The organism is Arthrobacter sp. Y3225116 (assembly GCF_059091245.1).
The window spans coordinates 1-51,171 of record NZ_JBNHGL010000006.1 but is presented as its reverse complement, the minus strand read 5'-3'; the positions used below and the strand labels follow the sequence as shown (position 1 = coordinate 51,171).

At 62.5% G+C, this 51,171-nt stretch carries 35 protein-coding genes and 2 pseudogenes; 17 read left to right on the top strand and 20 right to left on the bottom strand.

What is annotated here, in order from left to right:
* On the bottom strand, positions 1 to 810 hold an 810-nt coding region (locus AC5RV2_RS01650; protein WP_494090879.1), incomplete at its 3' end, for a DEAD/DEAH box helicase.
* Positions 811 to 820: 10 nt separating this feature from the next.
* On the bottom strand, positions 821 to 1,474 hold the full coding sequence (locus AC5RV2_RS01645; protein ID WP_494090878.1) for a GDSL-type esterase/lipase family protein: 654 nt from the start codon (positions 1,472 to 1,474) through the stop codon (positions 821 to 823).
* Positions 1,475 to 1,657: 183 nt separating this feature from the next.
* On the opposite strand from AC5RV2_RS01645, the pseudogene AC5RV2_RS01640 reads away from it, so the two are divergent.
* Positions 1,658 to 2,260 (top strand): annotated as a pseudogene (locus AC5RV2_RS01640) (DsbA family oxidoreductase); the annotation flags it as partial.
* 1,004 nt (positions 2,261 to 3,264) lie between these two features.
* Here AC5RV2_RS01640 and AC5RV2_RS01635 read toward each other — a convergent pair.
* Positions 3,265 to 3,789 (bottom strand): annotated as a pseudogene (locus AC5RV2_RS01635) (vWA domain-containing protein); the annotation flags it as partial.
* Positions 3,790 to 4,315: 526 nt separating this feature from the next.
* On the opposite strand from AC5RV2_RS01635, the gene cycA reads away from it, so the two are divergent.
* The 4 genes from cycA to AC5RV2_RS01615 all read left to right on the top strand — a co-directional run bounded on the left by cycA (position 4,316) and on the right by AC5RV2_RS01615 (position 8,564).
* The gene (gene cycA / locus AC5RV2_RS01630) at positions 4,316 to 5,773 is read left to right on the top strand and encodes a D-serine/D-alanine/glycine transporter (protein ID WP_494090877.1); all 1,458 of its coding nucleotides are present in this window, start codon (positions 4,316 to 4,318) and stop codon (positions 5,771 to 5,773) included.
* A gap of 167 nt (positions 5,774 to 5,940) precedes the next feature.
* Positions 5,941 to 6,894: an acyl-CoA thioesterase gene (locus AC5RV2_RS01625; RefSeq protein WP_494090876.1), complete on the top strand. Its 954-nt coding sequence runs from the start codon at positions 5,941 to 5,943 to the stop codon at positions 6,892 to 6,894.
* Between the two features lie 181 nt (positions 6,895 to 7,075).
* Positions 7,076 to 7,522: a VOC family protein gene (locus AC5RV2_RS01620; RefSeq protein ID WP_494075849.1), complete on the top strand. Its 447-nt coding sequence runs from the start codon at positions 7,076 to 7,078 to the stop codon at positions 7,520 to 7,522.
* 19 nt (positions 7,523 to 7,541) lie between these two features.
* Entirely contained in the window at positions 7,542 to 8,564 is a 1,023-nt protein-coding gene (locus AC5RV2_RS01615) for a 1-aminocyclopropane-1-carboxylate deaminase (RefSeq protein ID WP_494090875.1), read from the top strand.
* 66 nt (positions 8,565 to 8,630) lie between these two features.
* On the opposite strand, the gene AC5RV2_RS01610 is transcribed toward AC5RV2_RS01615, so the two are convergent.
* Positions 8,631 to 8,960, bottom strand: a complete 330-nt coding sequence (locus AC5RV2_RS01610) for a hypothetical protein (protein WP_494090874.1) — start codon at positions 8,958 to 8,960, stop codon at positions 8,631 to 8,633.
* 48 nt (positions 8,961 to 9,008) lie between these two features.
* Positions 9,009 to 9,521: a hypothetical protein gene (locus AC5RV2_RS01605; RefSeq protein WP_494090873.1), complete on the bottom strand. Its 513-nt coding sequence runs from the start codon at positions 9,519 to 9,521 to the stop codon at positions 9,009 to 9,011.
* Between the two features lie 56 nt (positions 9,522 to 9,577).
* Here AC5RV2_RS01605 and AC5RV2_RS01600 point away from each other — a divergent pair, with 56 nt between their 5' ends.
* Positions 9,578 to 9,985 carry an XRE family transcriptional regulator gene (locus AC5RV2_RS01600; RefSeq protein ID WP_494090872.1) on the top strand — a complete coding sequence of 136 codons (408 nt, stop codon included), beginning with the start codon at positions 9,578 to 9,580 and terminating at the stop codon, positions 9,983 to 9,985.
* 116 nt (positions 9,986 to 10,101) lie between these two features.
* Here the strand turns inward: AC5RV2_RS01600 and AC5RV2_RS01595 are convergent, their stop codons facing one another.
* The 4 genes from AC5RV2_RS01595 to AC5RV2_RS01580 form a co-directional block, all read right to left on the bottom strand.
* Positions 10,102 to 11,496, bottom strand: coding sequence for an MFS transporter (locus AC5RV2_RS01595; protein ID WP_494090871.1), 1,395 nt, complete (start codon positions 11,494 to 11,496; stop codon positions 10,102 to 10,104).
* Positions 11,497 to 11,594: 98 nt separating this feature from the next.
* Entirely contained in the window at positions 11,595 to 12,869 is a 1,275-nt protein-coding gene (locus AC5RV2_RS01590) for an NAD(P)/FAD-dependent oxidoreductase (RefSeq protein ID WP_494090870.1), read from the bottom strand.
* Between the two features lie 8 nt (positions 12,870 to 12,877).
* Positions 12,878 to 13,204, bottom strand: coding sequence for a 2Fe-2S iron-sulfur cluster-binding protein (locus tag AC5RV2_RS01585; protein ID WP_494090869.1), 327 nt, complete (start codon positions 13,202 to 13,204; stop codon positions 12,878 to 12,880).
* A 14-nt stretch (positions 13,205 to 13,218) separates the two neighbouring features.
* On the bottom strand, positions 13,219 to 14,538 hold the full coding sequence (locus tag AC5RV2_RS01580) for a cytochrome P450 (RefSeq protein WP_494090868.1): 1,320 nt from the start codon (positions 14,536 to 14,538) through the stop codon (positions 13,219 to 13,221).
* 103 nt (positions 14,539 to 14,641) lie between these two features.
* Here AC5RV2_RS01580 and AC5RV2_RS01575 point away from each other — a divergent pair, with 103 nt between their 5' ends.
* Positions 14,642 to 15,556: a LysR substrate-binding domain-containing protein gene (locus AC5RV2_RS01575; RefSeq protein ID WP_494090867.1), complete on the top strand. Its 915-nt coding sequence runs from the start codon at positions 14,642 to 14,644 to the stop codon at positions 15,554 to 15,556.
* A 349-nt stretch (positions 15,557 to 15,905) separates the two neighbouring features.
* Here AC5RV2_RS01575 and mtr read toward each other — a convergent pair whose 3' ends face one another.
* The gene (gene mtr, locus AC5RV2_RS01570; protein ID WP_494090866.1) at positions 15,906 to 17,315 is read right to left on the bottom strand and encodes a mycothione reductase; all 1,410 of its coding nucleotides are present in this window, start codon (positions 17,313 to 17,315) and stop codon (positions 15,906 to 15,908) included.
* A gap of 97 nt (positions 17,316 to 17,412) precedes the next feature.
* Entirely contained in the window at positions 17,413 to 17,889 is a 477-nt protein-coding gene (locus AC5RV2_RS01565; protein WP_494090865.1) for a MarR family winged helix-turn-helix transcriptional regulator, read from the bottom strand.
* Between the two features lie 438 nt (positions 17,890 to 18,327).
* On the opposite strand from AC5RV2_RS01565, the gene AC5RV2_RS01560 reads away from it, so the two are divergent.
* On the top strand, positions 18,328 to 19,851 hold the full coding sequence (locus AC5RV2_RS01560; RefSeq protein ID WP_494090864.1) for an amidase: 1,524 nt from the start codon (positions 18,328 to 18,330) through the stop codon (positions 19,849 to 19,851).
* A gap of 64 nt (positions 19,852 to 19,915) precedes the next feature.
* Here AC5RV2_RS01560 and AC5RV2_RS01555 read toward each other — a convergent pair whose 3' ends face one another.
* From AC5RV2_RS01555 to AC5RV2_RS01545, 3 genes are all read right to left on the bottom strand, one after another.
* Positions 19,916 to 20,941, bottom strand: a complete 1,026-nt coding sequence (locus AC5RV2_RS01555; protein WP_494090863.1) for a helix-turn-helix transcriptional regulator — start codon at positions 20,939 to 20,941, stop codon at positions 19,916 to 19,918.
* Between the two features lie 240 nt (positions 20,942 to 21,181).
* The gene (locus AC5RV2_RS01550; protein ID WP_494090862.1) at positions 21,182 to 22,249 is read right to left on the bottom strand and encodes an LLM class flavin-dependent oxidoreductase; all 1,068 of its coding nucleotides are present in this window, start codon (positions 22,247 to 22,249) and stop codon (positions 21,182 to 21,184) included.
* A gap of 177 nt (positions 22,250 to 22,426) precedes the next feature.
* A complete protein-coding gene (locus AC5RV2_RS01545) occupies positions 22,427 to 23,083 on the bottom strand; it encodes an isochorismatase family protein (RefSeq protein WP_494090861.1) in 657 nt (218 codons plus the stop codon).
* Positions 23,084 to 23,189: 106 nt separating this feature from the next.
* Between AC5RV2_RS01545 and AC5RV2_RS01540 the strand changes: the two genes are divergently transcribed.
* A complete protein-coding gene (locus AC5RV2_RS01540; RefSeq protein WP_494090860.1) occupies positions 23,190 to 24,143 on the top strand; it encodes a GlxA family transcriptional regulator in 954 nt (317 codons plus the stop codon).
* A 201-nt stretch (positions 24,144 to 24,344) separates the two neighbouring features.
* Here AC5RV2_RS01540 and AC5RV2_RS01535 read toward each other — a convergent pair whose 3' ends face one another.
* The gene (locus AC5RV2_RS01535) at positions 24,345 to 26,876 is read right to left on the bottom strand and encodes a DUF4268 domain-containing protein (RefSeq protein WP_494090859.1); all 2,532 of its coding nucleotides are present in this window, start codon (positions 26,874 to 26,876) and stop codon (positions 24,345 to 24,347) included.
* A 265-nt stretch (positions 26,877 to 27,141) separates the two neighbouring features.
* On the opposite strand from AC5RV2_RS01535, the gene AC5RV2_RS01530 reads away from it, so the two are divergent.
* Positions 27,142 to 27,483, top strand: coding sequence for a YciI family protein (locus tag AC5RV2_RS01530; RefSeq protein WP_494090858.1), 342 nt, complete (start codon positions 27,142 to 27,144; stop codon positions 27,481 to 27,483).
* A gap of 276 nt (positions 27,484 to 27,759) precedes the next feature.
* On the opposite strand, the gene aceB is transcribed toward AC5RV2_RS01530, so the two are convergent.
* Together aceB and aceA are read right to left on the bottom strand one after the other, a co-directional pair.
* The gene (aceB, locus tag AC5RV2_RS01525; protein ID WP_494090857.1) at positions 27,760 to 29,403 is read right to left on the bottom strand and encodes a malate synthase A; all 1,644 of its coding nucleotides are present in this window, start codon (positions 29,401 to 29,403) and stop codon (positions 27,760 to 27,762) included.
* A gap of 97 nt (positions 29,404 to 29,500) precedes the next feature.
* Positions 29,501 to 30,817, bottom strand: a complete 1,317-nt coding sequence (gene aceA, locus AC5RV2_RS01520; protein WP_494090856.1) for an isocitrate lyase — start codon at positions 30,815 to 30,817, stop codon at positions 29,501 to 29,503.
* Positions 30,818 to 30,945: 128 nt separating this feature from the next.
* On the opposite strand from aceA, the gene AC5RV2_RS01515 reads away from it, so the two are divergent.
* The 6 genes from AC5RV2_RS01515 to AC5RV2_RS01490 all read left to right on the top strand — a co-directional run bounded on the left by AC5RV2_RS01515 (position 30,946) and on the right by AC5RV2_RS01490 (position 44,120).
* On the top strand, positions 30,946 to 32,460 hold the full coding sequence (locus AC5RV2_RS01515) for a helix-turn-helix domain-containing protein (RefSeq protein ID WP_494090855.1): 1,515 nt from the start codon (positions 30,946 to 30,948) through the stop codon (positions 32,458 to 32,460).
* A 544-nt stretch (positions 32,461 to 33,004) separates the two neighbouring features.
* Positions 33,005 to 34,711 carry an ATP-dependent nuclease gene (locus AC5RV2_RS01510; RefSeq protein WP_494090854.1) on the top strand — a complete coding sequence of 569 codons (1,707 nt, stop codon included), beginning with the start codon at positions 33,005 to 33,007 and terminating at the stop codon, positions 34,709 to 34,711.
* 506 nt (positions 34,712 to 35,217) lie between these two features.
* Positions 35,218 to 37,779, top strand: coding sequence for a hypothetical protein (locus tag AC5RV2_RS01505; RefSeq protein WP_494090853.1), 2,562 nt, complete (start codon positions 35,218 to 35,220; stop codon positions 37,777 to 37,779).
* Entirely contained in the window at positions 37,776 to 39,284 is a 1,509-nt protein-coding gene (locus tag AC5RV2_RS01500; RefSeq protein WP_494090852.1) for an AAA family ATPase, read from the top strand. The genes AC5RV2_RS01505 and AC5RV2_RS01500 overlap by 4 nt, the downstream gene beginning before the upstream one ends.
* Positions 39,285 to 39,369: 85 nt before the next feature.
* On the top strand, positions 39,370 to 41,505 hold the full coding sequence (locus tag AC5RV2_RS01495) for a site-specific DNA-methyltransferase (RefSeq protein WP_494090851.1): 2,136 nt from the start codon (positions 39,370 to 39,372) through the stop codon (positions 41,503 to 41,505).
* Positions 41,502 to 44,120, top strand: coding sequence for a DEAD/DEAH box helicase (locus tag AC5RV2_RS01490; RefSeq protein WP_494090850.1), 2,619 nt, complete (start codon positions 41,502 to 41,504; stop codon positions 44,118 to 44,120). Before AC5RV2_RS01495 ends, AC5RV2_RS01490 begins: the two co-directional genes overlap by 4 nt.
* Positions 44,121 to 44,183: 63 nt before the next feature.
* Here the strand turns inward: AC5RV2_RS01490 and AC5RV2_RS01485 are convergent, their stop codons facing one another.
* From AC5RV2_RS01485 to AC5RV2_RS01475, 3 genes are all read right to left on the bottom strand, one after another.
* Positions 44,184 to 47,240, bottom strand: coding sequence for an ATP-dependent helicase (locus AC5RV2_RS01485; protein ID WP_494090849.1), 3,057 nt, complete (start codon positions 47,238 to 47,240; stop codon positions 44,184 to 44,186).
* Positions 47,241 to 47,359: 119 nt separating this feature from the next.
* On the bottom strand, positions 47,360 to 47,692 hold the full coding sequence (locus tag AC5RV2_RS01480) for a hypothetical protein (protein ID WP_494090848.1): 333 nt from the start codon (positions 47,690 to 47,692) through the stop codon (positions 47,360 to 47,362).
* A 190-nt stretch (positions 47,693 to 47,882) separates the two neighbouring features.
* Complete coding sequence (locus AC5RV2_RS01475) at positions 47,883 to 49,145, bottom strand: exonuclease domain-containing protein (protein WP_494090847.1); 1,263 nt, start codon at positions 49,143 to 49,145, stop codon at positions 47,883 to 47,885.
* A 206-nt stretch (positions 49,146 to 49,351) separates the two neighbouring features.
* Here AC5RV2_RS01475 and AC5RV2_RS01470 point away from each other — a divergent pair, with 206 nt between their 5' ends.
* Entirely contained in the window at positions 49,352 to 49,891 is a 540-nt protein-coding gene (locus AC5RV2_RS01470) for a mismatch-specific DNA-glycosylase (protein ID WP_494090846.1), read from the top strand.
* Positions 49,892 to 51,171: the final 1,280 nt, after the last annotated feature.

Genomic DNA, 51,171 nt, shown 5'->3' with positions numbered 1-51,171 from the left:
CTGCCGGGTCCGGCCGCGCTCCTGCTCGCCGCCGGCGGTGGGGCGGGCCAGCGAAGCCGCGTCGGACAGCGCCAGCAGATGCGGGTTGAGCGGATGCTCGTTCAGCACCGCCGACGATTGCGGGTCGAGCTCGTCGAAGGCGACGGGCTCCGCGAACAGGTCGAACAGTTGGTTTCCGGCCATGACGCGTTGGAACAGGGGCACCGGACGGTGCTCGGACACCACCACGGCGGTGTCGCCGCGGACGGCTTTCAGCCAAGCCCCGAACTCTTCGGCGTTAGAGATGGTGGCGCTGAGGCTGGCGAGCCGCACCTTCCCGGGGAGTTGGATGATGACCTCCTCCCACGCGGCTCCCCTGCTGCGGTCCGCCAGGTAATGCACCTCGTCCATCACCACGTAGGCGAGGCGGTCCAGACCCGGGGATCCTGTGTAGAGCATGTTGCGCAGCACCTCGGTGGTCATGACGACGACGTCGGCGTCCGGGTTGACGCTGCTGTCTCCCGTGAGCAGTCCGACCCGGTGGCTGCCGTAGGCCGCCGAGAGGTCGGCGAACTTCTGGTTGCTCAGCGCCTTGAGGGGCGTGGTGTAGAACGTCCTGGTGCCCTGGGCGGCGGCGAGGAAGGCGGCGAAGTCCCCCACAACCGTTTTGCCGGCCCCGGTGGGGGCCGCGACGAGCACCCCGCGCCCGGCCTCCAGCGCGGCGCAGGCCTCTTCCTGGAACGGGTCCAGCTCGAAGCCCAGCCGGTCCCGGAAATCTTGGAGCCAGCCGCCGCCGGCCGTTCCGGCGGCAGGGCGTTCGCTGTCCGGCATCTTCCCGCGCTCAGGCGCCGATGACCAGGGAGCGGGGCGCGGCCTGCCCGGGGAACAGGTAGGCGCTGATGGCGTGCGCGATCTTGCGGCCGCCCTGGACGGAAGGCTCGATCGGGTTGGCGTAGTCGTCGTCTTCGGGGCAGATGAGCCTCAGGTCCACCAGCGCCAGCCCGCGGGCGAAGACGGCCCGGGTGATGTGGTCGTTGAACAGGGCGGCGGCCGACCGGATGATCCGCTGGTCGGGGCCGGAGGGCGGGGTGTCGTAGATGGTGCAGGCCGCCGTCGGCAGTCCGGTCGCCGCGACTGCATCCAGCATCGCGGCATAGCCGGCGCCGAACTTATCCTGGGCATCGGCGAACATGGCCAGGGCTTCGGCCGCCCACACGGTCGGTTCATTGAGCAGGTAGGCGAAGCCCAGGGCGTCGTTCCCGCCGACGCTGATCACCAGGTGTGTGGCGTCCCGCGGGAGGGAGCGGAGCTGGCCGGCGACCCCGCTGATGACGGCGCCATCGAGAGCCAGGAGCGTGGCCTGCCACCCGCGCGGCAGCAGCCCCCTAAGGTGCGTCACGACGTCGGGGCCGCCGGCAACGTAGGCAGCGTTGTCGAACACCGAGTCGCCGAGCAGCACGACGTGGCCGGTGTTGCCGGGTGCGTCAGGTGCCATGTCGCCCTCCTGAACCGGGGTCGGTGAGGCTTTTCGGGCCGGCGGGCGGGTACTCGGGCCGGTGAGCACACCTTATCCCCGTTGGGCTTCAGCCGAAGGGGCGCTCGTTCCATTCGCTCGCGGAAATAGCCGCTCTACTGGACCGCGCGGAATAGCCGGCCCGCGCTCTTTGTTGACGTGTCCATGAAGATTGAGATCTGGTCCGACATTGCCTGCCCCTGGTGCTTCATCGGCAAGCGCCGCTTTGAAACGGCCCTCGAGGGCTTCGAACACAGGGACCAGATCGACGTCGAGTGGCGCAGCTACCAGCTGGACCCCACGCTGCCGGAACACTATGACGGCACCGAGACCGAATACCTGTCCCGGATCAAGGGCATGCCCCAGGACCAGGTCAAGCAGATGTTCGCCCACGTCACGGCGCAGGCCGAAGGCGAGGGCCTGAACTACGACTTCGACTCCGTGGTGGTGGCCAACAGCTTCACCGCCCACCGCTTCCTGCACCTGGCCAAAGAGCACGGCGTGATGGACGGGGCCAAGGACGCCCTGCTGTCCGGCCATTTCGAGCAGGGCAAAGACATTGGCGACGCCGAGTACCTGGTGGGCATCGGCGTCGAACTGGGTCTTCCCGAAGCCGAGATCCGCGAAACGCTGGCGGGCGACCGCTTTGCCGCGGAGGTACAGGCCGACATCGCTGAGGCCCGCGCGCTCGGCGTGAACGGGGTGCCGTTCTTCGTGCTGGACCGCAAGTACGGGATCTCCGTTTCCTTGGCGTCCTCGAAGTACAGCGGGTCCACGGCCACCTGGAGGTAGTAGTCACCGGCAAGGTAGAGGGTGCGGACGTCGTGCGTGCCCTCGGCGGCGTTGCGGTAGCGCACCGGCGACGCGAAGTTCGCGGCGACGGTGGTCCCGGGGTCTGCCATGGAGGTCATGCCGTAGGCGCCGGTGGAGGTGCCGTCGGTGATGGTCACCGGCTGCCGCAGCGGGTTGGCAACGCCCACCTGCAGGTAGGACGGATTGTAGATGTCCCTCTCGTAGTCGCCGAGTTTTGCGACGGCGCGCAGCTGCTGCCCGTAGTCCACCGGCACCCTGTAGAAGTGCACCTCGCCGGGGATGAGGGTGGCCGTGTAGCTGCCCGCTGCCAGCTCGGGGGCGGAGTTGAAGCTGTTGCCGGGGGTGGTCTCCCGCGGCTTGGTGCCCGGTTTCAGCAGGTCGAGCGTGGTCACCGAGTCGTAGGCTTCGGGCAAACCGGCTGTGTCGGCCTCTGGCTCGGTCAGGAAGAGCAGCTCCAGGGGCAACGCGTCGTCCCGCCAGCCCGGACCGCTGCGGGTCACGCTGACCACCAGGTCGCCGCCGTCGGCGGGCTCCAGGCACTCCTTGTCGCCGCTGCCCATAGCAGGAGTGGACAGCACCGCGGTGACCGGGCCGTCGGAGAGCCGGGCCTCGTCGCGGGCTTCGCGCACCGGGGTCAGGCATTCCTGCCCGTCCGGGCCGAGCACCTCCAGCTCCAGACTGCTGTACGTGGACATGCTGCCGGCCCGGATCGGCATCACCAGGGAGGCACTGACGTGCAGGCGCTCGCCGTCATCCAGGTGCACTTTGTAGAACTTGCGCGTGCCGCCGTCGTAAGTTCTCTTGCTGCCGGTGGCGAAGGTGTCCAGATACTGGCCGGTGGACACGTCCGCCGCGCCGGCCGCACTCTTCCCGCCGGTCACCGGGATGCCGGCGAAGTCGTAGGGATTCAGGGCGCGGACGGTCTTGATCACCATCTGCTCGCGCAGCGTGTCCGCGTTGTCCGCGTCGGCGTAGGTGCCGCCGGAAGCCTTGGCGATGCATTCGAGCTCCTTGCGCGCCTGCGCGTCCACCTTGAACCCGATGGTGTGCATGGCCAGGTCCACGCCGTCCTTGGCCAGATCCTTCGCCACCTCGCACGGCGGCGGCGGCGAGCAGGTGTCGATGCCGTCGGACACCAGCACGATGCTGCGGGGCCCGTCGTCGGGGAGTTCCGCGGCGGCCCGGCGCAGCGCCTCGCCCACCGGGGTGTAGCCGGCGGCCTTGATCGAGTCGATTTGATCCAGAAGTTTTCCGGGATCTGCGGTGCCCAGTTTGGACAGCACGCTCACATCCTTGCAGCCCTCGGCCCGGGCCTCCGGGGAGCTGTCCGTGTTGGTGCCGTAGACCATGAGGCCCAGCTGCGATCCCGCCGGCAGGGTCTCCACGAGCTCCGAGGCGGCGGCCTTGGCGGCGTCCATCCGCAGCGTGCCCCTGGCATCGGCGTCGGGATTGAGCATGGAGCCGGAAGCGTCCAGGATCAGCATCACCGGCACGGCCTCTTCGGATCCTGCGGCGGGTGCCTGCGGGACGGACACCTGCGAAGCCGGCACCTGCTGCGGCACCTGCGAAGCTGGAGCCTGCGAAGCCGGCACCTGCGAAGCGGGCACCTGCTGCGGCAGGAACATGGCCAGCGCGGCAACCACTCCCAGCGCGCCCTTCAAGAGCCCGACGCTCGCACTCATAATCGACACCGACTTTCTCGATGAAACGTTATTTCGTCCCGACTATATCCGGCAGAGCGCGGCACACCGGCCGGCAGGCGGAATGCCGGCCCCTGTTCACCGCGGGATTCTTCGCGGGCAGGCCGGGACGATGTTCCCGATTGTTCTCGATTTGACCCACGCGAGTCGCGGCGGATAGGTTTTCGTGGCGTAGGTCACCCAGTCGGCCCCTCCGGGCTGAGCGGCGGGTGGCCTGCTCTCGGTCTGGCCGGATGGGCAATGGAGCCTGCGTCGGACCGGTTTGAACGGAACCTCCCGCAGCTACACAGTCCCACCCGTAAGGAACCTAGTGAGCGCCACCAGCACCGAACCGCACCTCCAGCGGTCTTTATCCAACCGACACATCCAGTTGATCGCCATCGGCGGTGCGATCGGCACCGGGCTTTTCATGGGCTCGGGCAAGACGATTTCCGTCGCCGGCCCGTCGGTCATCTTCGTCTACATGATCATCGGCTTCATGCTCTTCTTCGTCATGCGGGCGATGGGTGAGCTGCTGCTGAGCAACACCGAGTACAAGAACTTCGGCGACTTCGCCGGCGACATCCTGGGACCGTGGGCGGCGTTCTTCACCGGCTGGACGTATTGGTTCTGCTGGGTGGTCACCGGCATCGCCGACGTCGTCGCGATCGCCCATTATGTGGCGTTCTGGTGGCCGGACCTGCCGCTGTGGATCCCGGCGCTCGCCTGCATCCTGCTGCTGCTCGCGCTGAACCTGCCTACCGTGCGGGCCTTCGGGGAGACCGAATTCTGGTTCGCGCTGATCAAGATCATCGCCATCGTGGCCCTGATCGTCGTCGGGCTGGTCATGATCATCACCAACTTCGAGCACGACGGCGTCCGCGCCTCCTTCGGGAACCTGTGGGAGCACGGCGGAATGTTCCCCACCGGCTTCATGGGCTTCGTGGCCGGGTTCCAGATCGCAGTGTTCGCGTTCGTCGGAATCGAGCTGGTCGGCACCACCGCCGCCGAGACCAAGGACCCGGAAAAGAACCTGCCGCGGGCGGTGAACTCCATCCCGATCCGCATCCTGATTTTCTACGTAGGCGCCCTGATCATCCTGATGGCCGTCCAGCCGTGGACCGGGTTTAACGCCGACGAATCCCCATTCGTGGGCATGTTCGCGCTCGCCGGCCTCGTCGGCGCGGCCGGCGTCGTGAACTTCGTGGTCCTCACCTCGGCGACGTCGTCGGCGAACTCGGGGATCTACTCGACGTCGCGCATGATCTACGGTCTCTCGCTGGAGGGCGATGCCCCGAAGCGCTTCGGCAAGCTCTCGAGCCGCGGAGTGCCGCGCAGCGCGCTGCTGTTCTCCTGCATGTTCCTGCTCGCCGGCGTGGTCCTGCTCTATGCGGAGGGCAGCGTTTCCGAGGCGTTTACCATGGTCACCACGGTCTCGGCGCTCTGCTTCATGTTCGTCTGGACCATCATCCTGGTGAGCTACATCGTGTACCGCCGCCGCCGGCCGCAGCTGCACGAGGCCAGCAAGTTCAAGATGCCGGGGGGTTCGTTCATGCCCTACGTGGTCATGGCCTTCTTCGCCTTCATCCTCTGGGCGCTGACCACCCAGCCGGACACGCTGGCTGCCCTGCTGTTCACCCCGGTCTGGTTCGTCGCGCTCGGCGTCGGCTACCTGCTGCTGCGCCGCAACCCGGAGCACACCGCCATCCGCGCCGCCCACGACGCGAAGGTCGCCGAGGAAAAGGCGACCCTCGCCGGGCGCGAGGACGCCCTGGCCGGCCGACGCTAGCCGAACCGGCTGCCGGCTACACCGAAACGTCCGCTCCCCGGGATCTCCGGGGAGCGGACGTTTTCCGTTGGGCGTCCTTTCTGGGCCCGCCATCCCTCTGCTCCGCCCCGTCCCTCCCTCGCGGCCCCAGCCCCGCGGCCCGCCACCGCGCGACTACGATGGGCGCCATGGAAGATTCGATCACGCTGCGCTTCCTCGCCGCGCCCACGGACGTAGCAGCCGACGGGACCACGGTGCAGGCCGGGAGGGTCCTCGAGTGGATCGACAAGGCCGGGTACGCGTGCGCCGTCGGGTATTCGGGCGGTTACTGCGTCACCGCGTATGTCGGCAATGTGCACTTCACCCGGCCGATCCGCAACGGCGACCTGATCGAGGTCAGCGCCCGCATCGCGCACACCGGCCGTTCCAGCATGCAGGTGGTCGTCACCGTCGACGCCGCTGATGTCCGCGAGCGGCAGTTCCGCCCCGCCATGGACTGCATCCTGGTGTTCGTCGCCATGGACGAGCAGCGGCGGCCCCGGCCCGTTCCGAAGTGGGCGCCGACCGACGAGGCGTCGGAGCGGCTGGCGCGCGGGGTCGCCGGCCGGCTGGAGGCCCGGCGTGAGATCCGTGAGGTGATGAGCGCCCAGGAATACACGGAGGCGGGCACCACGCCCACCGAACGCTTCCGCTTCCTGGCGGCCCCCACCGACGTGAACTGGGGCGGCCACGCCCACGGCGGGATCGTGATGCGCTGGATCGACGAGGTGGCCCGGGCCTGCGCCATGGGCTGGTGCGGCGCCGACGCCGTGGCGGTCTACTCCGGCGGCATCCACTTCCTGAACCCGGTCCACATCGGGGACCTGGTGGAACTCTCCGCGCGGATGATCCACACCGGGCCGCACTCCATGCACATCGCCGTCCACGTTTGGGCCCGCGACCCGCGCGGCGGCGACTGGCGGGACACCACGCAGTGCATGACCATCTTCGTCACCAGGGACGACGCCGGGCACGCCGCCAAGGTTCCGCAACTGGTGCTGCGTTCCGACGAAGACCGGTGGCTGGCCGCCCACGCGCAGGACCTGGTGCGGCGGCGCGCCGCGCTGCCGCCGCTGGAGTTCGGCGTCGAGCGGACCTACTGACCCGTACTACGGGCCCCACTTTCCGGCACAGGGTGCGGAAGCACCGGGGCACGCCCAGGTTGGACGTTCCACCTGACGGGCAGGTGCAGCCGTGGCCCGCCGACCCTTCCCGCGCGCCGTTGAAGGCGCAAGAATGAACGCGGCACGGAACCGCGCCGCATCCACTACGGAAGGCAGACCCATGGCACTGGACCTGAACCCCTACCTGCAGTTCAGCGGCAACGCCGCGGAGGCGATCGAGTTCTATCATTCCGTGTTCGGCGGTGAGGTGAGCAAGATGACCTACGCCGAGGGAATGGGGGACGACAACCCCGAGACCGGCGCGAACATCATGCACTCGTCGGTGTTCGTCGACCGCGGCTTCCTGCTGATGGCCTCGGACGTGCCCCCGGAGATGCAGTCCTCGCCCAACGGCTACATCTGCCTCAGCTCCAGCGGCGAAGACCCGGGCGAGGACGCCAAGCTGCGGAGCTACTGGGAGGGCCTGAGCGACGGCGCGACCGTCAACCAGCCGCTCGAGCAGGCCCCGTGGGGAGACTACTTCGGGCAGCTCACTGACCGCTTCGGCGTGAACTGGATGGTCAACATCACCGCCCCGGAAAACGCCGGCTCGGCGCAGCAGCCGTAACCCGGCCGAACGAGGACCCATGGCCATCACGGAGTTCGACCGCTACCCGCTCACCTTCGGCCCCAGCCCGGTCCACCATCTGCCCCGGCTCAGCAAGCATTTGGGCGGCGCGCAGCTCTGGGCTAAGCGGGAGGATGTGAATTCCGGCCTGGCCTACGGCGGCAACAAGACCCGCAAGCTCGAGTACATCGTCCCGGACATCCTCGCGGAGGGTGCGGACACCATCGTGTCCATCGGCGGCTTCCAGTCCAACCACACCCGGCAAGTGGCGGCGGTGGCCGCGAGCCTCGGCCTCAAGGCGCTGCTGGTGCAGGAGAACTGGGTGGACTGGCCCGACCCGCTCACCGACCGCGTCGGCAACATCCTGCTCTCCCGGCTGATGGGCGCGGACGTGCGGCTCGACCCGGCCGGCTTCGACATCGGCATCCGCGACTCCTGGCAGAACGCCATCGCCGAGGTCGAGGCGGCCGGCGGCAAGCCCTATCCCATCCCGGCCGGCGCCTCCGAGCACAAGCTCGGCGGGCTGGGATTCGCCAACTGGGCGTACGAGGTGCAGCAGCAGGAGAAGGAACTCGGGGTCTTCTTCGACACCATCGTGGTCTGCACCGTCACCGGCTCCACCCACGCCGGCATGATCGCCGGGTTCGCCGCCCTGCAGGACGCCGGCGGCCGGCCGCGCCGCGTGCTCGGCATCGACGCCTCCGCCACCCTGTCCAAGACCCGCGACCAGGTCGGCCGCATCGCCCGCAACACCGCCCAGCTGATCGGGCTCGAGCGGGAACTGCACGACGACGAGATCACGGTGCTCGAGGGCTGGGCCGGCGACCTCTACGGCATCCCGGTCGATTCCACGCTGGAAGCCATGGGCCTGAGCGCCTCGCTCGAGGCCATGATCACCGACCCGGTCTACGAAGGAAAATCCATGGCCGCCCTAATCGACCTGGTCAGCACCAAGCAGATCCCGGCCGAGAGCACCGTGCTCTACGCCCACCTCGGCGGCCAGCCGGCCCTCAACGCCTACAGCGGCCTCTTCCGAAGCTAGGAAACAACGACGGCGGCGCTCGCCTGAGCGCCGCCGTTAAGTGGGTCCCGGGCTGGCAGCGGATCGTTAGCGCGCCAGCTGGATCACGCTGATGTACAGAATGGTCACGGCAAGCGCGGCGAGCACCTGCCACAGCACGACGGCTTTCCGGCCGGCGGGCCTTCGGTGTACTTCGTGCTGGTACTCGACGGCATCCAGGGCCAAGCCGATGAGGATGGCACCGCCAAGGTTCATCCAAAACCCGTTCCCCGCAATATTGAAAAGGGTGATGAACAGAAAAAGAAAGCCAATCCCAAGCAGATCGCGGAAGACTTTGCCGCCGCTGGCGAACTTCCACTCCACGTAGCTTTTCGGCTTTTGCTGCGTTTCTGGCGCGGTTTGATCGTGGGTTGTCATGCATTTTCCTCCGGGCTTAGTCTGCCGTCATTGTGCCATGGCGGTGGATTAAGTCGAAGTTTGAGCCAGCTTTACGATCCACTCGGGTGTCTCGTGTCCTTGCTTTTTGTCCGTAACTACCCGCAGCTTGGCCGCTTGGACTCTGACGTTGTCCTGCCGGGAATTCTCAGTAGCCATAGGGGAGCGCGGCTCGATCTCCACATCCTCAAGAGCCGTGACCTGTTGAGCCAAATTGTCAGTCGCGGCGACCTGAAGAATCCGCGCCTCTTCCTCGCCGGCCAGATGGCTTTCGGCGAGAAGCGCCAACACGCCGAGCCCGACGACTTTGCGGTCCATGCTGGGTGACATTGAGGCTTCCAACGCCCACTCCGCGCGCGCCCACCACTGGGCACGGCGATCTGCCTCGGCCTGCGCCCGCATGCTGCGCCAGCCGATGTAGGCGGCTATCAACGCGGCGACCAGAATCGCCAACGGACCGAGGGAGGCGAGAACGTCCCAGGCATCAGGGGCGTCGTTGCGGACCACAACCTCGAGCGGATCTGGAGCTTGCAGCGCGATCATGGCTCCAACCTAGGGCATGCATCGGTCAATGTGGCTGAGGACAACAAGCGAATTACGTGCCCGTATCTTTTCTCGCACTGGAGGAGGCGTGGCAGAAAGTCGAAACGGCTGCTGCACCTTTTCTCAAAGACTGGGATGATCAAGCCATGAGTAAGTCATCGATGATCATTCCTTCAGATCTTGCACGCGCGGCCCGCGCACTGACTCAGGTCTCGTCCAAGGTGATCGGCAAGGCAGCCGGTCTGGACAAGAAACAGGTGCGCGATTTCGAGAAGGGCAACCAGGCGCTGACTCCGGAGCAGAACTGGCAATTGCGCCGTGCCTTGGAGCAGTTTGGCGTCGTCTTCATCGAGGACGACGACCATGGCGGCTACGGAGTGCGCCGGAAGTTCAACGCTTCTAAGGTCGCGCGTTTGGAAACCTGGGAAGGCGAAGGCGGATCGGCTCACGGCGACGACATCTAGAACGCTCCTCCCGACGAAGACGAGGTAGATGCTGTTGCGGGTGTCCGGCCGGATGATTCCGCCCGGACACCCGCAACAGGTCCTATGGAGTTAGGTGCAACAACCCACGGGTTGACTCAGACGCTTGCCTTCACAGCTTTGTCCGTGGAGACGCCGCGACGCTTGTCGAAGACGGTGGCGCCGACTTCCTGCTCGGCCTGGTTGTTGATCGAGAGGTCGATGCCAGGGCGGTCGCGCAGGATCAGCACGGCGATGATGGAGATGATCGTCATGCCGAAGAGGTACGCCGAGACCGAGCTGCTGGTCCCGGTGGCGTTGATCAGTGCCTGGGCGATGGTCGGGGCGAAGGCGCCGCCGAGGATCGCGCCCAGTGCGTAGGCGATGGAGACACCCGAGTAGCGCACCGAGGCCGGGAAAATCTCGCTGTACCAGGCAGCCTGCGGCCCGTAGCCGAGGCCGAGACCGATGGTGAACAGGCCGAGAGCCAGGTAGAGCATGCCCAGCGAGCCGGTGTCGATCAGCCAGAACAGCGGGAATACGGTCAGCAACTGGGCGCCGAACCCGATAAGGTACGTGCGCTTGCGGCCAATCTTGTCGGCCAGGACGCCGGCCAAGGCGGTGAAGATGAACCACATGGCCGAGGCAAACGTGACGGCCAGTAGTACATCGGTACGTTCCAAGCCCACTGCGTCAGAGGTGGCGTAACTGGGGATGAACCCGCCGGTGGCCATGTAGCCTGCGGCGTTGTTGCCGGCGAAAACAAGGGCAGCCAGAATGACCAGCAGCCAGTGCTTGCGGAACAGCTCGACAACGGGAACCTTGGTCTGCTGCTTCTTGGCTGCGATCTCCTTGAACACCGGAGATTCGTCCACGGAGCGGCGGACCAGGTAGCCGACCAGGATCAGCACCACGCTCAGCAGGAACGGGATGCGCCAGCCCCACTCGAGGAAGGCATCACCGGGGGCGATGACCCCGGTCATCAGAGTGGTGACGCCGGAGGCCAGCAGCATGCCCAGCGGCACACCCAGCTGCGGGAAGGAACCGGCACGGCCGCGGCGGTCGCGGGGCGCATGCTCCACGGCCATCAGCACGGCGCCGCCCCACTCGCCGCCGGCGGAAATGCCCTGCAGGATGCGCAGCAAGAGCAGCAGGACCGGTGCCAGGACCCCTGCGGTCTCATAGGTCGGCAGTAAGCCGATCAGCGTGGTTGCCACGCCCATCAGGATCAGGGTGATTACCAGCATGGCGCGGCGGCCAAGCTTGTCGCCGTAGTGGCCGGCCAGGAATGCACCCAGCGGCCGGAACAGGAAGCTGATGCCAACGGACGCGAAGGCGAGCAGAAGGCCGATGGATTCACCCGCCGGCTCGAAGAACAGGTGCGCGAAGACCAAACCGGCGGCGGTGGCGTAAATGAAGAAGTCGTACCACTCGATGGTGGTGCCGATGATCGTGGCAAACGCGACGCGGCGTTGGTTCGCGGCGGACGAATGCCTGAGAGAAGCAGTGCTCATGGATCTCACCTTTGATAATCACATGTGGTGTCGGTTTGGGCCGGCATGCGAACGGGTTAAGGTTTTGGCGTTAGATGGTGATGCTCCCGAGGGCCGTGCTAAACGGTGGCGGGTTGTTGTTTGGAGTAGGTTTTGAGGTCGAAGTCGGGGTCGGCGGCTTGTTCGGGGGTGAGGGTGCGGCCGGCCGCGAGGAGGCGGCGGGCGGCCATGTGGTCGGCGGGCTGGTTGACGGATTCGACGGCGGCCAGCACTCCGTTGCGGAAGCAGAACACGGAGAACTTCTCCTCCGCCGGGTTCCCGCGGAGCACGGTCTGGTCGCCGGGGGCTGCCAGGCCGGCGATCTGCAGGCGCAGGTGGCCTTGGTTGGACCAGAACCAGGGCAGGTCTGCGTAGCCGCCGGGTTCGCCGCCGGTGCCGGAGCCATACCCGGTGCGGAGGATGGCGGCGGCGGCGTGGCGGGCCTGGTCGGTGGCGTTCTGCACGGATTCAAGCCGGGTGCGGGCCCCGGCATGGGCGTTCGGGAAGGACGCGCAGTCGCCGAGCGCGTAGATGTCCGGGTCGGACGTACGCAGGCTGCCGTCCACCACGATGCCGTTCTCGACCTCGAGGCCGGCGGCAGACGCGAGTTCGGTGCGCGGGATGACGCCGACACCGACAAGGACCAGGTCGGCGCGGTAGCGTTCGCCGGTGGTGCTGACGGCGGCGGTGACGTGCCCGGTGTTGTCTCCGTCGAAGGAGGCGATGCCTTCACCCAAACGCAGCCTCACGCCGAGACGTTGGTGGGCGTCGGCGAAGAAGCCGCTCATCACCAGGCTCAGGGCGCGGCCCATCGGCCGGTCGGCGTATTCGAGCACGGTGACGTCCAGGCCGCGGGCGCGTGCGGCGGCGGCGAACTCCAGGCCGATGAACCCGGCGCCGATGACGACGACGGAGCGCACCGCGTCGAGGCGGGCATGCAGGGCTTGGGCGTCGGTGAGGGTGCGCAGGCCGTGGATCCCGGCCAGCCCGGCGCCGGGCACGGAGAGTTCGCGGTTGGCGGCACCGGTGGCCAGCACCAGCTTCGAATAGGCCAGAGTGGTGCCGTCGTCGAGGGTGACAGTCTTGGCGGCGCGGTCGATGGAGGTGACGTGCACGCCGAGGCGGGCATCGACGTCGTGCGTGGTGAAGAACTTTTCCGGGCGCAGCGGCAGCGGAACCGGGTCCTTGCCCACGGCGAGGTACTCCTTGGACAGCGGTGGGCGCTGGTACGGGTGGTGCGGTTCCTCGCCGAGCAGCGTGATGGCGCCGGTGTAGCCTTCCTTGCGCAGTGAATCCACCAGCTGGATGCCGGCCTGGCCGTTGCCAACAATGACGATGTTCCCGAACGTGCTCATGGCTTGCCCTAGACCTGGTCTTCGGGGACGTCGACCTCGATGCTGTCGAAGTCCTCGCCGGCCTTAATCTGGCAGCCCAGCCGGCTGCGGACCTCGTCGCGGGGGCCGGCGGTGCAGTCCAGCATCTCTTCCTCGTCTTCGCTGATCTCCGGCAGCCCGTCGAGGTACTCGGGCCGGACGTAGACATGGCAGGTGGCGCACATCGCCTGGCCGCCGCACTCGCCGACTATGCCGGAGACGCCATTGGTGACGGCTGCCCGCATCAGGGACGTACCGGGGTCTACGTCCAGGACGTCAACGTTGCCGTCGGAATGGTGGAAACTGATCTTTGCCATGGTTCTTCTACTTTCTAATTCCAGGTGACGGGAAGACTGGTGATGCCGCGGAAGACCCAGCCGTCCCAAGTCTCGGTCCGGGTCTCGTCGGTGCGCAGCCCGGGGAAGCGCTGATACGCCAAGGGGACAGCGATTTGGCCGATGGAAGTTTTCGCGGCCCAGTGTCCGGCGCACAGGTGGACGCCGCTGCCGAAGGCCAAGTGGGATGTCTTCGGCCGGAAGATATCGAATTCATCGGCTGTGGGGCCGAAATGCGCCACATCACGGTTGGCTGATGCCACCACCACGCCCAGTCCCGCACCGGCAGGCAGGTTGACACCTTCCAGTGTGGTTTCCCGCGTCGTCTCCCGCGGGTACATCCCAATCGGGGACTGCCACCGCACGGTCTCGTCGAACAAGGCCGGCCACAGTGCGTCATTCTGGAGCACTTTCTCGAGCTGGTCGGGGTGCTGGCTCAGTGCCCACACGATATTGGTCACCATGTGTTGCGGCTCGTTCATTCCGCCGGAGATAGTGAGTTTGACGTTGGCGGCCACGTTGTCGAACGGAAGGCCGCTGTTGGCCAGGGCCGAGGTCATCGACGCGTTGGGATGCTGCTGGTAGAACGGGATGAGTTCGTCGAGGATGGCATCCAGTTCGGCCTGTGATGCATCGCAGCGGTCCCAAATAGCCGGATCGTCCAGGACGTTTCCGGAACCGGCGATGAAGTCATGGGACCAGCGGCGCATCTGCTCGACGCCGACGTCCTTGAGACCCAGCAGGTCGATCAGGTTCTGCGAGGCCACCGGTGCCGCGTAGTCCCGGTTGAGGTCGGCGTGCTCGGGCCCCTTGTCCTCCAGAACGTCCAGGTAGGTGCGCGCGTTCTGTTCGAAGATCGGCGCCCAGACCTGCTTGATGTTCTTCGGGCGCAGCACCGGATTAATCGGGGCGCGGTCGGCGGCGTGCTCCGGGTCATCCTTGCGCAGCATCGGCTGTGCGCCCAGCGCCCGGTTCATTGCGGCGCCGCTGACGTTGGCGCTGAAGATCTCCTGGTCCATCTCGACGGCGTGGCAGCCCTCGTAGTTGGTGACGAGGAACTTCTTGATCGCCGGGACCCAGGCGACCGGGGACTCCTGCCGCAACCGCTCGTAGGTCGGATACGGGTCGGACATCATCTTCGCCGGGTCAACCCATTCGGCTACCGGGTAGGAAGTGTCCGGGACGGCGCCGGCAACGGAGGTTGTTGCAACGGCAGCCTTTCGGGCATTCGGGGATTCCCGGAGCGCGGAGGCGGGAGTACTTTCGGAATCTGTTCCATAGCCAAAGGGGCATCGGCCTTCGAGGGCGGTAGACATTTGTCCTCCTGTTTGAACTACGTCTTGTGACTAGTGTCGCCCGTGTCACTTCCCCTAGTAAACTGTGGATATTCGCATAACTTCTTCGATTGCTTGGGATTAGATGCCAAAGTTCACCTTGCGGCAGCTTGAACTCTTCGCTGCCCTTCCGGACCATGACACGTTGAGCTCTGCCGCGGCGGCGCTGCACATTTCCGAGTCTGCCCTCTCCCATGCGCTGAGCGAATTGGAGGCGGCAGTAGGGGAGCAGCTGTGTGTCCGCAGGAAAGCCCGAGGTATGCGGTTGACGCAGGCGGGCCAATATCTTGCCGCCAGGGCCCGCACCATCGTGAAGGAAACCGACGGGCTGGTCAGTGAGCTCGCCGGCGTCGGCGGGGAACTGAGGGGACCGGTTGCACTGGGCTGCTACATCGGGCTCGCCAGCAACGTACTGCCATCGGTTATGGAAGGCTTTGGCAAGTTGCACCCTGGCGTGGACATCAGCATCACAGTAGGCGACCACAGGGACCTGTTGCCGAAGCTGGAGACAGGGGCCTTGGATGCGGCCATCGTCTACGAGATCGGAATGCCGGCAAGATTGCAGCGGCAGGAGATCTACAAGACAGAAGTGATGGCCATACTCGCCGAGTCGCACCCGCTGGCTAAGAATCCGGACGTCGATCTTGCGGAGCTCGCTCCTGAACCGCTGATCATGCTTGAATCGCAGCCCAGCACCGGCTACACCCAGCTGATGTTCGACGAACGTGGACTCACTCCCACATATGCGGCGCGCGTGCCGCAGATTGACCTGGTCCGCGCCTTGGTGGGCCGGGGGCTTGGCTACAGCTTGTTGATGTCACGGCCCAACCAGATCCCCGTGACTACAGAGGGGCTGCCTATAGTCTCCAGGCCATTACGTCCCAGGGCAGGGATCACTTCCGTCGTGGCCGTATGGCCCGACGGCGTCGCCCTCAGCGCGCGCGCACGGGCGGTCATGGATTACGCCACCGAAGTGCTGGAAGGGATCGAAACGGTCTGACCCTCGGGGCTGGAAATAACGACGGCGGTGCCCAGCCCTGCGGGAAGGTGCAGTAGCGCTCTGTCTGCATGGTTCGCATCATCAGGAAGGAGGCCGTGCTTCAATGCCGACACGAACCGCGACAACCTGAGACGGCTCCGCACGGCGGGATGGCCGCGTCATCCCCAGCCAGAGGCGGGGGATAGGGAACGCGTTAACCTCGGGATCAGAACTCGAACTGTCCTGCAGGAACTGGTCGATTTCGATCTGCAGGTCCCGGCGAGGCGTTTGGCCCCAGAAGATGCAACGAACAATGCCGGGTGCGGCTCTTGAGGTAGAGCCGCACCCACGAGGAAAGCGTTCCTTCGTTCTAATTGAACTCAAGGCCGAGTAGCGCGTTCTCGGTGACCTCGGGCAGCGCCGGGTGAATCCAGTACTGCTTGGTCGCGAATTCGCGGATGTCCAGGTCAAAGGCGAGGACGGTGATCATCTGCTGGATCAGGGTGGAGGCTTGCGGGCCCATGTAGTGCGCACCGAGCAGTTTCCCGGTATCGCGATCCGCAATCAGTTTGCAGATTCCAGTGGTGTCTTCCATGGCCCAGCCGTAGGCGACATCCCCGTACTTCTGCACCTTGACCATCAGGTTGTGGCCCTGTTCTCGCGCCTGGTCCTCGGTCAGCCCGACCGTGGCGACCTGCGGGTGGGTGAAGGTGGCAGCCGGAACGTGGTCGTGCGGCATCTTTCGCAGATTGTCCGGGTGGAGCAGGTTGTGGCGCACGGCGCGCATCTCCGCGTTGGCCACGTGCTTGAGCATGTAGGGCGAGGAGACATCGCCAAGGGCCCAGACCCCCTGGGCGGTGGTCGAACGACCGTACTCGTCGACGCGGACACGTCCGTCGGCGGTCATTTCGATCCCGGCAGAGGCCAGGTCCAGTTGGTCACCGTTGGGCACGCGGCCGGTGGCCACCAGCAGCACTTCCGCGGTGACGGAGGTGCCGTCGTCGAGCCTGACGGTCACGCCCTCGGTGGTCTCCTCGGCGCCGATGGCGGTCCGGCCGGACAGGAGTTGGTATCGCTGGGCGGCGATAGCGTTGAACTGCTCGCCCAGCTCGGCGTCCAGGCTACGCAGCAGCGAAGAGCGAGAGATGATCGTTACCTCGGTGCCGAGGGCCTCGAAGACATGGGCAAATTCCATGGCAATGTAGCCTCCACCGATGATCACCATGGACTTTGGCTGCTCCGGCAGGCGCATGATGTCCTCGTTGGTGTAGTACCGCACTCCGGAGGCAGCGATGGAGTTGGGAATGAAGGGACGGGAGCCGGCGGCGATGACGATCTGGTCGCCGGAGATGATCTTCTGCTGCTGGCCTTGGCCTGTACTCAGCGTGCGTTCGCCGACGAAGACAGCATGATGGTCGTAGACGTCGATGTTGGGAGTCTGCGGACCGCGGCGGTACTCTTCACCCCCGCCGGCGATTGGGTCGATGCGGTTTTCGAAGATGCGGGTGACCATTTCAGACCAGTCCACGGAGTTGACCTGGGCATTCACGCCCAGCCGCCCGGACTGGGCGGTCTCCAACGCGGCGTCGGCTGCATAGACGTACATCTTCGTGGGGATGCAGCCGACATTGAGGCAGGTGCCGCCGAAGGTTCCCTTTTCGATGATCGCGATCGATTTGTCCTCGAACTCCGGCCCGGGGATGGAGTTTCCGGATCCGGTGCCGATGATGATCAGGTCGTAGTGCGCATCGACGGCGATATCGCTGGCAGGGGTTTCCATGGCAAGTCCTCACTAGGGGTTCGTTTTGGGGTGCGCGGGGCGCGGAAAGGGGCGGGCCGGGCAGCGGGAGGCAACCGGCTGGAGAGGCGGGGTCGGGTTATTTGGCGGTGGCGATCTTCCACAGGAGGGTGCGCAGTTGCCGGACGTCGTCCTCGCCGAAGTCGGCGAGCGTCTGCTCGACTACCTGATCGCGTGCCGCAAGGGTGCGATTCAGCACCGCCTGGCCTTCGTCGGTGGTGCGTGGAATGCGAATGCGCCGGTTCGTCGGATCGGCGTCCCGCACCACGTAGCCTTGCTTTTCGAGCCGGTCGATAATCGACATCAGCGTGGACTTGTCGAGACCGAGCGTGGTGGCGATCTCGATCTGGGTGCGCGGCGTGCCATCTCCGGCCACCGCCAGCACCAGCGTGTCACGCATGTCGTGTAAACCGTTGTCCCGGCAAGCAGCGTCGAAGTTCCCGGTCAGCACTCCGACCGCACGATGCATCAGCCAGGTCAGGTCGCTGGTGAAAGGGCTGTCCACCGTCGCACACGGCTTGAGTGACGGCGTTTCGAGATCAACGTTGGACAACATGCTCCCATCGTATCGACGGACCCCAGATAGTCCAATTGCAGATGATCTGGTCTCAGACGATCTAGGTCGAGAAGGCGCGTCGTCAAGGTCAAGGTCGATCTGCAGGCGTTCTACTCCCGACGCGATGACGAAGGACTTGATCTCGTTTCCGAGTGCAGCCTCGACTCCGAAGAGGAGCTGTTGACGGCGTAGGATGCGGCGCACGCGGTGGTACAGGAGGCGAAGGACGCCGACGTGTACGTGTTCGGCGGCGGCATCGACGAGATCGTTCCCCGGTCAGCGTCGACGGTTGTTGGGGCAGTGCGTGGGCTGCGTCCCTTCCATTGCGGCCAAGACGCCGGAAATACGCACATCTACCGATGTGACGTGAATCATGTTTGCCTAGACTTCCTGTAACTAATCCGGGCCGGGACGCGGTCCGACAGGGAGGGAACAACCATGACCAAGACATCAGAAGTCCGATCCGTTGTCCCGCCGTCACCGATTGCAGCGGCAGGGCCTCACGCAGCCGAGGTTTCTGCCCCACTGACTGAGCAGGCTCGAGCCATTCGTGACGGCGAGTTGAGCAGCCGTGAGCTGACACAAATGTATCTAGATCGGATACAGGCGCTCGACAAGCCCGAGACGCTCAACTCCTTCCTGCTCACCCGCGGGGACGAGGTGCTGGCCGAGGCCGGGAGGATGGACGACCTGCAGGCTTCGGGCGAGATTACTGGTCCGTTGCACGGTATTCCCCTAGGTATCAAGGACGCATTGTTCACAGCGGGAACGCGTACCACTGGTGGCACGGCTGCGCTTAAGAATTTTGTACCGACCGAGGATGCCACCGCGGTGCGGCTCCTCAAAGAGGCCGGCGCCTTGGTGTTGGGCAAAACAAATCTTCATGAGTGCGGCTTCGGGATCACCAGCAACAACCCCCACTTCGGGCCGGTCCGTAATCCCTATGACCCGCTGCGGATCCCCGGCGGGTCAAGTGGAGGCTCGGGCGCCGCCGTCGCTGCTCGGCTGTGCTCCGCCGCAATCGGTACCGATACCGGCGGTTCGGTCCGCATCCCTGCCGCCTTGTGCGGCGTAGTCGGACTCAAGCCGACTCTGGGCCGAGCAAGCCGCGGTCGGATGCTGGGCCTGTCGTGGAGTTACGATGTGCTTGGACCGATCACCCGCACGGTTTCGGATGCAGCGGCCATTCTCAGGGTGGTCGCCTCGGGTCCGGATCCGCTCGATCCGTTCGCAGTGGACGACCCTTCCGGTGCACGGCTGCCTGCGGCGATTGCGGAAGCCGGTGCAAACCTCAAGGGCGTGCGGATCGGCATCCCGGACAGATATTTCGCCGAGGACAATACTCCTGAAGTAGACCGGGTGCTGGCTGAGAATTACAAGCTGCTCGAGAGCGCCGGAGCGATCCTCGTGCCGGTAACGGTCAAGAACGTGGAGCATGCGAGCCATACGGGGTTCCTGACCGTGATCCCCGAGGATGTCGTGCTCACCGAGGAGGCGCTGCGAGAGGCGGGCGTTGAGGGCGGGATCGCTGGCAACCTGCAGTCTTTCGGCGCAGATGTGCGCTCTGCGCTGGGCAGCCAGGTTGGGCTGGACGCGGAGCCCGTTCCGGCGTTCGCTTACGCGGAGGCGATGTCCCGTACGGTGCCGGCGATCCGGCGAGGTTTCGCCGAAGCTCTCGCGGGCGTCGATGTGCTTCTGACGGCCACGACGCCGGCGACAGCGGTTCCCATCGCCGAAGATGTTGAGATGCAGCACAATGGCCGGAGCGTGGATACTTTTGCGACCTTCGTTCGGTACGCCTTTTGCATCTCGGTCGCGGGACTTCCGGCCATCTCGGTTCCCGGTGGCATGGGCGAAAAGACCGGGCTTCCGGTCGGCCTGCAATTCGTTGGAGCGCCCTGGAGCGAAGCCAGGCTGGTTGAGATCGCACTTGCGTACGAGCGTCTCGCCACCGGCGTCTGATTACCGCTCTGAGCTTCAATGCCACATTGAATTGCCCTGACCAGCCGCCTTCACGGGTCGGCTCTCAGTTAAATAATCGCAATCCGTCCGACTCGGTCCGAGCCGCGCAAGCCGCGCGGCTCGGACAGCCCAATTTTCTCAAAATGTGTTCGACATGCGTCGTCACGGTACGAACGCTGACCACCAGCTGCGATGCTATCTCCGCGTTGGCAAGCCCGTCTGCCATCAGCGTGAGTACCTGAAGTTCACGACGTGTCAGGCCGGCTGGCAGGCCACTTGGCTCCGCCGCTACGACCACCACGTCAGGTCGGGGGAGGGAGACATCATCGCTACGGGTCATCACAACACGCCACCAGCTCTTATCGTGCCAGACGTAACCGGACCGAGCCGCGGCGTCAGTGCCGAACATGTTCAGTGCCGCTTGGACAAGCCCAGGCGTTTCCTCGCAGAGTCGCGCCGCTGCTACGTCCAATGCGCGAATGTCCCCATCAGCGGTAACTACGGCTACAGGTGCTGAAGGATCCCACTTGGCCCGCAGCAAGCGCAATCGGCCCCGGTCATCAACAATCCTGGCCAGCATCGGTGCCACGGCCCCGAGGATGCCTCGCCGCTCATCGTCGATGCCGACGAGATCGCGCTGGCTCATAACCAGCATTCCGACTTGGGCAACGGTTCCGCTTCGGCGAAGCACCATAGTCGCTCCCTCGGCAAAACCCGCCGGGTGGAGTACGTCCACATAGGTCGTTAGACCGTGAAAATCGAAAGGGAAATCCCTCCACCGCATCGGTACGGCGGAATCAATGGACATCCGATAGCTGGGACAGGATAGGTAGTCCGTATTGGCAAAGGAAGCCACTCGGTCGTCGTAGCCTGCGCGGGCCAGACATCGGTGGGTCCGCCGAACCGGATCATAAGCCGAGATCATGGCTGCGTCGAAGGGAACGACGTGCTGAAGACCGCGAAGTACCTGATCGACGCCTGCCCCGCCGACCAGCACGGAGGAAATGATGTCCCCTAGTTCGGCGGTCGCACGGATTTCCGCGGAGACTTCTAGGGCTGGCCGTTCAACGGGCGTCCTCAGCCGGTTCATCGAACTGGCCTTGCAGCCCGCGCAGAGTGGTCGCGTGGATCGGGTGCATGATGTTGGGGGTCGGCCATCTTCATGTTCTGCATGGTCCTCCTTATTTTTGCTTACACCAACTCTCTTGACGTTCATCGTTAACAGGCACGGTGCGACTGAACGCATGATGTCCCGGCTGCTGACCGAGGCTGGGGAGAGAACTGGAGCCCATGCCTTCAACAAGAGGCACCGCGCCGCACAGCACCGGGGCTACTGCTCGGGGAGCGAGTAGTGGTCGGCTATCAACTGAACGGTGCGCGCTTGGGCCTGCCCTGAGTGTCCCGTCAGCACGAGCATCACTTCGTCGACCCCGGTCTGGTGATGGAGGCGTTCCAGGGCTGCGGCCACTTCGGGTGCGGTGCCGTTGAGGAAGCGCCGGGTGTAGGTGTCGAGGATTTGCTGCTCCTGGAGCGTGGCGGAGTAGGCCTCGACCTCCTCAGGCGGAAGCAGGCTGTAAGTCTTTCGCTGGAACATCCGCAGCATGGCCATTGCGGCTACAGCAGCCTGGCGTCTGGCTTCCCGGGGATCGTCGTCTGCAACCACGCCCACGCTCAGGAGGGTATAAGGCTCGTCCAGCACATCGGATGGCTGGAAACTCTCCCGGTACAGCTTCATAGCGGTGACCGCGTCAGCATCCCCGAACTGCAACGCGAATGCGTAGGGCCGGCCGAGCTGCCCGGCGAGGCGTGCCGAGTAAGGGGATGAGCCGAGAATCCAAGCCTCCGGTGTCGTCTCGGGGCGCGGGACGCGGTTCTGGTCCGCCTGCCACGGCCCGGGCACCGCGTGGACATTCCCGTACATATGACCGTCCGGGAAGTTGTCGTTGAGGAACCCGAGCAGCTCCAGCACTTGCTGGGGGAACGCATCGTTGGCGTCATGATGACGGCGGAGCGCTGCAGCTGTCGGCAGGTCGGTGCCGGGTGCGCGGCCCAGCCCGAGGTCGATTCGCCCGGGCGCGAGAGCGTCCAGCATGCCAAACTGTTCCGCGATGACCAGCGGAGCGTGGTTCGGCAACATCACCCCGCCGGCGCCGAGCCGGATACGGTCCGTTGCAGCGGTTAGCCGGGCGAGCATGATCTGCGGCGAGGAAGCCGCAGCACCGGGCATGGCGTGATGTTCAGACATCCAGAACCGGTGATACCCCCGCCGCTCCGCCAGCTGAGCCAGTTCGATGATGTCGCCGAACGCTTCCTGGGCAGTCTGTCCGACGCTGGTCTGGGCGTTGTTGAGAATTGAAAGTGCAAACGGGGCGGTGCCCGAAGGGCGCGGGGGAATCATGAAGCTCCTTGATAATTACCGGAACAAGCGGCTGTCCGGCGGGTTGTCTATGTGCCGCTCTGCAGGGTCACCGGAAGCGGCCCGGCAGTGAGGAGCTGTCCGGCCCTGCGGGCCGGACAGCTCTTGTTTCAGGACGTTGCTGCGCCGATTGGCCCTCAACGCCGTGGCAGCGACGGTTTAGGCGGTGGCTGCAGCTGCAGCGCCTTCAAACGCCGCCCGTCCCTGGATTGCTGATAAGCCAAGATCGCTCTTCGGCAGCGCCTCGCCGGCCTGGACCGCGCTGATCCAGGCCTCGGTGTTTGCCACTGCGGCGAAGTTGGAGTGCAGCAAAACGAGCAACGTGTCATGCAATTGTTCGGCGGATACCTTGCCCGCTTCGTTGGCGAGGTGGATGGCGCCGGAGGCGTCGGAGAGGATTTCGACGGCGAGACCAAGCCCCTCTGCCGCGGCGGCAGTCCCGATGTCGCAGTTGTTCGTCATGTAGCCGACGATCGTGATGGTGTCGACCTGCTGGTCGGCCAACCACTGCGCAACGTCGGTGCCGGCGAAGACGCTGGCTTTGTCCTTGGCCACCCGCTTCCAGGACGGGGTGGCGCGCTTCTCGATCTCGGGGTGCAGGGACCAGCTGGAAGAACCGACCGCGAAGACGGGTGCGCCTTCCGGAAGTTCGTGCTGGACCACCACGACGGGAATGTCCTGCTGTTGGGCGGCGTCGAGAGTGCGCAGAATGTTGGCGAGCGACTCCTCACGCGGTGGGTGCTGGATCTGCAGGATCCCGTCGAAATACTCCTGCTGTACATCCACGACGATCAACGCTCGGCGGGGTGCGGTCATGTGTCTCTCCTCTGTCAGGCGAACGGCTGGCAACTACGAGTTTGTCAGCGGGGATTGCGATAGAGTGAGTGGCACAAAAGACGACTATGGATGAATTCGGGCCAACATGAGAATCGCCGTACACGCCTTCGAAGGCATCACGATGTTCCACCTCGCATCCTTGCTGATGGTCTTCGGCGAAGTCTCCCGCTTAAATCTGGCAGAGGGGTGGGAGACGACGGTATGGACCCGAGACGGCCGCGGCGTCCGGACTGCTGAAGGGCTGTCGCTGCAAGACGTGGCCGGTCCCGAGGCTGTAGCCGGCGCCGACCTCTTGGTGTTCCCGGCCTGGCCCGCTGAGCTGCCCCCGGCGGATGAATTCCTCACCGATCTGATCAGAACCGCCCACGCGGGCGGGACGCCTGTGGCTGGTCTCTGTCTTGGCGCTTTTCCCGTTGCCGATAGCGGAGTGCTGGACGGCCGCACGGCCGTTACCCACTGGTCCTCTGCACCCCATCTTGCCCTCCGGCGGCCGGCCGTGACGGTCAGGGACTCTGCTCTCTACCTTGACCACGGGGACGTGCTGACTTCAGCAGGTACCGCGTCGGCAATCGATGCCTGTCTGTACATCGTCCGCAAGCATCTCGGTTCGTCCGCGGCCGCCAAGGTCGCGCGCCACCTCGTCGTTGCGCCCCACCGCGAGGGCGACCAGGCGCAGTACGTTGACCGGCCGGTTCCCGACCCCGGGGGCGTCGGCCACATAGGGGCCACCCTGGACTGGGCGCTCAACCACCTCGGCCAACCCCTGACAGTGGATGACCTAGCCACTCATGCAGGCATGAGCAGGCGCAACTTCACCCGAAGATTCTCCGAAGCTACCGGCACCACGCCGGCCCGCTGGATTCTCTCGCGGCGGCTCGACGAAGCCCGCCGCCTGCTGGAGACCACCACTTGGCCGATCGCCCGCATTGCCCGCACCTGCGGATTCGGCAGTGCCGTCGGCTTCCGGCAAAACTTCGTCAGCGCCTACGCCACCACTCCCACGTCCTACCGACAGCGCTTTACTGACGAAATGTCGTGACGAACCGCCGGTCAGGGCTTTAGTAAGTGCGTGCTTCGGTTCCAGTTAGATGTCTTGCTGGAATAGACCACGTGCTGAGGGAGGATTCCCTACCAGACAGGGTAAAAGGGGCTTGCCAAGTGAATTTCAACTTTGCTACCCGCGTCGGGGTTCCGCACCGTTCATACGCACCTGATTCATCTATAAACTGTCTCGGAGCCTTTACAGATACTTCGACAAGACCCGAGCAAACGTGTCTCCCGTAGTCACAAGCCACTCGACGAGTTCTTGCGATTGCGTCTCGTCCCGGTAGTCGCCGGGACGGCTGATGACGAGCTTAGATGCCTTGCGGCCCGGCCTGTCGTCCCACTCTAAGGCGAAACCGAGGTCGGCCTCGATGGCCTCGCGTTGAGCCAATAACTTGGCGTAGAGGCCTTTGTCGTGGTTGATCCAGAAATGCGTGGTCACAGTTTTCATGTTGGAATTGACCAGAAACGTGAGCTGCCCGCGGGGATCTCCGATGCTGATGTCGTACCAGTTTTTCGCGGAGGGCTTGCGCCCGAGATCGATGGTGGTTGCGTTCACAAGGGCGTAGTCTCGTACCTTTTGGAAGAACTCAAGCTGGGCGTTCTTGACGGGCATCCTGCTACCAGGTTTGGCAAGAGGTTTGACCTTCTTCCGGCGTGCGGTGATCGCGTCCTCATCGACGTCGAGGCCGGCGGCTTCCGCGAGTTCCTCTGCGCCCATGAACTGCCCTGGATCCGCGCGCCCTTCTGCATCGAAGAGAAGCCCCTCCTCCTCAAGCACCGCCCGTGGGTCATCGACCCGCCCAGGCTCCGTCCAACGGAAACCAGGAGAGATTGTCCCGCCGCTCTGCAAGACTCGCCAAGCGTTAGCCATCGGGAAGTTCGCGATGATCGCCGCCAGCGGCTGAGGCCAGGTGCCGGCAACGATCGCGACATCTCCGTACGAAGTCCAGCGACCCGGTGGGATCTCAGCGACGATCGCAGCAATTTGGCTGCGAAAGGCTGATGGCTCATCGTCCACAGCGATGATGCCCTCGTCCGGGCCTGGCCATAGCTCGATAATCTTCTCTGCTAGTTGAGCGCTACGAGCGTTGATCTCGTCGACGCCCCATGTTGCGTTCGCAGCGATTGCTTGGTTGAGGGACACGCCGCTCTTCGCCAGCATTTCGCGCTTCACGTGGAATGGCTTGTTGCTGAGCTCGCTGTTGTACCCGCTCAGGGTGAGGTTGCCAAGTGTATGCACGACTCGTTCATGTTCGTAGTCAATGTCCGCATCTGCGCTCAAATCTGCAGCGAACGTCTCCCGCACGGAGTCAGACATTGTCTGAGGCAGCACATGTTCGATCGTCAAATGCCTTGGATCAAGGGCAACGATCTCCTTCGGGCGGTAAGCCTCTTCCAGCCACTGCAGGATGAGCTTTTTCTGCGTGCCGCGGCCCTGCCAGTAAAAGGCGATAGTCCGAGCTGCCTCGCGAACTTGTTGGTCGGTCGCGAAGTGCTTACGGCCGCGGGACAAATATTCACGCAGCGCGACATCAACATGGTCCGCATCGCTGATCGCCCCAACAGCTTGGAGCAGTGTTCTGTTCAAATTTGCGGTAGCCCGCCCGATCACGATGCGCCGCACGAAGTATGACTCCAGATACGTCAGCGCGCGCACAACTTCATCATCAGTCGAGGTGCCGGCAGCGCGGCGGGCGAGGATTTGCATTACCACCGGATATGCCGTCGTCGAGCCCCACGCCCTGATTCTCGTGAGGCGACGGCGTATCTCGGCGTGCTTCTCTTGCGCAGGCTTGAGAATGGTCGCTAGTACGGCACCAAGCTCCGCGATACGGATCACTTCAGCCTCTACTGCGTCGATTGCAGTGAGCTTCTCCAGCCGATGTTGCTGTCCGACGTAGGTATCTGACTGCTTAGCCCGTTCGTCGCGCTGAGCGAGGTCAAGCCAAAACAACAGCTCAAGGTTCTCAGAACCTAGCCTCCTCTCCAGCGGTAGCCAGACGTTTTCGTAGACGCTTTCCGCACGGTCACCCAGCCGCATGAACAAATAGTTCTTGAGCAGGTCACTCTGCGTCAGCCGAAGGCCAGTGTTATTCAGCGACTCGAAAATGCGATGGGCGTTGTCGGATGGCTCGGCCGTAACGACGACGAGCGCAAGCCCGCGTACGATGGCGGCTTCAAGTAACTCCAGGTCGTGCGGATCGTCCGGATCGTCGGCGGCCGCAATTTTCGAGCGGAAGAACCGGTACGCATTACCAACAGCATCCTCTCCGCCAGCCTGAGGCGCACGGTTGAGCACCGCCAGGTAGGCTGCCCGATCAGCCTGCGTCGGCATGACCTTAAGAGGTTTGCCGCTGTCGAAGACGTTGATTAGATACTGCGCGTCAATGCCGTTCGCCCGATCGTTATTCCCGGTTTCCATCAGATGGTCGCGGAGTGCAGCCAAGAGGAGAGTTAGCGTGGTCAGACGCTGCTGGCCGTCGACGACGAGAAACTTGTTGACGCCGATTGCGCCGAAGTCAGGGCTGCTCGCCAGCACGAGGGATCCGATAAAGTGGGAGGCCTTCTGGTCGTCGCCAAGAGTGCGCTCCAACTCGACGATGTCCGTCCACAGCTGTTCGAGTTGCTTCTTACCCCACGAGTACACGCGTTGGTACAGCGGAACTTGGTACTGCTTCTTGCCCTCCAGAACACCGGCCAGTGTCCCATTCTCCGCCCGAACCACGCACGCCTCCTGAGGTCTTGCTAGTAATGAGACCGAGACTACAGGGGGGAGGCCGTGGTGTACCCCAAAGGCTCGCGGGGCCGGGCAGCCATCCCGCCGCGTTCGTACTGCCATTGATCAAAGCCGCACTGCGGAAGCGACTGCCGTCTCGCAGGCGGATCCATGGGATTTGCATCCGTATGCGGGATGGCTCAAATCCTTGCGCAGGGCGATGACCTCAGCAAGGATGCAGGTCATCCCGTGCTGCGAAGAAGGAGTCGACGCGATGACAAAGTATCTGATCTCGCTTCCGAGTGCCGCCATGGTCGTCCCGAAGGAGGAGCTGCCGGCCGTTTCGGATGCATCGCATGCGGTGGTTCAGGAGGCGAAGGACGCCGGCGTCTGGGTCTTCGGCGGCGGCATCGATGAGAGCGTCCCTCCCGTCATGGTCGACGGCGAAGGGGCCGTGAGTGAGGGTACCTACCCGCAGACGGCGCAGCTTGAAGGCGGCTACGCGGTGCTGGAGCTGCCCTCGTATGACGCAGCATTGGAGTGGGCCGCGAAGATTGCGGCCGCTTGCCGTTGTGCCCAGGAGGTGCGGGCTTTCCACTACGACCCGGCCAGCTAGGTCTCGGACGGGTGGCCTCTCCGCTCGGCCCGCGGTCACACCGCTCGGAAAGGCTTAAACTCCTCCCGCACCATGCAAGCAGAAACGCCAGGTACGGCTCCGAAGACAGAGCCGCACCCGGCGTGTCGTCTTGCTGTGCTTCCGCAGGGCCGCCGGCCCGCCCGACCATCGGGCTGCTTGTGGCGAAAGATGCGTGGACCTGGCGGCCCTGCGGGAAGTTTGATTTCGACGGCGGGCCGGGGGCTGGCTATTGACCCCGGCCCGCCGCCGGACGGATCAGGCGGCGGCGGGCTCCCTGACCGACGACGGCTTCTCCAGCAGGTAGTTCTGGTACGCGGGGATCGTCAGGAAGGCCGGGAACTCTTCGCCGAGGGCACACTCTTCGAAGATCTCGCGGGCGTCGTCGAACCGGTCGCCGTCGAACCGCGGCAGGGCGGCGAACTCTTCCTCCAGCAGTTCCCGCACCCATTCGCGGGTGATGATCTCGCCGTCGTCGGTCAAAGCGTGGGCGTGGATCCACTGCCAGATCTGCGAGCGGGAGATCTCCGCCGTCGCGGCGTCCTCCATCAGGTTGTGAATGGCCACCGCGCCGTTGCCGCGCAGCCAGGACTCGATGTACTGGATGCCGACCTCGAGGTTGGTACGGATGCCGGTCTCGGTGATGGAGCCCTCGGTACCGGCGACGTTCAGCAGGGCACCGTCGTCGGGGATGACGTCCTCGCGCTGGCGGTCCAGCTGGTTCGGCCGGTCACCCAGCACCCCGTCGAACACCTCGCGGCAGACCGGCACCAGGTCCGGGTGCGCCACCCAGGACCCGTCGAACCCGTCGGAGGCCTCGCGGGTCTTGTCCGCGTGCACCTTCTCCATGGCGATGGCGTTGGCCTCCGGGTCGCGGCGGCTGGGGATGAACGCGGCCATCCCGCCGATGGCCATGGCGCCGCGGCGGTGGCAGGCGCGGATCAGTTGCTCGGTGTAGGAGCGCATGAACGGCGCCGTCATGGTCACCTGCGTCCGGTCCGGCAGCACGAACCGCGGCCCGCGGGCCCGGAAGTTCTTGATCACCGAGAAGATGTAGTCCCAGCGGCCGGCGTTCAGCCCGGAGGCGTGGTCGCGCAGCTCGTACAGGATCTCCTCCATCTCGAACGCGGCCGTGATGGTCTCGATCAGCACGGTGGCCCGGATGGTGCCCTGCGGGATGCCCAGCAGGTCCTGCGCCAGGATGAACACGTCGTTCCACAGCCGGGCTTCAAGGTGCGACTCGATCTTCGGCAGGTAGAAGTACGGTCCGCGGCCCTGGGCGATCAGCCGCTGGGCGTTGTGGAAGAAGTACAGCCCGAAGTCCACGATGCCGCCGGCCACCGGTTCGCCGCCGATCAGCATGTGCTTCTCCGGCAGGTGCCAGCCGCGCGGCCGGACCACGATGGTGGGCAGGTCGGTCAGCGTCTGGCCGGTGAGCTTGTATTCCTTGCCGGTGTCGGAGACAAAGTCGATCCGCCGCTCCAGCACGTCGGTCAGGTTCAGCTGCCCGTTGACCACGTTGGACCAGCTGGGCGTGGAGGAGTCCTCCATGTCTGCCAGCCACACCTTCGCGCCGGAGTTCAGCGCGTTGATGGTCATCTTCTTCTCCACCGGCCCGGTGATCTCCACCCGGCGGTCCTCCAGCCCGGGCGCCGGGGGAGCGACCTTCCACGAGGAATCCTGGCGGATGTGCCGGGTGCCGGGCAGGAACTTCGGGTCGTGCCCGCGGCCGATCGAGCGCCGCCGGTTCTCCCGCTGGACCAGCAGCTCCCGCCGCCGTTCCGCGGTGGCATGGTGCAGCCGGGCCACGAACTCCAGCGCCTGCGGCGTCAGCACTTCCTCCTGCCGGCGCACCGGCGGGGCCGTCAACGTAATCCCGTTCAAGGTAATCGGATCGTTCATCGCTCATTCACTCCTCAAGAAGTGCATCGACTGTTCAGCTGGCGCCCTTCCCAGCCCTGAAAAGGGCGCCTGCTGATTCCTCGACGCGGCAAAAGATTTAGTGGAACTGGCCCTCTTCGGTGGAGCCGACCAGTGCCAGGGTGCTGCCGTTGGGGTTGAGGGCAGTGGAGATGGTGTCGAAGTAGCCGGTGCCCACTTCGCGCTGGTGCTTGGTTGCGGTGTAGCCGCGGTCTTCGGCGCCGAATTCGCGCTCCTGCAGGTCCACGTAGGCGCTCATGCCGTTGCGGGCGTAGCCGTGGGCCAGGTCGAACATGGAGTAGTTCAGGGCGTGGAAGCCGGCCAGCGTGATGAACTGGAAGGTGAAGCCCATCGCCCCGAGCTCACGCTGGAACTTGGCGATGGTCGCGTCGTCCAGGTGCTTCTTCCAGTTGAAGGACGGCGAGCAGTTGTAGGAGAGCATCTGGTCCGGGAACTCGGCCTTGACCGCCTCGGCGAACTGCCGGGCCAGCTCCAGGTCCGGGGTGCCGGTCTCCATCCAGATCAGGTCCGAGTACGGGGCGTAGGCCTTGGCCCGGGCGATGCACGGCTCGATCCCGTTGCGGACCTTGTAGAAGCCCTCGGGGGTGCGCTCGCCGGTGATGAACTCGGCGTCGCGCTCGTCCACGTCGGAGGTGAGCAGCGTGGCGGCCTCGGCGTCGGTCCGGGCGATGATCACCGAAGGGGTGCCGGCGACGTCGGCGGCCAGGCGGGCCGCGTTCAGGGTGCGGATGTGCTGGCCGGTGGGGATCAGCACCTTGCCGCCCAGGTGGCCGCACTTCTTCTCCGAGGCCAGCTGGTCCTCCCAGTGCACGCCGGAGGCGCCGGCGGCGATCATGGACTTCATCAGCTCGTAGGCGTTCAGCGGCCCGCCGAAGCCGGCCTCGGCGTCGGCCACGATCGGCACCAGCCAGTCCTCGACGGTCTGGATGCCCTCGGAGAACTCGATCTGGTCGGCGCGCATGAGCGCGTTGTTGATCCGGCGGACCACCTGCGGCACCGAGTTCGCCGGGTACAGCGACTGGTCCGGGTAGGTGTGGCCGGAGAGGTTGGCGTCGGCGGCCACCTGCCAGCCGGAGAGGTAGATGGCGCGCAGCCCGGCCTTGACCTGCTGCACCGCCTGGTTGCCGGTCAGCGCGCCGAGGGCGTTGGTGTAGCGGCCCTCGGCGGCTTCCTCGGTGAGCTGCTTCCACAGCTTTTGCGCGCCGCGCTTGGCCAGCGTGTGCTCTTCCTGGACCCGGCCGCGGAGGCGGACGACATCCGCTGCGGTGTAGTCGCGAGTGATGCCCTCCCAGCGGGAATCGGCGGCCCACTCGAGCTCCAGTGCCTTGGCCGCTTCCTCAGCGTTCATCGGGGCCGGCTCAAATGATGCAGTCATTGCTGTCTCCTGTTCGGTGTCGGGTCCGGCAGGTTCCGATCCTCGGTGACCGGTCCGGGCCAAATCCTTCGTGAAACCGACTATTCCGCACTCTGCAATAAGTAATCCATGGAAAATGCTGGAAAGATTTGCACTTCTTCTCGTATCCTCAAGAAATGACAACCACCAGCTGGAATCGTCCCTCCAAGCACGACGGCGGTGCCTCCGTGGAGCCCGAAATCGACGTCATCAGCCTGGGCCGGCGGGTGCGGCACCTGCGCAAGGCCCAGGGCATGACCCTGGACGATCTCGGTGCCGCCGTCGGCGCCGCACCGTCACAGCTCTCGCTGATCGAGAACGGCAAGCGCGAGCCCAAACTCGGCATGCTGCAGGCCCTAGGAAAATCCCTGGGCGTGGGCATCGACCAGCTGCTCGGGGCCGAGCCGCCCAGCCGCCGGGCCGCGCTGGAGATCGAGTTGGAGCGCTACCAGCGCGGCCCGCTGTACGAGTCGCTCGGGCTGCCGAAAGTCCGCGTCAGCTCGCGGCTTCCCCTGGACGTGCTGGAGTCCCTGGTCGGGCTGCAGCATGAGCTGGAGCGCCGGCTGGACGAGCAGGCCGCCACCCCCGAAGAGGCCCGCCGGGCAAATACCGAGCTGCGGGCGGAAATGCGTGCCCGGAATAACCACTATGAGGACCTTGAAGCCCAGGCCCAGGAGCTGTTGAAGGCGGTCGGTTTCAAGGGCGGGCCGCTTTCGCACCATGTGGCCGCGGACATCGCCGAACACCTCGGCTTCAGCCTGCAGTACGTCAGCGACCTGCCGCATTCCACCCGGTCCGTGACGGATCTGAAGAACAACAGAATTTACCTGACCCAGGGCCACCGGTCCGAACACGATCCGCGGTCTGTGCTGCTCCAGGCCGTCGGGCACTACGTGCTCGGGCACCAGGCACCCAAGGACTACGCGGACTTCCTGCGCCAGCGCGTCTACACTAACTACTTCGCAGCCGCGTTGTTAATGCCCGAGCATGCGACCGTGGACTTCCTGCAGAGGGCCAAGGCCGCCAAGGAACTGGCCATCGAGGACCTGCGCGACGCCTTTAGCGTCTCCTACGAGACCGCAGCCCACCGGTTTACGAACCTGGCCACGCATCACCTGGGCATCACGTGCCACTTCCAGAAAGTGCACGTCTCCGGCATCATCCACAAGGCCTACGAAAACGACGGCGTAAATTTCCCCGCCGACCACACGGGCGCCATCGAGGGCCAACCGGTTTGCCGCAACTGGACCTCGCGGGCCGTTTTCGACGTGCCGGACAAATTCCGCGCCTTCAACCAATACACGGACACCAAGGCCGGCACCTTCTGGTGCACCGCCATCACGGAGCGGCACTCATCGGGGGAGTACTCGCTAAGCATCGGCATTCCCTACAAGGAGGTGAAGTGGTTCCGCGGCCGCGATACCGCCGAACGCTCCGTCTCCAACTGCCCCGACGAATCCTGCTGCCGCCGCCCGCCCGCCGACCTCGCCGCCCAATGGGCCGGCAACGCCTGGCCCAGCGCCCGCGCCAACTCACACCTGCTCGCGGCTTTGCCGCCCGGGGCATTCCCGGGCGTCGATGAGACCGAGGTTTATTCGTTCCTCCAAGCGCATGCAGGACCGTAGTGGACTCCCTGTGCGCCTCGGCCCAGTAAAAAAGACCGGGCCAAAGGGACGATGCCCAGCCCGGACTGATGGCTCCTCTGGTTAAGCGGTGTCGTCTCGCCCATCTTCGTTCTCCGGGCCGTCAGCCGAGGCCGCCCGATGTGCGCGTTCATTACTCACTGTGGTCCAGGAGGCAGCGAAGAACGCGAATGCACGTGCGAACAATAACCAGATGGAATGCGTTCCGGACAACCCCATTGAAGGTCGTATCCCAGCCCGTGCCCAGCGTTGCTGGTGACCGCGGATAGGCTCGCAGCTGCTACCAATCGCCTGTGGCTCAGCCGAGGCCGGATTACGTCCAGTCGGCGCCAAGCAGGATATAGCGGAAGCAGTTTGGTGAGAATCGGCCCCACCTCTGTAAGTAGCCTTGCTTTCCGTGACGAGTTCGCGGCTACAAAAATTCTGTTTCTCTTAGGTAGAATGCTGCGCACGGGTCAGATTAACAACGTGAAGATTCGCCGGGACTCTTTCGTTTATGCGCCAACACTTACTGCAGGGGGAAGACTTGAAGCTCATCAGACTTAGGGTTGAAAAATTTAGAGCCATTCGCAGCGCGGATATCCGCATTGGGGATGAGCTGGCACTGGTCGGCCAGAACAGTTCCGGGAAGACTTCCGTTCTCCGTGCCCTTAACGCCTTTTTCAATTTTGAGGATGAACGCGACGCATTCGAAAGCGGGCAGCACGTCTTCAGATCATCGGCAGTAGCGATAATTGATGTTACGTTTGCAAAAACTCCGCCAGATTGTTCGATTCCCCGTTCTAGTGTCGGTAGTGACTTCGTTAGAGCTCGCCTGAGATACAAGAGGGAGCCGCTGTGGGAAATCTATGTTGATCGAGATTGGGTTAAAGCACCTCAAGATTTTCAATCAGAGCTGCGCAGATTCATATCGTACGCCTTTATCCCCCTGAGGCGTGACCACCATGTTGCTGGTTGGGGGCCCGATGGGCTTATGGAGCGCGTCATTGAAGCTAGCGTGAACCACGGACGTCAGCGAGACCATATTACTCCGAAAATTAGGGGCCTGGCAGAGGCAATCAAAAATCAGTCTCTTGACAATCTGGTCAAACAACTGAGAAGAAAGACGCCGTTAAATGGCGCTTTTGAGTATGCACTTAAGTATGATGACGTCCCCGATTACTCGATGCTGATTAAAGATCTCACACTGCACGTGACCGAAGGGACTCAAAGTGTTCGGCTTTCGGACAGCGGAAGCGGAACGCAAAGCATGGCGGTTTTTGCATTGTATTCGTACTTGGCGGAGCTTGAAAACAGTACCTACATCTTGGGATTTGAGGAACCTGAGCAGAATCTTCATCCACAGGCACAAATGCAGCTTCTCAAGAATCTACGTAGCATGGGCTTGCAGATTCTCTTCACTACCCACTCGTCTACGATGATCGATGCTTTGGATCACGAGCAAGTAGTCCTTTGCCGCAGGGCTCGGTCTAGCCGACGTGATATCGAGATGAGCATTAGTCAGCTGCCCGAAGACTTTTTTACTTCAAATGGCATGGACAGGGAGGCGTACTATCGATTCCATAAGCGGCGAAATTCAGAGTTTTTCTTTGCGGATTTCGTTATCATCACAGAAAGTCCCATCGATGCCGTAGTGGTGGGCCATCTTATGAGCGACAGTCATGGCGACTTGGAAGCTCTCAATATGACGATAATGCCTCTCGACGGGGTTACAAATATCAATTTTATGTATCATTTACTTAAGAGTCTCGAGATCGACTCTGCATTTGTCGTGGATAAGGACTATTTTCTGCCTTATACCCAGGATGATGTCGACAGTAGTCGCAATGCAAAGGGGTTTCCGCAGTATCGTCAAGAGTTTAAAAATGACTGCCTAATCAATGAGATAGTAAAAAAGCCAGCGGACCGGCTAGCCTTGCTCACCTATCTTTGGAAAGATCACGGACGCGCCGCTGCCATACTGGCGGAGGCAAACTTTTACTGTTTTCGGTGGTCGATGGATGTTGATCTGGTGGCTGCTCCTGTTGCGCGCAATGTTATGCTAGACACCTGTGGTGTTCGGGACCCTAGTAAGCGTACTTCCGAGGAACTGCTGATTCAGCGGCGTAGACAAATCAAGAAACAGGAAGTCGTCGGATCCGTTCTTTCCAAACTTACCGCCATGAACTTGCCTTCGTCATATAAACTGATCCGTCGCGAACTTCCTATCAAGGCGAAGGCAGCTGCACGATGACTCGTTGAACCAGCAATGGTCGACTGTTCAAAAAGATGGCGAAAGCAGTGCAGGGGATAGTACCTAATAGCGGCCTTGGGTGACTAGCACGTCTTGTTGAATGTTTGTAGAGCCGAGAAGGGCCGGCCGCGCTACCGGCGCAGCAAATCTGCCAAGCCCATCCATCTGCCCGCCGGGAAGCTACCCTTTCGGGTCGACAAGCCAGCGATCAACCGACAAACCCTGGTCTCCCTGCTGGTGACCCCGATTTCCATTGTGCGTGCGTCGGAACGGGATAAACCCTGTCCAAAGGATATAGTCAACTGCAAAGCATTGCGGGGGGAGTATTGGCAACAAGTTCAGTTGGAGGCGGCTCAGGGGCCGTGGCCTCATCCTCGCATGCAGGGTGCGCCCGCTTCCGAGGCACCGATCCGCTTATTACGGGACTGACCCGACGGAACCTCGCGAAGGCGGTGGGCTTTGCGGATACGGCTGGCGGCATCCCGCAGGCTCGGTGGATGCGTGCCATGACGTTTGAGCGTCTCATTCGTCACGAATCGTTTGCCGGCAAAATTACAACAGCAGCCGTCGGTTACCTCGGTCTCGATCGTCCGAGCGAGGTCGTTACCGTCAACGCACACGTCAACGTGGACAGGACCGCGCGCCTCCTAGCTCATGCCCATGAGCGCGCACACGCCACAGGTGCGACCACGCTCATCTACGGCCTGGCCATTCCATTCGTCGGCTTCGAAAACTCTCGCGCAACTGATGTCAAGCCAGACTTCGCCGTCGTCGCACCAAAGTTAGCGGCGGAAGGAACTGGATCCTGGATCATCGTCGGTGATGCCAAGGATTACGAGCGCTTGCGTTCTCGTATCGAGGACTCACGCATGCTCAAGGGCTTCCTTCAGGTCGCGGTCGGTGCAGAATCCTGTAGCGCATGGTCCCAGCTGCCTGCGGGAATGGACGTGCACACACACGGGGTCTTGGCGGTCCCACGGAATTCCTTCCTACAGCCAGAGCCTGTGGTGGAGAACCTGCACGATCATAAGGAAGAAGTACTGCTCCGCATTTCGGAGCGTCGTGCCGAAGCCGCTGCATCAGGATATGACGAGTCGACGCCGCTGCCGCAGTTCGTCTCTCATCTGAACGCAACGTTCAGCCCAACGTCATGCACCACATGCACGCTCTTTTCCTTCTGCCGAAATGAGCTTCGAAAGTCGGTTAACCCGAGCGACCTGCTCATTGAGCTAGGCATCAGCCGTGACTTGCGCACACAAGCGCTTGGCCTGGTCGACGGCGTAAGCAAGATCGGGCGCGTACCCGCGTCAGTAGCCGCCAATATCGTTGCCACACTCCACGGCGTAGCCCAGCCCACAGGCCAGCTGCGCGTCGACCAGATAGGTCGCGCCGGTACCGTAAACGTCGTCATAGCCAAGTCCGACGCCGCCGCTCTCGGTGTTCACGGTCTGGCTATCCAGCGCATCACCTCAGAAGGCCGAGGTGAGTGGCAGACCTACGTCTACGATGACCCTCAATCTCCAGAGACGCGACGCAAGGTCATGCGGACACTCGGAAAGACGTTGAACCTCGCTATGCGCGATCAACGGAAGGCCCGCCCGAATGGGCCCAGCGCAATCCATATCGTTGTCCCGGACGCAGTAACTGCCGACGTTCTCGTGTCTCTTGCCGACAATCTCGCCGGTGTTGAACTGAGCCGACTGCGTTGGCAGCGTGACAAAGATATGGGGCGCCCACCTCTAACCTTCGACGGCGAGCCGGCAGAAGTGCCAGCACCACTTAGCGAGGCTGAAAGGACCGCTGTTTCTTTCCTACTTGAGGAAGACCGCGCCCGCGCTTTTTCACTCCGCTGCCCGATCATCGACGTGCGTGACGTACTCGCGAGGCACATTGTCGCTGGCGGACCCTCGACGAATGCAGGCCGTCTCGACTATCTGGTCGGGTGGGCCGAGACTGCGGACAAAGGTTCATTGAGTCACCGTGCGTTCGCCGACGACATCGAGAAGAGCATCCACACACCGGGCGCTCGACTCGCAAACTCTCAGTCCGACGCAATTCACTCAGCACTGACCGGAGCACGAGGTGGCACAGCACGAACCGGTCCCGCAGATCCACAGGCGTATCAAGATCTTGTAGCTAAAGAACTCGCCTACAAGTGCGCTGTCCTCCATCGTGCGTTGGACGTGATCGAGAAGCTCCCGGTCTCAAAGCTCCGCGAGGCCTATCGCACGGTCGAGAGTGACGCCCAGGAAGTGTGGCGTAGACGATTGTCATTGCACGCATCCGACCTAGTCCGGTTCGGCCGCACGTACCGATTCTGGCGGAATACGCACGTTCCAATGATCGAGAGCGATGGCCGGTGCAACACACAACTGCTGGCACTTTCGAATCCACAGACGGCGCACGACCTGGCGACGTCTGCTGGCACTCGACAGGTCGCATTTGCGACGGTCGTCTCGCAGATCCCGCTAGTTTTGGATGTCGACTCGCGCCGGATCGGAGAAGGCTCACGAATCGTCATGCTCGCCCGGAATGGCGAGCCCTGCGTCGAAGCAGCGACGACATCTGTGGACGTGTCCCCAAAAGGCGCATTCAAGATTGACGGTATGAGTATCGGGCCACTCCACCGGGCTGCGCTTCCCGAGGATGCTCCCGAATCGCACCGCGTCTGGCTAACGGAAGTCTTTCCCCACTTGGATGCGGGCGACCGCATCGTCGTCGCGGACTTCGACTGGTTCTCAGCGTTGAAGGGCGACCGCTACCTAAATGTCACGAAGCCTCGACCAGATACACAGTCGGCTCCGGGGCCGAATTGTGAGATCAGCTCGTACGATGACGAGCCCCAGCTCCATGCGTGGTGCTGCCGTTCCCACGAGAGCCGGGAAGCGGAGTGGTCTGACGAACTGGCCGATCGCCGTGCGCGCGGTCTGCTCAACCCTGAGGCATGGCCACCTGTGCGAGACGGAGATGGATTCGAGGTGTCACCAGCTGGATCCGTTGTAGGCAATCCGTACACGGCAGTTAACGAAAGCGTTCCGGCCCACTTGACGATGGATGACATGGAGTGACCTTGACTGACTACTTCACACCGCCAGACGTCACGGCGACCGATGGTATTCACCATGCCGCTGCCGCTGCAGGAAACTCCGCAGTCTCGGACGAGGCGAGTCGGGAACTTGCCGACATGCTGTCAGGAGCCTCCCCGATAGACCGGATTCTGCTCAAAGCTGCCGCGGGCGCAGGTAAGTCTTATGCTCTGAAGCGCCTTGTAACTGAGGCGGATGCGCGTTCAAATTGCAAGCGGATCGCCGTCGTCGCATTCACAAACAAGCAGGTGCGACCGCTCGCCGCCTCGCTCGGCAAAGAACTAGGGCGTGACCGCGTAGGTCTTCTTATTTCGGCCCAGCAGTGGGGCGAAGTGCCTCAGGAAGTGCACGACCTCGCTACAGTTGTCACCTCTACCTCACATATGCCAGAAAGCGTCACCGTCGTGATCGCCACGTGCAGCCGCCTGGGTGCACCAGGGGAGCTCAAGCGGCTGCGTGATCACTTTGGTGCTGGATACAACGGTTCAGTAGCATTCGACGCCATGTTCGTAGACGAAGCGTGGCAAATTCCGCATCACCTGTTCGACAAAGTCGCCAAAGCAGCGCCCAAGTGGGTGGCGGTCGGCGACGTCGGCCAACTTCCACCGCTTGAGATCGGAGAGAATCCTTGGAGGGGTGACTCTGGGTACAACCCATACCGGGCCTGGCCGACGGACTACGAAGACGACGCCCGTACGTGGGTCAGGGAACTTCCCGCGGTGTGGCGTCCATCTGCCGGACACCTTGGCCTTTGGCGGGCTTTCTATCCAGAATGGAAATCGCTTGATTGCGTCGCAGCGCAAGGTGACCGGACGCTAGATCTGGGAGCGATGGGCGGTCCAATTACCGAGATTTGGCGACAGATCGGCACTGGCGTTCCTACGCTGCTTGAGGTCGATGGCTTGGCCGATCCCGAGGCAGCCGACGTCGACCTCCCACTGATGGACTTCATCGAAGCACTGCTCGACGAGTTTTTCGCCGCCGGCGTGACACTCCAAACCGTGGACTATGACGACGGCGGAGCACCAACAGGTAGTAGTACTGTCGTGGCACCTGGTAGCAACAACCAGGACCCGTTGGTTGCGATCCTTGCGACACGCAATCAGGCCGTCGATGACGCCGCGGAGGCAGTCATCCGATTGCAGGAAAAGTACGACCTCACCGATCAAGACATCGTGAGCTCGACGGTCGACTCGTACCAAGGTCAAACGAACGGAATCACGGTCGCTATCCATCCGCTCAACGGGGCAGCCGAGCTCGATTCATTCAATTCGGCCTTCGGACGACTTGCTGTGACGTGCACACGCGCTACGCACGGGCTCCTGATGGTGGCTCGGACGGGCCTCGACGAGCTGCTCGCCGAAGCACCCGCCAGTCCTGGCACACCGTTCGGAGAGCCGGGTAACCGGCAACTGCCTCGGCAGACTCATCAGCGGATTCTCGCAGCCTTCGCTCGCGGCCGCATCGATGTCTCCGACGACGGGTAGCTTGTTCCCTGGCGGGTAGCTCAACTTTGACTCTGGCCTGGCCCCATTCGCGCAGTATACAGCACAATATCGACGAAGGAAAATGATGTCACGGCTCAATGATCTGCTCAGGCGCTTGAGCGCTAATGACCCGTCGCTTGCGGCCGACCTGAAACGCGAGGTAGACGCCCTAACCGACCGCCGCGCCTTCGGCCTGAACTTCGAGCGGCACGTGCCCGAGACCGTCGAACTGCCCGGCCGCAAGGTTCACAGAGGTGACAAAGTTCGGCTGTTGCCGCAACGCGGGGCAACCCGAACGGCCGAGAATGATCGACTGTGGCGCGTTCTGTCTATCAACCGAACAGCTGAAGCAGTCACAGCAACTGTGGAGGCCATTGACGGAGATGCAACCGAGAGCGTTCCGTTGGGCGACCTCATTGTTGTCGCAGAGTTCCGGGATCCAATTTACCCAGGGCTGGTGTCCACGGGGAAGGTCGAGCGTGGTGGAGACAAGCCGTTTCACACGGTAATTAATGCTGAGAACTTCCACGCATTGGAGACGCTGCTCTTCACCCATCGTGGCAGGGTCGACTGCATATACATCGATCCGCCCTACAACACCGGCGCAAAGGATTGGAAGTACAACAACGACTATGTGGAGGATGACGACCTCTACCGTCATTCGAAATGGTTGGCCTTTATGGAGCGACGGCTTCTTCTGGCTAAGGAGTTGCTAAACTCGGACAACTCCGTTCTTGTCGTTACGATTGACGAGAACGAGTATGCGCGGCTCCTTTTGCTTTTAGAGCAAACGCTTCCCGAGGCTAGGATCACCACGACCTCTGTGGTGATCAACCCGAAGGGTACGCCCGAGAACGGGTTTGCTCGGATCGACGAGTACGTCATATTTGCAGCCTTCGGTTCTGCTGCACCCATCCGAGTACTCGACTCGATGCACGGACAGGTGCCGAGCCTGACGAGTGTACGAGTTCGTTGGCGCGGTCTAACGCGGACCGGTGCGAATGGGGTGAGATCGAAGTCCCCCGGGGCCTACTATCCGATATTTATCCGAGTCGCCGATGGTTCGATTCATAGCTCCGGAGACGTACCAGCTGAGGACAGTGACGGACAGGACCTGATTCCGCCGCCAGGTACCGTTGCGGTTTGGCCGACGCCTCGACCTGACGGCACTTTGGGACGGTGGTCCGTTGTCAAGGAAAAGTTTGACGAGCTTCTCGCGATGGGGGCTGTGAAGACAGGGAAGGTCAATATCGAATCCGGAGAGTTTCCGCTGTGGTACTTGACGGATCCAAACCTGAAGAGCATCGAAAACGGCGACATCGTGGTTCGAGGCCGTGCTGCCGACGGTTCCCTCATTGTTGAATACGCCGCGGCAGATTCTAAGAAGACAGTGGCGAAGACGGTATGGTCGCGACCGGCTCATAGTGCAAGCGAATATGGGTCCGGATTGCTCTATCAGTTCCTTCCCGATCGGGAATTTCCCTACCCAAAGTCCCTGTATGCCGTCGAGGATACTCTGCGCCTCTTTGTCGGGGATAAGCCAACGGCGACCATTATCGACTTCTTTGCAGGTTCCGGTACCACAGCCCACGCAGTCATGCGCCTCAACGCGCAGGATGGAGGACGACGTCAATCGATCCTCGTCACCAATAATGAGGTGTCCGCGGGTGAAGAAAAACGACTTCGCGCGAGAGGGGTCCGACCGGGAGATCCCGAATGGGAGATGTACGGGATATGTGAATACATTACAAAGCCTCGCCTTTCCGCCGCCATTACCGGAATTGCCAGCACAAATACATTGGTTGATGGGGAGTACAAATTTGGCGACACTTATCCCCTGAGCGACGGGCTCGAAGAGAACGTTGAGTTTTTCAAACTGACCTACGAATCGGCCCTTCGTGTATCGTCGAACCGTGAGTTTGGTAAAGTTGCGGCTTTGCTCTGGATTCGTGCAGGGGCGCGAGGCCGACGTATAGATGACTTATCAGCGGGTTGGGATGTTGCCGATACTTACGGCATCATCGCGGATATGAACCAAACGGAACGGTTCCTCAAAGAAATTGAAGCGAACAACGGCGTGAGACTCGTCTATGTTGTGACCGACGAGGACCGACTCTTCGAGTCGGTCGTGCGTTCATTGCCTGAGCAAGTAGAGCCCGTCCGCCTCTACGAGGCGTATTTGCGCAACTTCGAGATTGAGACGGGAAGGAACTCGCTGTGAAATACACACTCAAGGATTATCAGGAAGACGCCGTCGCTGATGTGCTCGTCAATCTTGAACGTGCCAAGACAGAGTTTGAACGTGACGGGCGCGAGTCGTCATTCTCTCTCACTGCGCCTACCGGCGCAGGCAAGACCGTAATGGCGGCGGCTGCGATTGAGGCTTTGTTCTACGGCAACGAGCACATTGATTTTGAACCAGACCCCGGCGCAGTGGTCATGTGGTTCTCCGATGACCCGAACCTAAACGATCAGACCCGAATGCGTCTCATGGATGCATCGGAGAAGTTCTCGCCGTCGAACCTCGTGACGATCCAGTCACCCTTCGCAAAGGCGCGGCTAGACCCGGGCAAAGTCTATTTTCTTAACACTGGCAAGCTGACGAAGAACTCGCTTCTTACCAGGGGACACGTTGAGAACCCGGGAGAGCAGCTCACCGGTCTTGCCGAAGCTGTCACACCGGACATGCAGGGGTGGACAATCTGGGAGACGATCGCGAACACCATCGCGGATGAGAACCTAACTCTCTACCTCGTGCTTGATGAAGCGCACCGCGGCTTCAACACGAATGCGACCAGAGACAAGCCGACGATCGTCCGCAAGCTTGTCAATGGTCACGCTGGTTACCCCCCAATTCCGATCGTGTGGGGCATTTCAGCGACCATCGAACGGTTTCAGGATGCGATGAAGGCAGCCGATGCGAGCAAGGACCGCCGCGCCTACCCCGCCGTCATTGTGGACCCTTCCCGGGTACAGGAGTCCGGCCTTGTTAAGGACGTCGTAGCATTGAACATCCCGAACGAGGCTGGCAACTTCGACACTACCCTCGTCCGATTGGCTGCTCGAAAGCTCCTCGAGTCGACCGAGCGTTGGGCCAAATACGCACAGTCCCAAGGATCTCTCGAAGCGGTGAAGCCACTCCTTGTGCTGCAGACGCCGAACTTGCCAGAAGGCGACGACATCGGTCGTGCTCTGGACACGATCGCACACGAGTACCCTGAACTCCACGGAGTCAACGTTCGACACGTCTTCGGTGAGCGCACCCCACAGAAATTCGGGGCGTGGGAGGTCGACTGGATTGAACCTCAACGTGTCGAGGAGACTGAAAAGGTTCGAGTGCTCATCGCTAAGGACGCGATCTCCACTGGTTGGGACTGCCCCCGCGCTGAGGTTATGGTGTCATTCCGCCCGGCGAAGGACAATACTCACATCACCCAGTTGCTAGGCCGCATGGTGCGCAGCCCTCTCGCCCGTCGTGTGCCCGGTGACGAGCGGCTCAACTCGGTTGACTGCATCCTGCCGTTCTTCGATCGAACCACTGCCGGGCAGGTCGTCAAGTACCTCACCGGCCAGCTTGAGGAAATGCCCGGTAACGGAGGCAAGAAGATCCTGCTCGACGGGCGCGAGCTGCGGCCCAATCCCGAGATCGCAGCCGCCGTCTGGTCAGCGTGGGACGGGTTGCCCACCGAAACGCTTCCCAAACGAGGTGCACGTCCCGTAAAGCGGCTTGTCGCCCTCGCTCAGGCCCTCGCGCAGGACGGGATCAGACCAACGGCACTGCGCGATGCAGAAGACGAGATGCACGAGATCCTCGACGGTTATGCCGCTCGATACTCCAAGCTGCTGGATGCAGCCGTCGAAAAGGTTTGGGACGTCAATGTTCAGGAAATCTCCGGCAAAGTTGGTTCGTCCAAGCTCACCTATCGGGAGTTTGCAGAGCGGGCTGACGACCGTGCGATTCGCACCGCGTTCGAGGATGCGAAGAAGGCATTCGGTGCCGACATAGCGCAGTCATACGTCAACTACCTCGCCGGCCCGGACGATGAGGACCCAGACGACGATAGTTTGCGCGCCGCCTTCGTTAAGTCAGCAGCACTGGCAACAGTGAAAGAAGTCCGCGAAAAGGTCGACCAGGAAGCGACCGAGATCGTTGATAAGTGGTTCGCCGACGCGCGTGTGGAACTTAAGGGACTTTCTGACGAGCGCCAACAGGAGTACGAGGACATCCGTGCAATGGCGATCGATCCACAGCGAGGGTCCCTTGGCCGACCGCGCTCCCGCATGGAGGATTACCAGGTCGTGGACGACGACGAACAGGTCAGCATCGCCCCGTTGGCGAGCCTGCACCTCATGTCCGATGACAACGGACAGTTCCCTTTGAGCTCGCTCAACAGCTGGGAACGGAAGGTTGTTCTCTCGGAACTCGCTCGTCCGAAGGCCATCGGCTGGTACCGAAACCCGTCCCGTGCCGCTGTTGACTCGCTGGGCATCGCCTACCGCGACGGGCGGGGGAACTGGAGGTCAATGCACCCAGACTTCCTCTTTTTCCACGAGGTGAATGGCGAGGTCAAGGCATCGATTGTGGACCCGCACGGCCATCACCTCGACGACGCAGTTATGAAGCTCAAGGCGTTGGCGGACTTCGCCGAGAAGTACGGCGAAAACTTCTACCGGATTGAGGCCATCAGTCAGCTCGAAAATTCGCTGCGGGTTCTGGATATGAAGAGTCCTGACGTGAGGGATGCGGTGCGGCACGGGAAGACGTCAGCGGTCGACTTCTATTACTCGGGCGTCGCCGTGGACTACGTCGCTGACCTCGCCATTATCACGACGTAACGGAGCACTGACGGCACGACGTCCAGTCGCACGCGAAGGTCCGGTAAGCCTGCAGCTTTGCGGCTACCGGGCCTTCGCTGCGTTGCACAGCCTCCGGACGTCGCACATCCGACACTTTGAGCGCTCCGGCTTAGGGTCGAACTCGCGCCGCTTCAGGCTCTCGACCGTGGCTATCACCGTAGCCTCAGCATTCGCGATGGCGTGATGATCCACGTTGACGTCGTGGCGTTGTGTCGTGCCAAGGTCGTGGATGAATGCGGCAGAGACATCGAGCCCTTCGCGGCGTCCCGCATTGGCATAGACCTGGAGCTGAAGTGGATTGGTCTGCTCGCCGGTCGAGGTTTTGTAGTCGACGATCGCAAGACTTCCCACTTGGCCGTCATGCTCGTCGTAGATCACGTCAGCTCGGCCTGAAACAACCACCCCATCCAAGTACAGCTCGAATGGACGTTCGGTAGCCCAAGTACGCAAAAGGTCCGACTGATGGTCGGTGACGTACCTGTGGACGAGCTTGCGAGCCTTCTCCCGCATCTCCTTGTGGCCGGCCTTGTTGGCATAAGGCAGGAAAAACTCAGAGTTGAGCAGCTGGTTGATCTGCATCTCCGTCGGGAGTGTCCCTGTGGCTTTAGTCTTCTCCGCGAGTACCCGCATGGTGTGGTGTACTGCATTGCCATAGCCAAGTTCGGCCTGGATTGCGGGCATAAAGCCGAGCTGGGTCTTTAGCATGTAGCTGCGCGGACACGAGTCAAATGCGGCCAGATCGCTGTACGTGATGGCCAGTTCTGCGTCATTTTTACCGCCTTTGCCGGAGATCGACGTCGGTATGCCGTCGCCGTTGAAGGCCTGACGAGCGAAGTCGTAATAGCGCGAAGCACGGCGGTTGTTGCCGTTTTTCATGCGCGCATGACCGGAGAGCAGGACGGCATCGCGTGCCCGCGTGACGGCGACGTAGAAAAGACGGCGCTCGTCGGCGTCCGTGCCTTCGTACCGTCCGACGTCGAAGCGTCCATGCAGCGACGGTGGCCAGTTCTGGCGATTGCCGTTCTTGCTCGATGGGAAGCGGGTCGTCACCAGCGAGGGCAGGAAGACGACCGGCCACTCAAGCCCCTTGGATCCGTGGACTGTTCCGAGCGCCACACCGTCTTGGAAGAGATCCTCCTCGCCGGCAAAGTCATCGTAACTCCCGACCGAGTAGTTCGAGAGCAGGATGGCGAAGTTCTTGTAGAACCACTCGCCGCCGCTCCTAGCGCCGACCTGCTCGCCGGGATTGTTCGGATCCTTACGCGAACGCCAGCTCACGCCCTCGTAGTCCGCGAGGACGTTAGTGAAACGGGCGAGCGTGCCCAGCCTGTTCCGGGTCAGATCGTCAGTGAGGTCCCAACGGTTCACGCTGAGCATCTCGACGAGAACGTAGAAGTCCCCGACGAGACTCTCATTGAACTCACTGGCGAGTGCCTTTTTCTTCCACTTCACTAAGTGCTCGCTTAGCGCGGTGCGGGTCGGCGGCGTCAGATCGAAGATGCGCGCGTAGTCGTCCAGAAGGCGATCGAGCGAGACGGGCTGCCGTGCGCCGTGCTGCTCAGGCGACCAATCTACGCTCCCGAGCCAGCAGTATGTGGCGGCGAATACCTCGGCTTCCGGCTGCGCGAACAGACCAGTGCGCCCGCCTGGCTGGACGGGGATCCGTTTGGCCGCGAGCGCCTCGAGGATAGCCGGATAGGCAGCCTTGCCACGCACTAGGATGGCGATGTCCCTGTACTCGACGCCTTTGCCGCGAAACTCAATAATCTGCTTCGCGATCGCTTCCGCCTCGTCATTTTCCGTCCCTGGCTCGCGGCTGAACGCCACGGACGGTCCGTCCTCCTCACGAAAAGGCTGCATCTCCTTATCGATGCGCCCCGGGATCGTCTTCGCGAAGGCGTTCGCAAGTTCGACCACACCGGGACGGGAACGGCGATTGGTCAGGAGCCGGAACTGCTTGACATTCGGGTAGCGGTGCTCGAACGTCACAATATTCTCCACCGCAGACCCACGCCACTGGTAAATAGCTTGGTCATCATCACCCACAACGACAACGTCGGCAGTGCCGTGTGGCTTAGCCAGAAGCGTGATCAGGCGCTCCTGCGCGGGGTTGACGTCTTGGTACTCGTCAACAACTAGATGCCGAATAGGTGCCGTAACTGCCGCGTGGATTTCGGGGTCCTCAAGCGCTTCGACAGCGCGCACGATTTGAGTACCGAAGGACATGAATTGGTAGCGGTCAAGCATTGCGTAATACTCGGTGACAGCCGCCTTGAAAGCATCTTCGGGCAAAGAATCGACAGCGATCATCTCGTTCTCGATGACGTCCACACCCCGTTGAAACATGGCGATGCTCTGGAAGGTACCCTGCGTGGCCGACAACTTCTTAATTCCGAGCAGGTAGCTTTCGCGGTACAGCAGGTTCGTGAGCTGGTTCGCATCCAGGGGCGTGTACGTCTCGTAGCGGGGCACGTATGTCTGGAGCATCCGAAAACAGTATGCGTGGATAGTGCCGACAAACAGCCGCCCGAGCTGGTCACTCGCCTCCGCTCCCTGAGCCGCTGTCACGCGTTCGCGGATACGTTCTTTAAGCTCTGCAGCAGCTTTCTCCGTGAACGTGAATGCGACGATTGACTCCGGTGGCTCGCCGTCCGCGAGAAGTTTCGCGACTCGCTGGGAGACAACTTCCGTCTTGCCAGAGCCCGCTGCAGCGATGATCTGGATATGGCTTCCCCTATGGGCGACAGCCTCGGCCGCGTCGCCCTCGAGCAGGGGGATTTCGGACGTCGGCGACTCGGGGCGGCTTGGCGCGGCGAGCGGCACGCTGGTTCCAATGGTTGGGGCAGTTAAAGGTTGTGCGGGGCTCATTATCTTGCGAGCCGCTTGCGTCGGAGTCACCGGCTTTGCCGACGCAACCGAGACAGAAGGCGCTCCGGCTGAAGACAGATCTGGGGACCTGTCAGCGAATGGAGCGGGTGTTTTCGCCTGCTTCTCCTTGGGCGTGCGGACCCACTTGAATTTCACGCGTTTTCCCCCTGTCATTATCGTCAGATGAATCGACCGAAAACGATAGGCGTCACCGGTTACATTCTGCGTCATCAGTAATTACAGTTTAGGGCACAATTTTTGAGGAAGCGCTTCTGCAGGGACAAGATCACTCCGGCACTGTGCCCCGCCCCATCACTGAAGCTGTGCTTGGCTCGCTGAATGACATCGAATTAAAGTTTGTCGATCCAAGTGTCCTCTTCACGGTTGTCCCAAGCAGAACCTTTGGCCGAGCCAACCGAACTCTTTCGCTCGTTGATACGGTTGAGAATTGGGCGAACGTCTTTGGCGAGTAAATCACGAATGTGGGCGACAGGACGGATCGTGCAGGATTCGATGATCTGCTGGCGCTCGGCCATGGAAGTGATCCTTGCGGCGTCAAAGGCTCGACGAAGTTTCGCAACCTGATCAGAGGTTACGCGAGGCTCTTCTCGATTGACCGGGTCCGAGCTGAGGACAGTTGGCAGATCGAAGAGTACTGTTTCATCGTGTTCATCGTGGTTCATGGTCGTGGATGTCCTTGGATTTGAGAGTTGGTCTCCTAATAACCTAGTCGCCACCCACAATGTCTGTTCCACCAACACCGCAAACGATGGGCCCGACGACAAACGAGAGTGCAGCGCTAGTTCGAAACATGTGAGTGCCGGCATCTGCAGGCGTGGCAGATTCCAGCGGTTTAGAAGGGGGTAAAGCCGTTCAGCCAGCGGGCCGACTCAGAAGGTTGTTCCAGAGGTAGCTCTCGCCGACGACGGGAATGCCGTAGTCCCGCGCTTTGCGGGCCTTCCCCGAGAGGGAATCAGGGTCGGCCGCTACCAACAGCCTGACCTTTCTAGTGACACCGGGATGTGGGATGTAGCCGGCGTCCCGGAGGGCGTCTTCGACCTCACTGCGCGGCCGCGACATGTCACCGGTGAGGACTACCATTTCTCCGGGGCGGAGGGCGCCGGTCCCGGCCGTCTCCCCGGCACCGGTCGGAACGTTCGGCCGGTCCGCGGTAGGGACCTGCCGCGGCTGCTTAGCGATCTCGACGGCTGCCGGAGAGATGCGCAGCATCGCCGCGACCTGTTCGAGATCGCTGATCTCCTCGGAGGTGAGGACGCCGTCCTCCCACGCGGCGTCGACCAGCTGCTTGAAATACTGTCCATGCAGTGCCGTGACCTGAATTTGACTCATGCCCAGGCCGTTCGCAGTCTGCACCAGTATCTCCTCCTCGTGGGCCGAGAGGTAACGATCCATCAGGGCGCGGTCGAGCAGCGCGAGGTACTCCACCTGCTCGGCGGGACCGGTGAATTCGGGAAGACGCACGACGATGCGTTCCAGGAAGTGCTGGTCCTCCTGACTGCCGGAGGAGCGCAGTGCGGGGGAACGCAGTGGAGCCGGCGCGTCGCTGCGCCAAGCTGCGCCGGCGGCATGGTTAAGAAGGATGTCCCAGTCGTTCAGGTTGGGGTCGAGTTCCATGTACCTGGACAGGAGCACGGCAGCGGCTTCTGCGTCGTCGCCTGCGCAGTGGGCGTTCTGCAGAGCGATGCCGAAGGCATCGCAGCAATCCTGCAGCGACCGTCCGGCTCCGGGAAGGTACTCGCGGGCCATACGCATGGTGCACAGCCCCTGCGGAAGGTAGAAGTCGGGCAGAGGCTGGCCGGCGCGACGGAACTCGTCGTCAAGGAAGCGCGCATCGAAGGACAAGTTGTGGGCTACGACCACGGAGCCGGAAAGCCTCCAGGACAGTTCGTCGGCGATGTCCGCAAAGGACGGCGCATTCAGGATGTCGCGTGCCTGGATCCGATGGATGGACTGCTTGCCGAGGTCGCGACCAGGATTGACGAGGGTCTCCCACCGGTCCACGATATTGCCCCGCCGGTCCAGAGTGACGACAGCGATTTCGGCGATTCGGTGGTGGGTGCCTGGGAAAAGTCCCGTTGTTTCGGTGTCGACGACCGCAAAATAACCCTGCTGCATGTTCCTGTCCCCCAAGATGATTCGGCTGTACGGGATGACCTTATCGCTGGCGGGCGATGTTATCAGGGAGCGCTTTGAAATATGACAGTATGTTCTATCTTCGAGTTACTCATTTGCCGTGCAATGAAGTAAACGCTCGATTATAGGACATAGGCTCTGCCTGTGAACGACACCACGTGAAAGTAAGCTCAGCTAAGGAGGGCTTGATGAAAGGTCATCAACGCGTCGAAGAGTGGATGGGTGCGGAGTGCCTCACGCTGGCTGATTTGTGGCCCGCAGATACCAAAGCCGTTATCGTCGGTATCAACCCGGCCCCGGTCAGTGTTGAGGCTGGACACTACTATCAGGGAAGCTTGGGTCGAAATCTTTTCAGACGATTGCGGCAAACTGGAGTGCTGGAAAGTAACGAGTATTCCTACGACGACGATGCGGCCGTGGCACATGGCATCGGTTTCACCGATATTGTCAAACGGCCGACGGCACGTGCTTCAGAGATCGCACCTGAAGAGTTTCGGTTCGGAAGATTCCTCCTGGAGCAGAAGCTGGAAGCACACGGCGCTGAACTAGTGATCTTCACCTTCAAAAAGACGGCTGAGCTACTGCTTGGCAGGTTTGGCGGCAACGGCTTCTTGCCAGACCGTGTGATCTCGTCTTCCAAGGTTTTCGTAATGCCCGGCCCCTATGAAGCAGTGGGCACGGTAAAGAAGACGCTTGCTTCTCTGCAGGAGTATTGGGCGCAGCTTTGACGCTCGTCCGGGCCTGTTTCCCTCGCTCCAGATAGCCGGGGCCATCTGGAGTCTGCAAGGATTTTCCCTGAACAGTGTCTCGGAAATACGCAGGGAATGCACCGCGGCGTGGGTGGGGCGCGCCACGCGGCAGAGGCGAGGTTCCGTTACCTGGGTCGGTCCGCCTCCTGCAGGATCTCGGTTAACTAAGCGGCCACGTTGTCGAAGCTGACCTCCCTGATGTGCTGCGGAATGAAGAAGCCTTTGACCACGCTTGTTTCGATCGCCGGACGTTGAAGGCTGCGCCGCCGATTCCGATTTGCGGGTCCACTAGGAACGGCGTGATGCCAGGACTCATACCCTCAGCTGCGAGCATGAAAGTGCTGACATGGTCTTGAGGAGTTCGGACAGCGGTCGGCTACACGCTGCCGACCGACCTCGACAATACTTAGTCGCTTGAGGTCGGAACGTCCGGCCACTGCGGTTCAACGTACTCGTCGTCCGGGGAATCGCCCATATCGTCGTTTGCGTGATCGAGGTACCAATCATCTATTGAGTCAGTCATCTCATCCACCTAGGTAGGATCTTCAGCCCATCGCGGGCATGTGCGCAATGTTATTAAATCAAAACTTCACGTGGACGGCATTGGGCGACCACGGTCGCGAGAAGAACGCTGCCCTTTACCAATTGCTTGCACATACAACCACGTGCCAACGGACAGGAGCACATTCAAGTTGATTGGTGCTGGGACACTATGCGGCACGATGTGAGTTGTGCGGACGTAACCTTACGCTCGCTGCGACTGAATCTCCCAACCATGATCCAAAGGGACAATCGGCTTTAGGTTCAGTGCACACTGCCTGCACGCGCGAGCGCGCTGCCCAGTAGGCGAGCTCCGCCGTCGTGTGCGGTTGTTGACGGTAGAAGGTCTAGTTGTCTGTGCCTAACGCTGCCCCGGGCAACTGGCCAGGACGCGGCCACCGAGGAGACCCCGTGCGGCGCAGTGAGCGCGTTCGCACCGGACCGCACTCGGCACTAGGTATCTCCACGCGCGTGGCTGCCGCGCGCCAGATCCAGTCCGGTAGGTGGCTGAGGCTGGGGGCCAATCAGGCTTCTGCCGACAGAGGGTCATTTACTTGCCGGTGGCGAAGGCCCACCGTTCGACTTCGTCCACGCCAACGGTCCGGCCAGCAGTTGATAGCTCGGGACTGCCCCCGGTTTTGTTGACTCCTTGACCTAGCGAGCTGGTGCTCGTGGAAGGATGTTGACCATGCCCACGGCTTATGGGGCGGAGTTCCGCC

Coding starts and splice junctions, on each gene's coding strand:
- AC5RV2_RS01645 (WP_494090878.1), bottom strand. CDS start 1,474: ATGGCACCTGACGCACCCGGCAACACCGGCCACGTCGTGCTGCTCGGC.
- AC5RV2_RS01625 (WP_494090876.1), top strand. CDS start 5,941: ATGGAAGATTCGATCACGCTGCGCTTCCTCGCCGCGCCCACGGACGTA.
- AC5RV2_RS01620 (WP_494075849.1), top strand. CDS start 7,076: ATGGCACTGGACCTGAACCCCTACCTGCAGTTCAGCGGCAACGCCGCG.
- AC5RV2_RS01615 (WP_494090875.1), top strand. CDS start 7,542: ATGGCCATCACGGAGTTCGACCGCTACCCGCTCACCTTCGGCCCCAGC.
- AC5RV2_RS01610 (WP_494090874.1), bottom strand. CDS start 8,960: ATGACAACCCACGATCAAACCGCGCCAGAAACGCAGCAAAAGCCGAAA.
- AC5RV2_RS01605 (WP_494090873.1), bottom strand. CDS start 9,521: ATGATCGCGCTGCAAGCTCCAGATCCGCTCGAGGTTGTGGTCCGCAAC.
- AC5RV2_RS01595 (WP_494090871.1), bottom strand. CDS start 11,496: ATGAGCACTGCTTCTCTCAGGCATTCGTCCGCCGCGAACCAACGCCGC.
- AC5RV2_RS01590 (WP_494090870.1), bottom strand. CDS start 12,869: ATGAGCACGTTCGGGAACATCGTCATTGTTGGCAACGGCCAGGCCGGC.
- AC5RV2_RS01585 (WP_494090869.1), bottom strand. CDS start 13,204: ATGGCAAAGATCAGTTTCCACCATTCCGACGGCAACGTTGACGTCCTG.
- AC5RV2_RS01580 (WP_494090868.1), bottom strand. CDS start 14,538: ATGTCTACCGCCCTCGAAGGCCGATGCCCCTTTGGCTATGGAACAGAT.
- AC5RV2_RS01575 (WP_494090867.1), top strand. CDS start 14,642: ATGCCAAAGTTCACCTTGCGGCAGCTTGAACTCTTCGCTGCCCTTCCG.
- mtr (WP_494090866.1), bottom strand. CDS start 17,315: ATGGAAACCCCTGCCAGCGATATCGCCGTCGATGCGCACTACGACCTG.
- AC5RV2_RS01565 (WP_494090865.1), bottom strand. CDS start 17,889: ATGTTGTCCAACGTTGATCTCGAAACGCCGTCACTCAAGCCGTGTGCG.
- AC5RV2_RS01560 (WP_494090864.1), top strand. CDS start 18,328: ATGACCAAGACATCAGAAGTCCGATCCGTTGTCCCGCCGTCACCGATT.
- AC5RV2_RS01555 (WP_494090863.1), bottom strand. CDS start 20,941: ATGAACCGGCTGAGGACGCCCGTTGAACGGCCAGCCCTAGAAGTCTCC.
- AC5RV2_RS01550 (WP_494090862.1), bottom strand. CDS start 22,249: ATGATTCCCCCGCGCCCTTCGGGCACCGCCCCGTTTGCACTTTCAATT.
- AC5RV2_RS01545 (WP_494090861.1), bottom strand. CDS start 23,083: ATGACCGCACCCCGCCGAGCGTTGATCGTCGTGGATGTACAGCAGGAG.
- AC5RV2_RS01540 (WP_494090860.1), top strand. CDS start 23,190: ATGAGAATCGCCGTACACGCCTTCGAAGGCATCACGATGTTCCACCTC.
- AC5RV2_RS01530 (WP_494090858.1), top strand. CDS start 27,142: ATGACAAAGTATCTGATCTCGCTTCCGAGTGCCGCCATGGTCGTCCCG.
- aceB (WP_494090857.1), bottom strand. CDS start 29,403: ATGAACGATCCGATTACCTTGAACGGGATTACGTTGACGGCCCCGCCG.
- aceA (WP_494090856.1), bottom strand. CDS start 30,817: ATGACTGCATCATTTGAGCCGGCCCCGATGAACGCTGAGGAAGCGGCC.
- AC5RV2_RS01505 (WP_494090853.1), top strand. CDS start 35,218: ATGACGTTTGAGCGTCTCATTCGTCACGAATCGTTTGCCGGCAAAATT.
- AC5RV2_RS01495 (WP_494090851.1), top strand. CDS start 39,370: ATGTCACGGCTCAATGATCTGCTCAGGCGCTTGAGCGCTAATGACCCG.
- AC5RV2_RS01485 (WP_494090849.1), bottom strand. CDS start 47,240: ATGACGCAGAATGTAACCGGTGACGCCTATCGTTTTCGGTCGATTCAT.
- AC5RV2_RS01480 (WP_494090848.1), bottom strand. CDS start 47,692: ATGAACCACGATGAACACGATGAAACAGTACTCTTCGATCTGCCAACT.
- AC5RV2_RS01475 (WP_494090847.1), bottom strand. CDS start 49,145: ATGCAGCAGGGTTATTTTGCGGTCGTCGACACCGAAACAACGGGACTT.
- AC5RV2_RS01470 (WP_494090846.1), top strand. CDS start 49,352: ATGAAAGGTCATCAACGCGTCGAAGAGTGGATGGGTGCGGAGTGCCTC.